The 55,988-nt window shown below is 72.0% G+C and carries 58 protein-coding genes and 1 tRNA gene (1 of these 59 only partly in view); 46 read left to right on the forward strand and 13 right to left on the reverse strand.

The window, feature by feature from the left end; genetic code table 11:
• From JI751_RS08475 to JI751_RS08575, 21 genes are all read left to right on the forward strand, one after another.
• On the forward strand, positions 1-458 hold the end of the coding sequence (locus tag JI751_RS08475) for an ABC transporter ATP-binding protein (protein WP_201935461.1). It extends 640 nt beyond the left edge of the window; 458 of the gene's 1,098 nt are visible here — the last part of the coding sequence; its start codon lies off the left edge, out of view; it ends in the stop codon at positions 456-458.
• 233 nt (positions 459-691) lie between these two features.
• Positions 692-1,798 (forward strand): ABC transporter ATP-binding protein, encoded by a 1,107-nt coding sequence (locus tag JI751_RS08480; RefSeq protein ID WP_201935865.1) that lies wholly within the window; start codon positions 692-694, stop codon positions 1,796-1,798.
• 35 nt (positions 1,799-1,833) lie between these two features.
• Positions 1,834-3,234 (forward strand): replication-associated recombination protein A, encoded by a 1,401-nt coding sequence (locus JI751_RS08485; RefSeq protein ID WP_307814019.1) that lies wholly within the window; start codon positions 1,834-1,836, stop codon positions 3,232-3,234.
• Complete coding sequence (locus JI751_RS08490) at positions 3,221-5,011, forward strand: ABC transporter substrate-binding protein (RefSeq protein ID WP_201935462.1); 1,791 nt, start codon at positions 3,221-3,223, stop codon at positions 5,009-5,011. Before JI751_RS08485 ends, JI751_RS08490 begins: the two co-directional genes overlap by 14 nt.
• 38 nt (positions 5,012-5,049) lie before the next feature.
• Entirely contained in the window at positions 5,050-5,544 is a 495-nt protein-coding gene (locus JI751_RS08495) for a hypothetical protein (RefSeq protein ID WP_201935463.1), read from the forward strand.
• Positions 5,544-5,819 carry a DUF6167 family protein gene (locus JI751_RS08500; RefSeq protein ID WP_201935465.1) on the forward strand — a complete coding sequence of 92 codons (276 nt, stop codon included), beginning with the start codon at positions 5,544-5,546 and terminating at the stop codon, positions 5,817-5,819. Before JI751_RS08495 ends, JI751_RS08500 begins: the two co-directional genes overlap by 1 nt.
• Positions 5,819-8,515: an alanine--tRNA ligase gene (gene alaS, locus JI751_RS08505; protein WP_201935466.1), complete on the forward strand. Its 2,697-nt coding sequence runs from the start codon at positions 5,819-5,821 to the stop codon at positions 8,513-8,515. The genes JI751_RS08500 and alaS overlap by 1 nt, the downstream gene beginning before the upstream one ends.
• Before the next feature lie 2 nt (positions 8,516-8,517).
• Entirely contained in the window at positions 8,518-8,982 is a 465-nt protein-coding gene (gene ruvX / locus JI751_RS08510; RefSeq protein WP_201935467.1) for a Holliday junction resolvase RuvX, read from the forward strand.
• Positions 8,975-10,120, forward strand: a complete 1,146-nt coding sequence (gene mltG / locus JI751_RS08515) for an endolytic transglycosylase MltG (RefSeq protein WP_201935468.1) — start codon at positions 8,975-8,977, stop codon at positions 10,118-10,120. The genes ruvX and mltG overlap by 8 nt, the downstream gene beginning before the upstream one ends.
• Positions 10,121-10,133: 13 nt before the next feature.
• On the forward strand, positions 10,134-10,961 hold the full coding sequence (locus tag JI751_RS08520; protein ID WP_201935469.1) for a shikimate dehydrogenase: 828 nt from the start codon (positions 10,134-10,136) through the stop codon (positions 10,959-10,961).
• A 9-nt stretch (positions 10,962-10,970) separates the two neighbouring features.
• A complete protein-coding gene (locus JI751_RS08525) occupies positions 10,971-11,738 on the forward strand; it encodes a prepilin peptidase (protein ID WP_201935470.1) in 768 nt (255 codons plus the stop codon).
• A gap of 12 nt (positions 11,739-11,750) precedes the next feature.
• Entirely contained in the window at positions 11,751-12,929 is a 1,179-nt protein-coding gene (gene aroC / locus JI751_RS08530; RefSeq protein ID WP_201935471.1) for a chorismate synthase, read from the forward strand.
• A complete protein-coding gene (locus JI751_RS08535) occupies positions 12,926-13,426 on the forward strand; it encodes a shikimate kinase (protein WP_201935473.1) in 501 nt (166 codons plus the stop codon). Before aroC ends, JI751_RS08535 begins: the two co-directional genes overlap by 4 nt.
• The gene (gene aroB / locus JI751_RS08540; RefSeq protein ID WP_201935475.1) at positions 13,423-14,523 is read left to right on the forward strand and encodes a 3-dehydroquinate synthase; all 1,101 of its coding nucleotides are present in this window, start codon (positions 13,423-13,425) and stop codon (positions 14,521-14,523) included. Before JI751_RS08535 ends, aroB begins: the two co-directional genes overlap by 4 nt.
• Positions 14,520-15,308 carry a ribonuclease FAU-1 family protein gene (locus JI751_RS08545; protein WP_201935478.1) on the forward strand — a complete coding sequence of 263 codons (789 nt, stop codon included), beginning with the start codon at positions 14,520-14,522 and terminating at the stop codon, positions 15,306-15,308. The genes aroB and JI751_RS08545 overlap by 4 nt, the downstream gene beginning before the upstream one ends.
• Positions 15,305-15,739, forward strand: a complete 435-nt coding sequence (locus tag JI751_RS08550; RefSeq protein ID WP_201935479.1) for a type II 3-dehydroquinate dehydratase — start codon at positions 15,305-15,307, stop codon at positions 15,737-15,739. The genes JI751_RS08545 and JI751_RS08550 overlap by 4 nt, the downstream gene beginning before the upstream one ends.
• Positions 15,740-15,781: 42 nt before the next feature.
• Positions 15,782-16,348, forward strand: coding sequence for a hypothetical protein (locus JI751_RS08555; protein ID WP_201935480.1), 567 nt, complete (start codon positions 15,782-15,784; stop codon positions 16,346-16,348).
• Between the two features lie 82 nt (positions 16,349-16,430).
• Positions 16,431-16,715 (forward strand): hypothetical protein, encoded by a 285-nt coding sequence (locus tag JI751_RS08560; RefSeq protein WP_307814021.1) that lies wholly within the window; start codon positions 16,431-16,433, stop codon positions 16,713-16,715.
• Positions 16,716-16,727: 12 nt separating this feature from the next.
• Complete coding sequence (locus tag JI751_RS08565; protein WP_307814023.1) at positions 16,728-17,567, forward strand: PhzF family phenazine biosynthesis protein; 840 nt, start codon at positions 16,728-16,730, stop codon at positions 17,565-17,567.
• Between the two features lie 116 nt (positions 17,568-17,683).
• Entirely contained in the window at positions 17,684-17,872 is a 189-nt protein-coding gene (locus JI751_RS08570; RefSeq protein ID WP_201935482.1) for a hypothetical protein, read from the forward strand.
• A complete protein-coding gene (locus JI751_RS08575; RefSeq protein ID WP_201935483.1) occupies positions 17,869-18,216 on the forward strand; it encodes a hypothetical protein in 348 nt (115 codons plus the stop codon). Before JI751_RS08570 ends, JI751_RS08575 begins: the two co-directional genes overlap by 4 nt.
• Positions 18,217-18,287: 71 nt before the next feature.
• On the opposite strand, the gene JI751_RS08580 is transcribed toward JI751_RS08575, so the two are convergent.
• On the reverse strand, positions 18,288-18,938 hold the full coding sequence (locus JI751_RS08580) for an SDR family oxidoreductase (RefSeq protein ID WP_201935484.1): 651 nt from the start codon (positions 18,936-18,938) through the stop codon (positions 18,288-18,290).
• Positions 18,939-18,956: 18 nt separating this feature from the next.
• Here JI751_RS08580 and JI751_RS08585 point away from each other — a divergent pair, with 18 nt between their 5' ends.
• From JI751_RS08585 to JI751_RS08600, 4 genes are all read left to right on the forward strand, one after another.
• Positions 18,957-19,772, forward strand: a complete 816-nt coding sequence (locus JI751_RS08585; protein ID WP_201935485.1) for an aminoglycoside phosphotransferase family protein — start codon at positions 18,957-18,959, stop codon at positions 19,770-19,772.
• 62 nt (positions 19,773-19,834) lie between these two features.
• A complete protein-coding gene (gene efp / locus JI751_RS08590; RefSeq protein ID WP_201935487.1) occupies positions 19,835-20,398 on the forward strand; it encodes an elongation factor P in 564 nt (187 codons plus the stop codon).
• A gap of 9 nt (positions 20,399-20,407) precedes the next feature.
• Complete coding sequence (nusB, locus tag JI751_RS08595) at positions 20,408-20,818, forward strand: transcription antitermination factor NusB (protein ID WP_201935489.1); 411 nt, start codon at positions 20,408-20,410, stop codon at positions 20,816-20,818.
• 65 nt (positions 20,819-20,883) lie between these two features.
• The gene (locus JI751_RS08600; RefSeq protein ID WP_201935491.1) at positions 20,884-21,696 is read left to right on the forward strand and encodes a DUF1206 domain-containing protein; all 813 of its coding nucleotides are present in this window, start codon (positions 20,884-20,886) and stop codon (positions 21,694-21,696) included.
• A gap of 3 nt (positions 21,697-21,699) precedes the next feature.
• Here JI751_RS08600 and JI751_RS08605 read toward each other — a convergent pair whose 3' ends face one another.
• On the reverse strand, positions 21,700-22,401 hold the full coding sequence (locus JI751_RS08605) for a TetR/AcrR family transcriptional regulator (protein WP_201935493.1): 702 nt from the start codon (positions 22,399-22,401) through the stop codon (positions 21,700-21,702).
• 55 nt (positions 22,402-22,456) lie between these two features.
• Between JI751_RS08605 and JI751_RS08610 the strand changes: the two genes are divergently transcribed.
• Positions 22,457-23,281 (forward strand): S1 family peptidase, encoded by an 825-nt coding sequence (locus tag JI751_RS08610; RefSeq protein ID WP_201935494.1) that lies wholly within the window; start codon positions 22,457-22,459, stop codon positions 23,279-23,281.
• On the opposite strand, the gene JI751_RS08615 is transcribed toward JI751_RS08610, so the two are convergent.
• The 3 genes from JI751_RS08615 to JI751_RS08625 all read right to left on the reverse strand — a co-directional run bounded on the left by JI751_RS08615 (position 23,282) and on the right by JI751_RS08625 (position 27,953).
• Positions 23,282-24,178 carry a hypothetical protein gene (locus JI751_RS08615; protein WP_201935495.1) on the reverse strand — a complete coding sequence of 299 codons (897 nt, stop codon included), beginning with the start codon at positions 24,176-24,178 and terminating at the stop codon, positions 23,282-23,284.
• Positions 24,175-26,274 (reverse strand): hypothetical protein, encoded by a 2,100-nt coding sequence (locus JI751_RS08620; protein ID WP_201935496.1) that lies wholly within the window; start codon positions 26,272-26,274, stop codon positions 24,175-24,177. Before JI751_RS08620 ends, JI751_RS08615 begins: the two co-directional genes overlap by 4 nt.
• Before the next feature lie 140 nt (positions 26,275-26,414).
• A complete protein-coding gene (locus JI751_RS08625; RefSeq protein ID WP_201935497.1) occupies positions 26,415-27,953 on the reverse strand; it encodes an ATP-dependent DNA ligase in 1,539 nt (512 codons plus the stop codon).
• A 73-nt stretch (positions 27,954-28,026) separates the two neighbouring features.
• Here JI751_RS08625 and JI751_RS08630 point away from each other — a divergent pair, with 73 nt between their 5' ends.
• Positions 28,027-28,641 carry an FMN-binding negative transcriptional regulator gene (locus JI751_RS08630; RefSeq protein WP_307814024.1) on the forward strand — a complete coding sequence of 205 codons (615 nt, stop codon included), beginning with the start codon at positions 28,027-28,029 and terminating at the stop codon, positions 28,639-28,641.
• Positions 28,638-29,252 (forward strand): hypothetical protein, encoded by a 615-nt coding sequence (locus JI751_RS08635; protein ID WP_201935498.1) that lies wholly within the window; start codon positions 28,638-28,640, stop codon positions 29,250-29,252. The genes JI751_RS08630 and JI751_RS08635 overlap by 4 nt, the downstream gene beginning before the upstream one ends.
• On the opposite strand, the gene JI751_RS08640 is transcribed toward JI751_RS08635, so the two are convergent.
• Positions 29,249-30,211: a class II glutamine amidotransferase gene (locus JI751_RS08640; protein ID WP_201935500.1), complete on the reverse strand. Its 963-nt coding sequence runs from the start codon at positions 30,209-30,211 to the stop codon at positions 29,249-29,251. The genes JI751_RS08635 and JI751_RS08640 overlap by 4 nt on opposite strands.
• Before the next feature lie 76 nt (positions 30,212-30,287).
• Between JI751_RS08640 and JI751_RS08645 the strand changes: the two genes are divergently transcribed.
• The 5 genes from JI751_RS08645 (at position 30,288) to JI751_RS08665 (ending at position 34,953) form a co-directional block, all read left to right on the forward strand.
• Positions 30,288-31,136: an SCO6745 family protein gene (locus tag JI751_RS08645; RefSeq protein WP_201935502.1), complete on the forward strand. Its 849-nt coding sequence runs from the start codon at positions 30,288-30,290 to the stop codon at positions 31,134-31,136.
• On the forward strand, positions 31,133-31,897 hold the full coding sequence (locus tag JI751_RS08650; RefSeq protein ID WP_201935504.1) for a mycothiol-dependent nitroreductase Rv2466c family protein: 765 nt from the start codon (positions 31,133-31,135) through the stop codon (positions 31,895-31,897). Before JI751_RS08645 ends, JI751_RS08650 begins: the two co-directional genes overlap by 4 nt.
• On the forward strand, positions 31,894-32,370 hold the full coding sequence (locus JI751_RS08655) for an SRPBCC family protein (RefSeq protein ID WP_201935505.1): 477 nt from the start codon (positions 31,894-31,896) through the stop codon (positions 32,368-32,370). The genes JI751_RS08650 and JI751_RS08655 overlap by 4 nt, the downstream gene beginning before the upstream one ends.
• A 22-nt stretch (positions 32,371-32,392) precedes the next feature.
• Entirely contained in the window at positions 32,393-33,151 is a 759-nt protein-coding gene (locus tag JI751_RS08660; RefSeq protein ID WP_201935506.1) for a cyclase family protein, read from the forward strand.
• 77 nt (positions 33,152-33,228) lie between these two features.
• A complete protein-coding gene (locus tag JI751_RS08665) occupies positions 33,229-34,953 on the forward strand; it encodes a thiamine pyrophosphate-dependent enzyme (protein WP_201935507.1) in 1,725 nt (574 codons plus the stop codon).
• 82 nt (positions 34,954-35,035) lie between these two features.
• Here the strand turns inward: JI751_RS08665 and JI751_RS21775 are convergent, their stop codons facing one another.
• Positions 35,036-35,575 (reverse strand): TetR/AcrR family transcriptional regulator, encoded by a 540-nt coding sequence (locus tag JI751_RS21775; RefSeq protein WP_201935508.1) that lies wholly within the window; start codon positions 35,573-35,575, stop codon positions 35,036-35,038.
• A 61-nt stretch (positions 35,576-35,636) separates the two neighbouring features.
• Here JI751_RS21775 and JI751_RS08675 point away from each other — a divergent pair, with 61 nt between their 5' ends.
• Together JI751_RS08675 and JI751_RS08680 are read left to right on the forward strand one after the other, a co-directional pair.
• Positions 35,637-36,047, forward strand: a complete 411-nt coding sequence (locus JI751_RS08675; RefSeq protein WP_201935509.1) for a hypothetical protein — start codon at positions 35,637-35,639, stop codon at positions 36,045-36,047.
• A gap of 199 nt (positions 36,048-36,246) precedes the next feature.
• On the forward strand, positions 36,247-37,509 hold the full coding sequence (locus tag JI751_RS08680) for an HNH endonuclease signature motif containing protein (protein WP_201935511.1): 1,263 nt from the start codon (positions 36,247-36,249) through the stop codon (positions 37,507-37,509).
• A gap of 222 nt (positions 37,510-37,731) precedes the next feature.
• Here JI751_RS08680 and JI751_RS08685 read toward each other — a convergent pair whose 3' ends face one another.
• Complete coding sequence (locus JI751_RS08685; RefSeq protein WP_201935513.1) at positions 37,732-38,565, reverse strand: MBL fold metallo-hydrolase; 834 nt, start codon at positions 38,563-38,565, stop codon at positions 37,732-37,734.
• A 331-nt stretch (positions 38,566-38,896) separates the two neighbouring features.
• Between JI751_RS08685 and JI751_RS08690 the strand changes: the two genes are divergently transcribed.
• Together JI751_RS08690 and JI751_RS08695 are read left to right on the forward strand one after the other, a co-directional pair.
• Positions 38,897-39,679, forward strand: a complete 783-nt coding sequence (locus JI751_RS08690; protein WP_201935514.1) for an alpha/beta fold hydrolase — start codon at positions 38,897-38,899, stop codon at positions 39,677-39,679.
• Positions 39,680-39,829: 150 nt separating this feature from the next.
• A complete protein-coding gene (locus JI751_RS08695) occupies positions 39,830-41,563 on the forward strand; it encodes a DEAD/DEAH box helicase (RefSeq protein ID WP_307814027.1) in 1,734 nt (577 codons plus the stop codon).
• Positions 41,564-41,569: 6 nt separating this feature from the next.
• Here JI751_RS08695 and JI751_RS08700 read toward each other — a convergent pair whose 3' ends face one another.
• Both JI751_RS08700 and JI751_RS08705 read right to left on the reverse strand, forming a co-directional pair.
• Positions 41,570-42,409, reverse strand: coding sequence for an SCO6745 family protein (locus JI751_RS08700; protein WP_201935516.1), 840 nt, complete (start codon positions 42,407-42,409; stop codon positions 41,570-41,572).
• A gap of 152 nt (positions 42,410-42,561) precedes the next feature.
• Entirely contained in the window at positions 42,562-42,783 is a 222-nt protein-coding gene (locus tag JI751_RS08705) for a hypothetical protein (protein ID WP_201935518.1), read from the reverse strand.
• A 155-nt stretch (positions 42,784-42,938) separates the two neighbouring features.
• Here JI751_RS08705 and JI751_RS08710 point away from each other — a divergent pair, with 155 nt between their 5' ends.
• From JI751_RS08710 to JI751_RS08745, 8 genes are all read left to right on the forward strand, one after another.
• Positions 42,939-43,967: an aldo/keto reductase gene (locus tag JI751_RS08710; protein ID WP_201935520.1), complete on the forward strand. Its 1,029-nt coding sequence runs from the start codon at positions 42,939-42,941 to the stop codon at positions 43,965-43,967.
• Positions 43,968-44,085: 118 nt separating this feature from the next.
• Positions 44,086-45,462 (forward strand): NAD-dependent succinate-semialdehyde dehydrogenase, encoded by a 1,377-nt coding sequence (locus tag JI751_RS08715; protein ID WP_201935522.1) that lies wholly within the window; start codon positions 44,086-44,088, stop codon positions 45,460-45,462.
• A 105-nt stretch (positions 45,463-45,567) separates the two neighbouring features.
• Positions 45,568-45,641 (forward strand) — tRNA-Gly (locus JI751_RS08720).
• A 48-nt stretch (positions 45,642-45,689) separates the two neighbouring features.
• Positions 45,690-46,532, forward strand: a complete 843-nt coding sequence (locus JI751_RS08725) for an SDR family NAD(P)-dependent oxidoreductase (RefSeq protein ID WP_201935524.1) — start codon at positions 45,690-45,692, stop codon at positions 46,530-46,532.
• A gap of 9 nt (positions 46,533-46,541) precedes the next feature.
• Complete coding sequence (gene hrpB / locus JI751_RS08730) at positions 46,542-49,070, forward strand: ATP-dependent helicase HrpB (protein WP_307814029.1); 2,529 nt, start codon at positions 46,542-46,544, stop codon at positions 49,068-49,070.
• A 191-nt stretch (positions 49,071-49,261) separates the two neighbouring features.
• Complete coding sequence (locus JI751_RS20935) at positions 49,262-50,071, forward strand: resuscitation-promoting factor (protein WP_307814030.1); 810 nt, start codon at positions 49,262-49,264, stop codon at positions 50,069-50,071.
• Positions 50,072-50,093: 22 nt separating this feature from the next.
• Complete coding sequence (locus tag JI751_RS08740) at positions 50,094-50,912, forward strand: hypothetical protein (RefSeq protein ID WP_201935525.1); 819 nt, start codon at positions 50,094-50,096, stop codon at positions 50,910-50,912.
• Complete coding sequence (locus JI751_RS08745; RefSeq protein ID WP_201935526.1) at positions 50,909-51,670, forward strand: inositol monophosphatase family protein; 762 nt, start codon at positions 50,909-50,911, stop codon at positions 51,668-51,670. Before JI751_RS08740 ends, JI751_RS08745 begins: the two co-directional genes overlap by 4 nt.
• Positions 51,671-51,709: 39 nt before the next feature.
• On the opposite strand, the gene JI751_RS08750 is transcribed toward JI751_RS08745, so the two are convergent.
• From JI751_RS08750 to pepN, 3 genes are read right to left on the reverse strand one after another with little or no spacing between them, the layout of a single operon-like run.
• Positions 51,710-52,438, reverse strand: a complete 729-nt coding sequence (locus JI751_RS08750; RefSeq protein WP_201935527.1) for a DinB family protein — start codon at positions 52,436-52,438, stop codon at positions 51,710-51,712.
• 44 nt (positions 52,439-52,482) lie between these two features.
• Positions 52,483-52,947 carry a tRNA (cytidine(34)-2'-O)-methyltransferase gene (locus JI751_RS08755; protein WP_201935528.1) on the reverse strand — a complete coding sequence of 155 codons (465 nt, stop codon included), beginning with the start codon at positions 52,945-52,947 and terminating at the stop codon, positions 52,483-52,485.
• A 21-nt stretch (positions 52,948-52,968) separates the two neighbouring features.
• A complete protein-coding gene (gene pepN, locus JI751_RS08760; RefSeq protein ID WP_201935530.1) occupies positions 52,969-55,404 on the reverse strand; it encodes an aminopeptidase N in 2,436 nt (811 codons plus the stop codon).
• A gap of 221 nt (positions 55,405-55,625) precedes the next feature.
• Here pepN and JI751_RS08765 point away from each other — a divergent pair, with 221 nt between their 5' ends.
• Complete coding sequence (locus tag JI751_RS08765) at positions 55,626-55,895, forward strand: hypothetical protein (RefSeq protein ID WP_201935532.1); 270 nt, start codon at positions 55,626-55,628, stop codon at positions 55,893-55,895.
• Positions 55,896-55,988: the final 93 nt, after the last annotated feature.

The following is a 55,988-nucleotide window of genomic DNA, read 5'->3' on the forward strand; positions in this document are numbered from 1 at the left end:
AGGACCTGCAGCGTGAGTTCAACTCCGCGGTCATCATCATCACCCACGACCTCGGCGTGATCGCCGAGATGGCAGACGACGTCCTCGTGATGTACGCCGGGCGCTGCGTGGAGTACGGCACCACGAAGCAGATCCTGACGGCGCCCGAGATGCCCTACACGTGGGGACTGCTGTCGAGCATCCCCGATGTGGGCGCCTCCACCGACGCCCGCCTGATCCCGATCCCCGGTAACCCGCCCAGCCTGCTGCGGCCGCCGTCGGGGTGCTCGTTCCACCCGCGCTGCGTGCACTCGGACAAGGTCCCCGGTGACCTGTGCCGCACGGAGCTGCCGGAGCTGGTGCCGGCGAGCTCCGGCACGGCCCACCTCAAGCGCTGCCACCTCGCGGACCCGGTCGGTGTCTACACGACCGAGGTGCTTCCCGAGATCGCCCCCGAGCTCGTCGAGGAGACCCGATGACGCAGGACCCCAACGCCCGCGCCGAGATCGAGCCGACCGAGGTCGGCGCCAACGCCGCCGAGACCGGCGACCGTCAGCTCACCGCGGAGCACAGCCCCGAGACCCCCGACGCCTACGGCTCGCACGAGATCGGCATCGAGGACCTCGACTTCGCCACGCTCGCCGAGCACGGCCACACCGCCACGAAGCTCGACCCGTTGGCGCCTGCGGTGCTGTCGGTCGACAACCTGAAGATGTACTTCCCGGTGAAGTCGTCGGGCGTCGTGCGACGGACCATCGGTCACGTGCAGGCCGTCGACGGCATCTCGTTCGAGGTCCCCAAGGGCGGCTCGCTGGGTCTGGTGGGCGAGTCCGGCTGCGGCAAGTCGACCACGGGTCGACTCATCACGCGGCTCTACAAGCCGACCGGTGGCTCGATGATGTTCGACGGCCACGACCTCGCGAAGCTGTCGGCGCGGGAGATGAAGCCGCTGCGACGCGACGTCCAGATGATCTTCCAGGACCCCTACACCTCGCTCAACCCGCGCCACACGGTCGGCACGATCGTCGGTGCACCGCTCGAGGTGCACAAGATCGTCCCGAAGAACCAGGTGCTCAAGCGGGTCCAGGAGCTGCTGGAGATCGTGGGCCTCAACCCCGAGCACTACAACCGCTACCCCAACGAGTTCTCCGGCGGCCAGCGTCAGCGCATCGGCATCGCCCGCGCCCTCACGCTGAACCCCAAGGTACTGGTGGCCGACGAGCCGGTGTCCGCGCTCGACGTGTCGATCCAGGCGCAGGTGGTCAACCTGCTCCAGGACATCCAGTCCGAGTTCGACGTCTCGTTCCTCTTCATCGCCCACGACCTCGCGATCGTGCGGCACTTCTGCCCCGAGGTCGCGGTGATGTACCTCGGCAAGATCGTCGAGATCGGCGACCGCGAGACCATCTACGGCAAGCCCCACCACCCCTACACGCAGGCCCTGCTCTCCGCGGTGCCCGACGTGAAGCAGGCGGCCGTGGGTGGCCGACGCGAGCGCATCCGCCTCGAGGGCGACGTGCCGTCGCCGATCAACCCGCCGTCGGGTTGCCGGTTCCGGACGCGCTGCCAGTTCGCGCAGGAGATCTGCGCCAAGGTCGAGCCGCCGCTGCTGCAGATCGGCCAGCGCCACAAGGTCGCCTGCCACTTCGCCGGCGAGCTCGGCTCGCACCCCGCGAGCCCGGTGACCACCGACCTCCTCGGCGTCGACGACCAGGGCAGCCCGGTCGCCGGAGCCACGCCCACCAACACGCAGCTCACCATCCCGGGCTACGAGGACACCTGGTACGACCTGAAGACGAAGCAGACGACGGGGGCCTGACCTCACTGTCAGCCGTCCGAGGGATACTCACCCACGTGGATGGCCTGTTCGAGATTCCGGGCGCGGGGCAACCCGCGCCCGGAGCCGTTCCCGGCGGCGGGTCGCTCGGTGCCAACACGCACGCGTCCGCGCCGCTGGCCGTACGCATGCGACCGCGGACGATCGACGAGCTCGTCGGCCAGCAGCAGCTGCGCGCCGCCGGCTCTCCGCTGCGCCGCCTGATCGAGGGCGACCAGTCGATGTCGCTCCTGCTCTGGGGACCCCCGGGAACAGGGAAGACCACGATCGCCGCGATCGTCAGCCAGCAGACCAGTCGCACGTTCGTCGAGGTGTCGGCCGTTTCGGCAGGCGTCAAGGAGGTCCGCGCCGCGATCGACGGTGCGCGCGCCGAGCTCGTCCGGAGCGGCCAGGAGACCGTGCTCTTCGTCGACGAGGTCCACCGGTTCAGCAAGGCCCAGCAGGACGCCCTGCTGCCGGGCGTGGAGAACCGGTGGGTCACCCTCATCGCCGCGACCACCGAGAACCCGTTCTTCTCGGTCATCTCGCCGCTGCTGTCGCGCAGCCTCCTGCTGCGGCTCCAGTCCCTGACCGACGACGACGTCGCCGAGGTGATCGACCTGGCGCTGGCCGACGAGCGCGGCCTCGCCGGCGACATGGGGTTGGACGACGACGCCCGCGCCCACCTCGTACGACTCGCCGGCGGCGACGCGCGTCGCGCGCTGACCTACCTCGAGGCGGCCGCCGGCGCGGCCGGGAGCACGGGCCTCGACGCCATCGACCTCACGACGGCCGAGACGGCCGTCGACCAGGCAGCAGTGCGCTACGACCGTCAGGGCGACCAGCACTACGACGTGATCAGCGCCTTCATCAAGTCGATCCGGGGCTCCGACGTCGACGCCGCACTGCACTACCTCGCCCGGATGATCGAGGCCGGCGAGGACCCGCGCTTCATCGCCCGCCGCCTCGTCATCAGCGCGAGCGAGGACATCGGGCTCGCCGACCCGACTGCGCTGCCCACCGCCGTCGCCGCGGCGCAGGCGGTCCAGCTGATCGGGATGCCCGAGGCCCGGCTCAACCTCGCGCAGGCGACGATCGCGCTGGCCGTCGCCCCCAAGTCCAACGCGGTGATCACGGCCATCGACGCCGCGCAGGCCGACGTACGCGCCGGGAAGATCGGCCAGGTGCCGCCTCACCTGCGCGACGGGCACTACGCCGGCGCAGCCAAGCTCGGTCACAACTCGGGGGCACCGAAGCCCTACGTCTACAGCCACGACGCGCCCTACGGGATCGCCGAGCAGCAGTACGCCCCCGACGAGCTCACCGACGCCAGCTACTACCGGCCCACCGCGCTCGGCGCCGAGGCCGGGGTCAAGGAGCGCTGGGAGCGGGTCCGGCGCATCGTCCGGGGGAGGGGTACGACGAGTGACCGGACCTAGGCAGCCGCTCACCCACGGCGTCCTGGCCCTCGTCGCCCTGCTGTCCCTCGGGCTGGCGGCGTGCAGCGGCGACCCGGCCGGGGTGGCCGACGCAGCGGCGCCGCCCGCCCCGAGGACCTTTCACAAGCAGGTGGTCGGGGGCAAGGACGCCCGACGGCAGGCTCCCGCCGCGGAGGTGGCCGGGGCGACCAGCGGCGGGACGATCACGGTCTACCTGCCCGGCGCGCAGGGTCCGGACACGCTCGACCCGTCCGGTGGCTGGTCGGTCACGGGCAACTCGATCCAGCAGGCGCTGATCAGCCGGTCGCTGACCCAGTACGCCCCCGGCCCCGACGGGCATCCGGTGCTGGTGCCCGACCTGGCGACCGACCTCGGCACCCACAACGACGACTTCACGGAGTGGACCTTCACCATTCGCGACGACGCGACGTGGGAGGACGGCCGGCCCGTCACTGCCGAGGAGGTTGCGTTCGGCATCTGCCGCACGCTCGACTCCGGAGCCTTTCCCGCCGGTCCGGGAACGGAGTTCTCCACGACCTACTTCGCCGGGGGATCGGACTACGACGGCCCCTACACCGGCGACGACCCCGACTGCGACGCGTGGCCCGGCATCACCGTCGACGGCCCGGACATCACCATCGAGATGAGCCGGCCGTTCCCGGACATGGACTACTTCGGTGCCGTCATGGCCATGGGGCCGGCACCGCTCGGCACCGTCTCGGACCCGCCCGACTACGGGTCCAGGCCGATGGCCACCGGCCCCTACGAGGTCGAGAGCTGGGTCCCCGGCGAGGAGCTGGTGCTGGTCAGGAACACGGAGTGGTCCGCCGACTCCGACCCGGCGAGGCACCAGTACGCCGACCGCTTCGTGTTCAGGTTCAACCAGGACCAGGACAGGGTCGACGAGATCATGCTCTCCGACAGCTCCGCCGGTCGGACCGCCGTGTCCACGTCGCTGGGACCGGGGCGTTACGTCGAGGCCGCTGGCGCGTTCGGCGAGCGACTCGTCCAGCAACCCTCGCAGTGCGTCTCGGTCCTCGCCCCCGACTACACGAAGATCACGGACGTCCGCGTCCGCAAGGCGCTCGCCTACGCGTACCCCTACGAGGATGTCTGGACGGCTCGCGGCGACGTCCCGGGTGTCACCCGCGTGGAGGCGTCCTCCGTCATGCCGCCGGGCATGGAGGGACGCAACGACTTCCAGGTCGACGGTGCGCAGATCACCTACGACCCGGCGACGTCGCGCAGGCTCCTCGAGGAGGCCGGCTACGGCGACGAGCCCTACGAGATCACGATGATCTACGACGAGGTCGACGCGCGGGCCCGGGCCGCACAGGACCAGATCACGACGGGGCTCGAGGCCGGAGGCTTCTCGGTCAGGGCCATCCCGGTGCAGGGATCTCCCTACGCCACCTGGCTCGACCCCGACGACGAGGTCGACAGGACCCTCAACCTCCGTGGCGCGAGCTGGTGCCCCGCCTGGCCGGCCGGCGCGGCCATGATCCCCCCGCTGCTGAAGAGTGGTGCGGCCTTCAACACCGCGCACTTCTCCGAGCCCTCGGTCGACGCGGCGATGGCCGACCTCGCCACCCTGCCCGTCGAGGACCAGGCCGACGCCTGGGGTGAGCTCGACGAGACGATCATGAGCACCTACTTCCCGGTCATCCCGGTCGGCTACGTCAACCAGCTCTTCGTGTTCGGATCCGGTATCGGCAACCCGTCGGGCGACGGCTCGATGGGCACCCCGGACTACAAGAACCTCTACGTCGAGCGCTGATCGTCGAGGCTTGTCGTCGAGGCTTATAGGGTGTGCCGGTGACTTCGGAGCAGGTGTTGCTGGCTGCCGCGGGTGTCGTCGCGCTCGCCGCGCTGGTCCTCGCGTCCGCCGGCCTGCGCCGCGCGCGTCGCGCGGAGTCGTTGGCGGCCACGCTGGCCGAGCGGGTCGCCGCCCTCGAGTCGCCCGTCCCCGACGCTCCGGCGCCGGCTGTCGACCACGCCGAGGCCAGCACCTACGTCATCACGCGGATCGAGGAGGACCGGGTCGCGCGTGACGGGAACGCGCCCGTGGCCGTGCCGATCGACGGCCGCCTGTTCGCCGACATCGTCGCCCGCGAGACCGTGGTCAAGGCCGCGTCGTGGTCGGCGGGCCTGCGGCGTGCACTCGCGCCCGAGTCCCGCAACCGGATCCGCTTCCACGTGCGCCAGGAGACCAGGCGGGCCGGTCGGGAGAGGCGCGCCGAGACCAAGCAGGCCCTGCGCGAGTTCCGCGCCCGCGAACGAGCCGCCGTGGCACGGGAGGACGTCGCCTGATGGGTCGCCCACTCTGGTTCGTCGCCGGGGCGGGGGTCGGTGTGTACGCCGCGGCCCGTGCCCGTCGCGCCGCCGAGTCCCTCACCGCCGACGGCCTGCGGGACCGCCTGCGCGGCTGGCAGGTCGGCGCCCGGATGTTCGCCGACGAGGTGCACCAGGGCCGCACCGAACGCGAAACCGAGTTGCGTGAGCAGCTGGGGCTGAGGCCCACTTCAGATTCGACTGGACTTCCTGAACTGACCGGCAGCACCGACACGACGAAGGACCCCCACTGATGGACACCGCCGAGATCCGACGCCGCTTCCTCGCGCACTTCGAGGCCGCCGGACACGCAGTGGTGGACTCCGCGTCGACGCTCGCCGACGACCCCAACCTGCTGTTCGTCAATGCCGGCATGGTGCCGTTCAAGCCCTACTTCCTCGGCCAGGAGACGCCGCCCTTCGACCGCGCCACGAGCGTGCAGAAGTGCATCCGCACGCCCGACATCGAGGACGTCGGCAAGACCACGCGCCACGCCACCTTCTTCGAGATGTGCGGCAACTTCTCCTTCGGCGACTACTTCAAGGAAGGCGCCATCGAGCTGGCCTGGGACCTGATCACCAAGCCCCAGGAGGACGGCGGCTACGGCCTCGACAAGGACCGCATCTACCCCTCGGTGCTGGTCGGTGACGAGGAGGCCATCGGGCTCTGGATGAAGGCCACCGGGCTGCCGCGCGAGCGGATCATCCAGCTCGGCCCCAAGGAGAACTACTGGTCGATGGGTGTTCCCGGACCGGGCGGTCCGTGCTCGGAGCTCCTCTACGACCGCGGCCCCGACTTCGGTCCCGACTTCGACGCCGCCACGCTCGGCCCCGACATGCCCTACGAGCTCGAGGACCGGCTCCTGGAGATCTGGAACCTCGTCTTCATGCAGGACGACCTGAGCGCGGTCCGCTCGAAGTCCGACTTCGACATCGCCGGGTCGCTGCCGAAGAAGAACATCGACACCGGCATGGGACTCGACCGCGTGGCGCTGCTGCTCCAGGGCAAGCGCACCGCCTACGAGATCGACATCGTCTTCCCGGTGATCGCGCGCGCCGAGCAGCTCACCGGCAAGACGTACGGCGCCGACCGCGAGGACGACGTGCGCTTCAGCGTGGTCGCCGACCACGTGCGCTCCGCGATGATGCTCATCGGTGACGGCGTCACCCCGAGCAACGACGGCCGCGGCTACGTGCTGCGCCGGCTGCTGCGCCGCGCCGTGCGCTCGATGCGCCTGCTCGGCTGCGAGGACCGCGTCCTGCCCGAGCTGATGCCCGTCTCCCGCGATGCCATGGGTCCGACCTACGGCAACCTCGTCACCGACTGGGAGCGCATCTCGAAGGTCGCCTACGCCGAGGAGGACGCGTTCCGCAAGACGCTCCAGTCCGGCACGCAGATCTTCGACCAGGCCGCCGACGAGGTGAAGCGCACGGGCGGCTCGACGCTGTCCGCCGAGCGCGCCTTCGCGCTGCACGACACCTACGGGTTCCCGATCGACCTCACCCTGGAGATGGCGTCGGAAGCCGGCCTCACCGTCGACGAGCCGGGCTTTCGCGGCTTGATGGCCGAGCAGCGCGAGCGCGCGAAGGCCGACGCCCGCGCCAAGAAGGGCGCCCACGGCGACACGCTCGTCTACCGCGGGATCCTGGACCAGCACGGGCCGACCGAGTGGCTGGCCTACGAGACCCTCGAGACCGAGTCGCGACCGCTCGCCCTGCTCAGCGGGGGAGCCGCGACCGGGCGCCTCGCCGAGGGCGAGATCGGCGAGCTGGTGCTCGACCGCACGCCCTTCTACGCCGAGTCGGGCGGTCAGGTCGCCGACGCCGGCACGATCGTCTTCGACGGCGGTCGGCTCGAGGTCATCGACGTGCAGCGCCCGATCAAGGGCCTCGTCGTCCACCAGGTGCGCGTGCTCGAGGGCGAGCTGGACGCGGGCAGCGAGGTGCACGCCCGGGTCGACCCCGAGTGGCGCATCGGTGCCCGCCAGGCCCACTCCGGCACGCACGTGGTGCACGCCGCGCTGCGCGAGGTGCTCGGCCCGACGGCGCTGCAGTCGGGCTCCTACAACCGGCCCGGCTACCTCCGTCTCGACTTCGGGTGGACGCAGGGCCTCACGGCCGAGCAGGTCCGCGACATCGAGCAGGTCTCCCAGCAGGCCCTGCGCGCGGACCTCGCGGTCGCGTGGGACTACATGACGCTCGAGCAGGCCAAGGAGTGGGGCGCGATCGCGCTCTTCGGCGAGACCTACGACAACACCAAGGTGCGCGTCGTCGAGATCGGCGGTCCGTGGTCCCGCGAGCTCTGCGGTGGCACGCACGTCGACCACTCCTCGCAGATCGGCACCGTCGTGGTGACGGGGGAGACCAGCGTGGGTTCGGGCAACCGTCGCATCGAGGCGCTCACCGGCGTCGAGGGCTTCGCCTACCTCGCCCGCGAGCGTGACGTGGTCGCCCAGCTGACCGGCCTGCTCAAGACCCAGCCCGACGACCTCGTCGGTCGCGTGCAGGGCCTCACCGAGCGCCTGAAGAACGCCGAGAAGGAGCTCGACAAGGCCCGGCTGGCCCAGCTCCTCGGCGCCAGCGCCGAGCTGGCGGCCGGTGCGACGCAGGTCGGCCCCGTCAAGGTGGTGGCCCACCGCGCCGACGGCGCCGGCGGGGGCGACGTGCGCAACCTGGCGATGGACGTGCGCGGCCGGCTGCCGCACGGCGAGCCGGGTGTCGTGGTGATCATCGGCAGTGCCGAGGGCAAGGTGTCGGTCGTCGCGGCGACCAACGACGAGGCCCGCGCGCGCGGCCTGTCCGCCGGTGAGCTGGTGCGCGCCGTCGGTCCGCTGCTCGGCGGCAAGGGTGGCGGCAAGGACGACGTCGCCCAGGGCGGCGGCAGCGACGCCTCGCGCATCGACGAGGCGCTCGCGCTGGTGTCGACCGAGGTCGCGCGGGTGGCGGGCTGACGGTGCGCTTCGGAGTCCGGCTGGGGATCGACCCGGGCGACGCCCGGATCGGCGTCGCGAGCAGCGACCCGTCGGGATTCCTGGCGACCCCGGTCGAGACGGTGCGGCGCGGCGGTGGCGACGTACGCCGCCTCGCGCAGCTCGTCGTCGAGCGAGAGGCGGTCGAGGTGGTCGTCGGGCTCCCGCGATCGCTCAGCGGCAGTGAGGGACCGGCGGCCGAGAAGGTCCGCACCTTCGCCGCGCGGCTCGCTCGCCGAGTTGCACCCGTGCCCGTCAGACTGTGTGATGAACGACTGACCACGGTGTCGGCCGAGTCGATCCTGCGCGAGCAGGGCCGCCACGGAGCCAAGCGACGCGCCGTGGTGGACCAAGCAGCCGCGGTGCTGATCCTGCAGACTGCGCTCGACACCGAGCGCCTGCGCGGAGAGCCACCGGGAGAGATCGTCGAGGTGAGCACGGATGACTGAGCAGGACCTGGTCGAGGAGGAGTCCTACGACTACGACCCCGGAGGCCGGCGGCGCAAGAGCCGCGGTGCCAAGGGCTGCCTCGCCGTCATCGTCGCGCTGGCCGTGCTCGCCGGCGGCTTCTACTTCGGCCTGACCAAGGGCGTCTCGTTCCTCGCCGACCAGTTCCAGGGTCCGGAGGACTTCCCCGGACCGGGCACGGGCAAGGTCCAGTTCAGCGTCAACGACGGCGACGTCGTCGCCCAGATCGGCCGCAACCTCAAGGCCGAGGGCGTGACCGCGTCCGTGCAGGCCTTCATCGACGCGTGCACCGACGAGGGCACCGGCATCCAGGTCGGCGACTACGAGCTCCAGAAGGAGATGAAGGCCGCCGACGCGTGCGAGGTCCTCGCCGACCCCGGCAACCTCATCGGCTTCCCGACCGTGACCATCCCCGAGGGCCTGCGCCTCACCGAGATCGTCTCGACGCTCGCCGAGAACACCGACTTCCCGGAGGGTGCCTTCAACAAGGCGCTCGAGTCCGGGAGGATCGGCCTCCCCGACTACGCGGAGGGCAACGCCGAGGGCTACCTCTTCCCCGCCACCTACGAGATCAAGCCCGGCATGAAGCCGGTCGCGATCCTCAAGATGATGGTCGCGCGCTGGCAGGAGGCCGCTGACGCGGCCGAGCTGGAGACGAAGGCGGCCGAGCTCGGGCACACGCCCGCCGAGCTGATGATCATCGCCTCCCTCATCGAGGCCGAGGGTCGCGGTGACGACATGCCCAAGATCGCCCGCGTCATCTACAACCGCCTCGACGGTCCCGGCGACAAGGGCGGCACCAACGGGACGCTCGGCATCGACGCCGCGATCGCCTACGGCCTCGGCCTGTCGCCCGGCTCGACCGAGCTCACGCCCGAGCAGCTGGCCGAGGACACTCCCTACAACACCCGCCTCAACGCCGGCCTGCCGCCGACGCCGATCGAGGCGCCCGGTGACGACGCGATCGCTGCCGCGGCCAACCCGGCGGACGGCGACTGGTACTACTACGTCACGGTCGACCTCTCCACCGGCGAGACCAAGTTCTACGAGGACTACGACGGCTTCCTCGAGGGACGCGACGAGTACAAGGCCTACTGCGAGACCTCGGACCGTTGTTGATGCCGAGGCCGAGGTGAGTGCGAGGCGCTGTGGCGTGCTCGGCGACCCCGTCGCGCACTCGCTGTCGCCTGCGCTGCACCGGGCGGCCTACGCCGAGCTCGGGCTCGACTGGGAGTACGACGCCCACCGGGTGCCGGCGGGCGGGCTCGAGTCGTTCCTGGCCGCGCTCGGCCCGGAGTGGCGCGGCCTGTCGCTGACGATGCCGCTCAAGCGGGAGGCGCTGGCCGCGGCCGACGAGGTCACCGACCGCGCCCGGCTCGCGGGAGCGGTCAACACCCTGGTGCTCGACGACGGCTCCCGCGTCGGGGACAACACCGACCTCCCCGGCGCGGTCGCCGCGATCCGGGAGCGCACGACGGTGCCGCTGGCGTCGGCGGTCGTCCTCGGCGGCGGTGCCACCGCGACCTCGATCGGGCTCGCGCTGGTCGAGCTGGGTGTGACGTCGATCGAGCTCCTGGTGCGTGATGCGTCCCGCGCGCAGGAGACGGTGGACGCCCTGCGGTCGCACCCGGGGGGCGTCGACGTACGCACCGCTGAGCTGGGTCTCGGCGACCCCGTCGCCGCCGACATCGTGGTGTCGACCATCCCGGCGTCCGCGCAGGCCGACGACCTGGTCGCGCGCACGGCGGACGTGCCGGTCGTCTTCGAGGCGTTGTACGACCCGTGGCCGACGCCGCTGGCGGCTGCGGCGCAGGCGTCCGGACGGACGCTCGTCGGCGGGCTCGACCTGCTGGTGCACCAGGCGGCGCTCCAGCTCGAGCTCTTCACCGGTCTCGCAGCGCCGCTCGACACGATGCGCGAATCGGGCGAACGCGCCCTCGCGGCCCGCAACCCCGCTTGAATGACCCCCGTGAACCTCACCGTGCTCGCGGCGCTGCTCGGTCTCCTCGTCGCGGGGCTCGGGGGCCTGCTCGTGCCTGCGCTGATCGCGAGCGTGCCGGAGCCGGCTCCGAAGACGACCCACGAGCCCGACGAGCCCGACGAGGCTGCGGGGCCCACCGAGGACGAGAAGAAGCCCGAGCCGCCCAAGGAGCTCTACGTCGACATCGCCGCGCGTCCGGGGCTGCGCTGGCGGAGCGCGCTGGTGTCCGCGGTGGGCGGCGGGCTGATCGGGGCCGCGACCGGGCTGGACTGGCCGCTGCTGTGGCTGCTCCCGCTGACGCCGGTCGCCGTCGCCCTGTCGGTCATCGACTGGCACACCCAGCTGCTGCCACGTCGGATCGTCGTGCCCGCGACGCTCGCCGCGATCCTGCTGGTGGTCGTGGTGGGCCTCGCGGCCGACGAGCGCGAGGCGCTCGTCCGCGCGCTGGTCGCGATGCTGGTGGCCCGGTCGTTCTTCTGGGTGCTGTGGTTCGTCCGCTCGGCCGGCATGGGATTCGGCGACGTCCGGCTCGCGGCCCTCGTCGGGCTGGTGCTCGGCTGGCTCGGGTGGGGAGCGGTGGCGATCGGACTGTGGTTCTCGTTCCTCTCCTTCGCGGTCCCGGCCGTCGTGGTGGTGCTCGCACGCCGGGACCGGACATTGCTCAAGCGGTCGTTCCCGTTCGGGCCGTTCATGGTGTTCGGGACTCTGGTGGGTCTCGTCTGGGGGACTCCGCTCGCCGAGCGCATGTGGGGCTGAGAGACTGGCGCCATGCTTCGATGGCTCACGGCAGGCGAGTCCCACGGTCCCTCCCTGGTCGCGATCCTCGAGGGGCTCCCCGCGCACGTCCTTGTCACGACCGACGACCTCGCCGACTCGCTGGCGCGCCGCCGGCTCGGCTACGGCCGCGGCGCGCGGATGAAGTTCGAGCAGGACCAGGTGCGGGTCCTCGGCGGCGTCCGCCACGGTGAGACCCAGGGCGGTCCCGTGGCGATCGAGGTCGGCAACACCGAGTGGCCGAAGTGGGAGAAGGTCATGTCGGCCGACCCGGTCGACCCGGTGGAGCTCGAGGCGCTCGCCCGCAACGCCCCGCTGACCCGGCCGCGACCCGGCCACGCCGACCTCGTCGGCATGCAGAAGTACGCCTTCGACGAGGCGCGCCCGATCCTCGAGCGGGCGTCCGCCCGCGAGACGGCGGCGCGGGTGGCGCTCGGCCGGGTGGCGTCCAACTTCCTCGAGCAGGCCGTCGGGGCGCGGATCGTCTCGCACGTCGTCTCGCTCGGCGGCGTCAAGGCGCCCGCGGGCGTCGTACCCGGTCCCGACGACGTCGCGCGCCTCGACGGCGACGAGGTCCGCTGCCTCGACCCCGAGGCGAGCGCGGCGATGGTGGCGCGGATCGACAAGGCCCACAAGGACGGCGACACCCTCGGCGGCGTCGTCGAGGTCGTCGTCCACGGCCTGCCGCCGGGCCTCGGCTCGCACGTCCACTGGGACCGCCGCCTCGATGCCAAGCTGGCCGAGGCGCTGATGGGCATCCAGGCGATCAAGGGGGTCGAGGTCGGAGACGGCTTCGAGCTCGCCGACACCCCCGGCTCGCTCGCGCACGACGAGATCGTGCCGACCGACGACGGCCTGAGGCGTACGTCCGGTCGCTCGGGCGGCACGGAGGGCGGCATGTCGACCGGTGAGGTCCTCCGCGTCCGGGCGGCGATGAAGCCGATCGCGACCGTGCCCAAGGCGTTGCGCACCGTCGACGTCGCCACCGGTGAGGCGACGGTCGCGCACCACCAGCGCTCCGACGTCTGCGCCGTGCCTGCCGCCGGCATCGTCGCCGAGGCGATGGTCGCGCTCGTGCTCGCCGACGCCGTCGTGGAGAAGTTCGGCGGCGACTCGGTGCAGGAGACGCGCCGCAACGCCGAGGCCTACCTCGACACGCTGCGGTTCCGATGAGTCCCCGCGTGGTGCTGGTCGGCCCGATGGGCGCCGGCAAGACGACCGTGGCCGGACTCCTCGGTGCCGCCTGGGGCGTCCCCGTCCGTGACACCGACGCCGACATCGAGGCGGGCACGGGTCGCGAGATCTCCGACATCTTCGTGGAGTCGGGCGAGGACCACTTCCGCGAGCTCGAGGCGGCCGCCGTGTCCGCCGCGATCGCCGAGCACGACGGCGTCCTCGCGCTCGGCGGTGGGGCCGTGCTGCGACCCGAGACCCGCGAGCTGCTGACCGACCAGACCGTGGTCTTCCTGCGCGTCGGGTTGTCCGACGCCGTCAAGCGCGTGGGCCTGGGCGTCGGGCGCCCCCTGCTGCTCGGCAACGTCCGCTCGCGGATCAAGGCGCTCCTCGACGAGCGCACCCCCGTCTACGAGTCGGTGGCGACCCACGTCGTCGAGACCGACGACCGCACCCCCGACGAGGTCGCGGCCGAGATCCGGGAGCTGCTGCCGTGAACGACGACACCGTGCTCCACGTCGGCGGCGCGTCGCCCTACGACGTCGTGGTCGGCCACGGGCTGTCCGGGCGGCTTCCCGGCATCCTGGGAGAGTCGGTCGAACGGGTGGCCGTGCTCTACGCCGGCTCGCTGGGCGCCCTGGCCGACCCGGTCGTCGACGAGCTCGTCGAGCACTACGACGTCCTCGCCCTCGGCCTGCCCGAGGGCGAGCGCGCCAAGACCGCGCCGGTGGCCGCGGACTGCTGGGAGGCGCTCGGCGAGGCCGGCTTCACGCGCTCCGACTCCGTCGTCACGATCGGCGGGGGAGCGACCACCGACCTCGGCGGCTTCGTCGCCGCGTCCTGGCTCCGCGGCGTACGCGTCGTGCACGTCCCGACGACCCTGCTGGCGATGGTCGACGCGGCGGTCGGCGGGAAGACCGGCATCAACACCGGCGCCGGCAAGAACCTCGTCGGTGCCTTCCACGAGCCCGCGGGTGTCCTCTGCGACCTGTCGCTGCTGGCGTCGCTCCCGCGCGAGGAGCTCGTCGCCGGACTCGGCGAGGTGGTCAAGTGCGGCTTCGTCGCGGACCCCGCGATCCTCGACCTCGTCGAGCGGACCGACCCGGCCGCGCTCACGCACGACTCCGCCGAGCTGCGCGAGCTCGTCGAGCGGGCGATCCGGGTGAAGGTCGACGTCGTGGTCGGCGACCTCAGGGAGACCGGCGGCGCCGACGGGCACCCCGGCCGCGAGGTGCTCAACTACGGCCACACCCTCGCCCACGCGATCGAGCGCACCAGCGACTACACGGTCCGCCACGGCGAGGCCGTCGCCATCGGTTGCGTGTACGTCGCCGAGCTGGCCGCGCGTGCCGGGTCGCTCGACCCGGCCCTCGTCGAGCGGCACCGCGCCACGCTGTCCCGCGTCGGGCTGCCGACGACGTACGACGCGGCGTCCTTCGACGACCTCCACGCGGCGATGAAGGTCGACAAGAAGGCACGGGGCTCGCAGCTGCGGTTCGTGGTGCTCGACGACCTCGCCGCTCCGAGGATCCTCGCCGGGCCGGGCGAGGACGACCTGCGGGCGGCGTACGCCGCGATAGCCTCCGCCGGGTGACCGAACCCGATCCGAACGACGTCCAGGTCTCCGACTCCGGGAGCACCTTGCGGCGGTTGTCGGGTCCCGTCGAGGCCAGGCGCGTCGACCTCGCCCTGCTCGCACCGGAGCGCAACGTGGGAGCCGACTGGCGCCCGGCCGGTGAGGCGCCGTTCCTGACCGCCGGGGACCCGGTGCTGTGGCTCTACGGTCGTGGCATCGATCCGATGCGGGTGGTGCGCGACGACGAGCGCGGCCTCGTCGCCTGGCTCGCCGCCGAGTCCGAGATCGTCGCGTGGCACCCCGCGGACGGACGGTCCGTCCGCGACGTCCCGCTGGCCGAGCGGTTCGCCGTCGACCGGGCCCCGGTCGTCCAGCGCTGGCGCGGCGGTGGCGTGCTGCGGATCGCGCCGACGGGGAAGCCGTGGTCGGTGTGGTTGTTCTGGGAGGACGACGGGAGCTTCGCCGGTCACTACGTGAACCTCGAGCTGCCCCACACGCGGCGCGACGGCGAGACCGCGACCCGTGACCTCACGCTCGACCTCTGGCTCGAGCCCGACGGCGAGCTGTGGCTCAAGGACGCCGACGAGGTGGCGGCGGCCGTCGCGGTGGGGCGCTACACGCAGGCCCAGGCCGACGAGATCCACGCCGCCGCCCAGTGGGCACGCGTCGACCTCGTCGAGGGCCGGGACTGGCCGCTCGACGACGAGTGGATCGCCTGGCGACCGCCCGCCGGCTGGGCGACACCCGTGCTGCCGGACACAGAGGTCGTACGGCAGGCGCGACGAACTACGCTGCGGCCATGACGAAGGTCCTCGTCCTCAACGGACCCAACCTCGGCCGCCTCGGTCGCCGCCAGCCGGAGATCTACGGCTCGACGACCCACGCCGAGCTCGCGCACCAGTGCGTCGGGTGGGGGAGCGACCTCGGCCTCGACGTCGAGGTGCGCCAGACCAACCACGAGGGCGAGCTCCTCGACTGGCTCAACACCGCGGCCGACGACGGCGACAGCGTCGTGCTCAACGCCGGCGCCTGGACGCACTACTCACTCGCCCTCTGGGACGCCTGCGCCCAGCTCACGGGTCCGCTGGTCGAGGTGCACATCTCCGACCCGAAGCAGCGCGCCGAGGAGTTCCGCCACACCTCGGTCGTCGAGCCCCACGCCGCGCTGACGATCGCCGGCGAGGGCATCGACGGCTACCGGCAGGCCCTTGCCTACCTCGCCGCGCCCGCCTAGACCTCACTTCCGTCCCGCTGGGGCCGGGTCCACACTCCAGGGATGCGGGTGCGCTACGTCCTGACGGCCCTGGTGGTCGCGCTGGTGACGGGTGTCGTCTGCGTCGGCGGCCTGTCCCGGCTCGCGATGTCGCTGCTGGCGAGCCGCAACCCTCAGGCCGCCGGGCGGACCAGCGACGACGGATTCGAGATGGGGGTGGTCACGCTCGACGGGTCGATGAACCTGGTGGTGCTCGGTCTCGCGGTCGGCGTGGTCGGGTGGCTGGTGTACCTCGTCGCGCGGCCGTTGCTGTTCGGTCCGACGTGGTTCCGCTGGTTCTGCCTCAGCATCCCGCCGGGCGTGGTCGTCGCGAGCATGGTCGTGCACCCCGATGGCGTGGACTTCACCCTTCTCGGCCCCCTCTGGCTCACGGTCGGCCTCTTCGTGCTGGTGCCCGCTGCCTACGGCCCGCTCGTGCACGGCGCGATGCTCCGGATCGGGGGTACGCCGCCGGGCGCGGGCCTCGCGGCCGGCGCACCCGCCGTGGCGTGGACCCTGCGCGCCTTCTTCGCCGCGCTGTCCGTCGTCGCGCTGGTGTCGCTCGCGGGGGACATCCGCGCCCTGGCCTGACCGCCCCTCGGGACGTCATACGGACGGGGCAACCGTTTGGCCCGTCCGTATGACGTCCTCGGTCCGTGCGACTCTTGTCCTCGTGGACGAGGCAGACCGGGTCGAGATCAGCGCGATGGCGATCAACGTCGCGATCCCCGAGGACCTGCGGTGGCGCGACACCCGCCGCGACGAGGAGTTCGAGCTCCAGTCGCTGACCATCCGGATGCTGCCGGACGGCTCGCTCGCGGCGAAGGCCTACGGACGACCGGTCGCCGGCGGTCGCGGGGCGTACGTCTCGTTCCCCGTGCCCGACCGCCCCGAGCTGACCGCGCTGGTCGCGGCGGCCGCCGACGAGGCCTCGCGCAGATGGGCCACCCACGTCTGATCTGATGGGCCGGTGCTGCCCTTCCGCCAGGTCGATGTCTTCAGCGCCGAGCCGTGGCTCGGCAACCCGCTCGCGGTCGTCCACGACGCCGACGGGCTGAGCGACGAGCAGATGCGGCGCTTCGCGCGCTGGACGAACCTCTCCGAGACCACGTTCCTCTGCACGCCCACCGACCCGGCCGCGGACTACCGGGTCCGGATCTGGACCACGGCGGGCGAGCTGCCCTTCGCCGGGCACCCCACGATCGGCAGCGCGCACGCGTGGCTGGAGGCCGGCGGCGTCCCGCACGGCGAGGTGATCATGCAGGAGTGCGGTGCCGGCCTGGTCGACGTACGCCGCTCCCCGCGGCTCGGCTTCACCGCTCCGCCGCTGGTGCGCTCGGGTGCCGTGGCGGACGACCTGCGGGCGCGGATCGTCACCGGGCTCGGCATCGACGACGCCGTGGTCGCCGACATGGCGTGGATCGACAACGGCCCCGGCTGGGTCGGGGTCGACCTGGGGTCCGCTCAGGCCGTGCTCGACGTGGTCCCCGACATCGCCGCCTTCACCGACCTCAAGGTGACCGTGCTGGGCCGCTGGGACGACGCCCGGGCGGCCGAGCTCGGCGCGGATGTCGAGGTGCGGGCCTTCTTCGCCGACGGCCGCGACTTCGCCGAGGACCCGGTGACGGGGTCGGCCAACGCCGGGCTGGCCCAGTGGCTGGTCGGGACCGGCGCGCTGCCGACGTCGTACACCTCCCGGCAGGGGAGCGTGATCGGTCGCGAGGGGCGGGTTCGGATCGAGGCCGACGGCGAGCGCGTGTGGGTGTCGGGCGACGCCGTCACCCGGATCGTCGGCGAGGTCGACCTCTAGCTGCTCGTCAGAGCGCGACGGCCCGATATCGGTAGGACTGCCGATGTGGCGGTCGCCCGTCCGGCAGCAGACTCGGGCCCAGGCCTCGCCCCCTGAGCGAGGCCGGGGAGGGAACCATGCGTACGGTGCTGAGCAGGAGCGCGCACGCGGACCAGCTGGAGGCCGAGGTCCGGGACGCGACGTGCTGCGTCGCCACCGACCGGTGCTGGTCGTGCGAGCTCACGCTGGTGGAGGTCCGCGCCATCCGGCGCGACGCGCTCCTGCACTCGATCGGGACGGTCCGGCCGCGGAGGGCCGCCCGATGATGGTCCGTGACGGAGCAGCGGGAGCCGGCAGTGGGGGCCGGGTCCCGCCGTCCGTGATCGGCATCAGCCGGAGCGAGCGTCGGGACGCGGACCGGGGTCGCGCCGCACTCGAGTTCGGGTCGGACGCCGCCGCGGCGCTCGATCTGCTCGACCTGCTCGAGCTCGCCTGGCACGACTCGCACGGTGACGTGACGCCGCCGGCCCACGTCGTCCAGGACGTGTGGGTGGTCGCCGAGGGGGATCTCGGTAGGCTGGCGTCCGCCTCGCGGCTCGCCGTCGTCGACTGGCGGGACCTGCGCCTGGCAGCGGACGAGGTGCGGTCCCGGCTCACGGAGCGTGCCTGACAGCGCGTCCCGGGGAAGCGCTGTTCAGGGACCGACCTGGTCTGCGGGGCGGGTCGGCTCCCGTGCCTCGGTCAGAGCGCGGCGAGCCACGCGTCGACGGGCACGTCGCCGTCGCCGAAGACGAGGGTCGTCCGCGACGCGCGCTCGTCCTCGAGCACCGCGGCCGCGACCTGTGCGACGAGCTCTCGCGACGTCTCGTCACCGTCGTTGAAGGTCGCGTCCGGGTTGACCGAGCCGGTGCTCGGCTCGAGGGTGAGCGTGCCGGGACCGAGGATCGTCCACCCGAGCCCGGTCGAGCGCAGGTGCTCGTCCGCGGCGATCTTCGCGTCCTGGTAGTGCCGGAACGGGTTGTCCTCGGGCACCAGGGCGTCCCTCGTGGCACCGGAGAACGACACCATCACGTAGCGCTCGACGCCCGCGGCAACGGCGGCGTCCATCGAGCGGATCGCCGCGTCGCGGTCGACGGCGTACGTCCGCTCGGGGCTGCCGCCGCCCGCGCCGGCGGACCACACGACGGCGTCGGTCCCCTCGAGCTGCGAGGTGAGGGACTCGAGGTCGGCGTCCTCCACCGAGGACACGAGCGCGGCGGCGCCGGTGGCCTCGACGTCGTCGACGTGGTCGGGGTTGCGAACGACGGACGTGACCTCGTGCCCGGCGTCGACGAGGAGCGGGGCCAGGAGGAGGGCGATCTTGCCGTGACCGCCGAAGATGGTGATGCGCATGTGTGCCACGGTAGCCGGGTGCAGACGTCGACCCACGCGCTGACCATCGGCGAGACCGAGGTGCGCAAGGAGTTCGTCGCCGACCACGAGGTCCAGGCCGAGCGCGAGTGGGCGATCCTCACGCTCCTGGCGGAGCACGCGCCCGGCCTCGCGCCCCGCCCGCTGCGCCGCGAGGACGGCGCGACGCCGGTGATCGTGATGGAGCGGATCCCGGGCGCACACCTCGAGCCGCGGCCGCTGACCCCCACCCAGACGGAGGCGCTCGGGACGTCGCTGCGCCGGCTGTACGACGTACCGGTCGAGGCCGCGCGCGACGCCGGCGTCGGCGAGCGGCGGTATCCCGCGGGCCGGCTCGCGAGCGAGATGGTCGGGTGGCTCGCGGACGACTACGACCTCGACGAGTGTCGGGACCCGGCCCTGGTGGCCGACGCGCTGGACGCCGCGCGGGCCTGGGTCGCCGCACCGCCGCTGCCCGAGCCGCGGCTGAGCGCGCTCGGCATCGCCGACCTCAACCCGGCCAACGTGATGTGGGACGGGCGGGTCGCCCGGCTCGTCGACTTCGAGGACGGTGGCCTCAGCGATCCGGCCTACGAGCTGGCGGACCACGTCGAGCACCTCGGCAGCCGCCTCCCGGGGGTGTACGACGTCCACGCACTGTCGGCCGCCGTTGGCCTCGACGACGAGGAGCACGGGCGGATGGAGGCCTACCGACCGCTCTTCGCGGTCTTCTGGCTCGCGATGCTGCTGCCGGGCAACGGGGCGTGGCGACGCAACCCGCCGGGCACGACCGAGGCGCACGCCGAGCATTTCATGAGCCTCGTGGGCGCCCACTAGACTGTCGCGTCGGCGCGAGCGCCGTGATTCCTTGAAAACTCGACGAAGGCGGACGGATACAGATGGCTAGCACCAACGACCTCAAGAACGGCATGGTCCTCCGGATCGAGGGGCAGCTCTGGGCCGTCGTCGAGTTCCAGCACGTCAAGCCCGGCAAGGGCCCGGCCTTCGTGCGCACCAAGCTCCGCAACGTCGAGTCGGGCAAGAACGTCGACAAGACCTTCAACGCCGGCACCAAGGTCGAGACGGCCAACGTCGACAAGCGGACCATGCAGTACCTCTACAACGACGGCTCGTCCTACGTCTTCATGGACACCAGCACCTACGAGCAGCTCGAGGTGGCTCCCGAGATCGTCGGTGACGCCAAGAACTTCATGCTGGAGAACCAGGAGGCGATCGTCGCCACCAACGACGGCCGTGTGCTCTTCATCGAGCTGCCCGCATCCGTCGAGCTGCTGATCTCCGAGACCGAGCCGGGCCTCCAGGGCGACCGCTCGACCGGCGGCACCAAGCCCGCCACGCTCGAGACCGGCCACACCATCGCCGTGCCGCTCTTCATCACGACCGGCGAGAAGGTCAAGGTCGACACCCGCGACTCGTCCTACCTCGGCCGCGTCAAGGCCTGAGCGCGCCACGTGGCTGCCCGTTCCAAGGCCCGCAAGCGCGCGCTGGACATCCTGTTCGCCTCCGAGCTCCGCTCCGAGGACCCCGTCGTGGCGCTCGACCGCGCCATCGAGGCCGGTGAGGGACCGACCAACGACTACACCGCCACGCTCGTGCGTGGCGTGGTCGAGCACCAGTCCCGCATCGACGAGGTGCTGACGACCTACAGCAAGAGCTGGACGCTCGCGCGGATGCCCGCGGTCGACCGCAACGTGCTCCGCATCGGCGTCTACGAGCTGCTGTGGGGCGACTCCGATGTGCCTCAGTCGGTCGCGGTCAGCGAGGCGCTGCACCTCGTGCAGGACCTCTCGACCGACGACTCGCCGGCCTTCGTCAACGGGTTGCTCGGCTCGGTGATGCGCGACCGCGCCACCCTGGTCTGACCCGCCACCCTCACATGGGTGACCGCACGTCGCCAGTGAACAGGTGTACGTCCTAGGTTGAGGCCATGAGCACCCCCGCCGACACCGCCGAGTCCGTCCACCAGAGCAAGTGGATGGACTACGCCATCAAGATCGGCCTGGTCACCTACGGCGTCGTCCACCTCCTCGTCGGCTGGCTGGCCCTCCAGCTCGCGTTCGGCGACAAGGAGGACCAGGCGTCCAGCTCCGGCGCCCTCCACTACCTCTCCCAGCAGCCGCTCGGCGGCTTCCTGATCTGGGTGATCGCGATCGGGATGCTGTTCCTGGTCGTCTGGCGGCTGCTGGAGTTCGCCTTCGGCTACCCGGAGGAGTCCGACGACAAGAAGCGCTGGCGCAAGCGGGCGACCTCGCTGGGCAAGGCCGTCATCTACGGCGTCATCTCCTACAGCGCGTTCAAGACCGCGACCGGCAACGGCGGGGGCAAGGGCGGCAGCGACTCGATGACGGCAAAGGTCATGAACTGGCCGGGCGGCCAGCTGCTGGTCGGCGCGGCCGCACTCGCGATCATCGGCTACGGGATCTCCCTCATCATCCGCGGCTGGACCGAGAAGTTCCGCGAGAACCTCGACGCCCAGGGGCAGTCGGGCCAGGACGGGTCGGCCTACGTCACCATCGGCAAGGTCGGCTACATCGCCAAGGGCGTCTCGATCGTCCTCGTCGGCGGCCTGTTCGGCTACGCCGCGATCACGCACGAGGCGAAGAAGTCCGGCGGCCTCGACCAGGCCCTCCAGAAGGTGCTCGAGTTCCCGTTCGGCCAGGTCATCCTCGCGGTGATCGCCGTCGGCATCGCCGCCTACGGCGTCTTCTGCTTCGCGCGGGCCAAGCACCTCTCGCGGTGAGTCCTACGCCGTGGTCGGCGCGCCCGCGGTCGCGGCGAGCGCCGTGGCGACCATGTGGTCGCGCACCTGCTCGGCCGTGACCCGGCTGATCCGGGGTACGCCGGGCGCCTCCTCGCTGACGAGCATGGCCACGCGCCCGAGCTGGAGCGTGCCCAGCCCGCTGGCGTAGAGCATGTTGGCCAGCAGCGCGGGGTCGTCGACGTGGAAGTCGCCGCTCGCCGCGCCGGACTCGATGGTGCGCGTCAGGACCGACAGGCAGCCGCCGATGGCCTGCCCGAGGCGGTACATCGCGCTCTCGCTGACCTCCTCCAGCAGGTCGCCGCCGGGCCTGCGCATGATCGACTGCGCGCAGTCGACGAAGGCCGGGTGCGCCAGGCCGTAGCCGACGAACGCCTCCACCAGCCGTACCAGCTGGGAGCGGGGCTCGACGGTCGTCGCGGCGGCGTCCTCGAGCGCGACCCGGAGCTCGTCGAGGTACTGCACCAGGGTGAGGCTGAACAGCTCCTCCTTGCCGGTGAAGTGCCGGTAGATGATCGCCCGGTTGATCCCGACCGCCCGGGCGATGTCCTCGATCTGGGCGTCGCGGACACCGCGCTCGTCGAAGAGCCGGCGGGTCGCGGAGATGATCTCGGCCTCGCGGAGCCGTCGACGGGCCGCGGCGCCACCGCTGCCCGCGGTCGTCCCCTGCGTCGGCTCCGTGCTCATGGCGGCCAGTCTAGGGAGGAGGACGCCTCCGCCGAGGTGTGGTTCCATGCGATGCATGGCTGCCCTCGGACTCCGTCGCCTCGTGCTGGTCCTCCTGGTCGTGCTGTTCGCGCCGCTCGCACCGGCCGGCGCAGCCGCCCCTGACAGCCGGTTCGCAGGTACCGCTCGACTGCCCGGTTGCTCCGGCGCCGTGGTCCGCTGGGCGTCCGCGCTCGACTCCGATCCGGCCGTGGTGATCACCAACGGCCACTGCGTCCGCCTCCCGTTCCTGGGCGGGCGCGAGACGTTGGTCGACGTCAAGCAGTACAAGTTGATCGAGCTGCTCGACGGTGCCGGCGGCGTCGCGGCGACCGTCCGCGGGACCCGGCTGGCGTACGCCACCATGTATCGCACCGATCTCGCCGTCTACGAGCTCCGCGAGACGTACGCCGACCTCGCGGCGGCCGGCGTCACCCCGCTCACCCTCGCCACCCGCGGGCCGGCACGGGGTGACAGGATCCGGATCCCGTCCGGCTACTGGGTCGAGCAGCGCTCCTGCACCACTACCGGGACGGCGTACCGGCTCCACGAGCGCGACTGGGACTGGCAGCGCTCGATCCGGCTCCCGGCCCTCGACGGCTGTCGGATCCGCGGCGGCTACTCCGGCTCGCCGATCGTGTCCCGCGAGACCGGTGAGGTCGTCGGGATCGCGAACACCGGCTACGTCGGCGGGCGACGCTGCATCGACTCCGCCTGCGAGGAGAACCAGCGCGGCGCCGTGCGGATGGTGCGCAACATGAACTACGGCCAGCAGACCTGGCTGCTGACCACGTGCATCGGCCCCGACCGGCGGTTCGACCTCTCGGTGGCCGGCTGCCGGCTGCCGGAGCCGCGAGGCTAGTCAGAGGTCCTTGCGCAGGTGCACGTCCTCGATCCCGGCCCCCGCGTCGAGGAACGTCCGGCGCGCGCCGGCGTCGTGGCCGTAGACCCTGAGGTGGACGTCGCGGACGCCGATCTCGTGCACGTGGCGGCGAAGGGCACCGAGGAACGACGGGGTCAGCCGCTGGCCTCGGTGCTCGGGGAAGAGGTCGATGGTGTTGCCGTGGAAGTCGAGCCCGCCGTCGACCTCGACGAGAGTCGCCCACGCGCGACCCACCGGGACGCCGTCGACGGTGCCCATCACCAGCAGCTCCATCGGGGGCGGCCTGTCGGCGAGCAGGCCCGCCAGCCGGTCATCGAGGTCGGCGAGCCCGGGAGTCGATGCGTCCGCGACGCCGGCACGGGCCATGCCGGCCCGCAGCTGCTCGCCCACGTCGGCGACGAAGCGGGCGCGTTCGTCGGAGTCCATCTCCCGGACCTCCACCCGACGGTCCTCCTGCAGCTCGGGGGCCGTGTCGGGATCGAGCCGCTTGCCGACGGTCGTCATCGTCGCGCGATAGCCGGCTCGTCCGAAGGCGGCGGCGAGATCGGGTGCGACCGCCGTGGTCAGCACGGTGGCGCCGCTGGCAATCACGTGGTCCTCGAGCGCCTTGATCGCCACCGTCCAGGCGTCGTCCGCGTCACGGGGGAGGGTCGTCTGCAGGACCCGGACGGCGCAGCGCGTGCCTCCCGCGGTGACCAGCTCGTCGGCGTACTCGAGGACGGCGCCGCCGACCTCCACGCCGTCCACCGTCACGGTGACGGCTTCCTGTCGGCGGTCACCGCTCGTCGCGGGGAACGGCGTGCCCGCCTCGGCCCGGGACGTGCGCCATGCCTGCAGCTGGGCCTCGGACATCGGGGCGACGCGTGCAGTGCTCACCTGAGGCGGAGCACCTTCGAGGTCGCGCCCGACACCGCGGTGGTCGCCTGCATCGTGGCGTAGTAGCGGGTGACGGTCCGGCCGTTGCGGTCGCGGATCTTCAGCTTCGCCTTGCCCGTCGGGCCGAGGGTGACGACCTTGACGCGGTGGAACTTCCCACCCGGCGCCTTCGCCATGATCATCACGCGGGCCCCCGCGGCCGCGGGCAGACCCGTGACCTTGAGCTTGTCCTTGCCACGTCGGGCGCTCGAGCCGGTGAGGGTGAGCTTTCCCTTCGCCTGGGTCGGCGTGGTGGTCGGGGTGGTCGGCGTGGTGGTCGGGGTCGGCGGGGCGGTCACCGGCGCCGGGGGACCAGCGGTGAAGTCGGCCGTGGACTCGCGGGAGTCGCCGAGAGCATCGGCTCGCAGCCGGCCACCCAGCTCCGCGGGGTTGCCGGTGTCGACCAGGTCGTCCACCGTGACCGAGAAGGCACCGTCGGCGCCGGTCGTGGTCGCACCGGTGAGCACCCGACCTCCGCCGAGCAGCATGGCCGCGTCCGCCTCGGTGCCCGGTGCCTGCTCGGTGCCGCGTGTGTAGGCGAGGTCGATCGTGCGGCCGGGCAGCGGCTGGCCCTCGACGGTGAGGCTGCCGGCGTAGGCGATGTCCGCTCCCGACGTCGCGGTGCCGCTGGGCGGGGTCAGGCCGAGGACGGCGTCGCCGGCGACGAACGTCACCGGCTCCTCGTCGTAGGTCCCCAGCTGGGCGGGCCCTGTGAAGGTCAGGGTGTACTCGCCGTCGGGACCGCTCGGGTCGAACGGCACGACCAGCCTGCCGTCGGCGTCGGTGATGGCGGTCGTGCGGGTCGCGGGAGCCGCGTCGCTCGGGCGCAGCTCGTACGACACCTCCTGCTCGCTCGCGAACGGCTCCCCGTAGCGGTCGACGATCTGCAGCGCGACGTCGCCCGTCGCGTACTCGCGGTCGTCGAAGACGTCGCCGTCGGCCAGGACGGCAGCGGTGCCGCCGAGCTGGGGGCTGTAGGCGAGCGTCTCGACCGGCCCCGTCACCTCGTCCACTCCGTCCTCGAAGGCGTCGACATCGGTGGTGTTGACGTAGTAGCTCTCCGACGAGCTGTTGGGCTGGGTCGCGACGGCCTGGCCCCACGTGTCCGTGTAGCCCACGAGCGCCTCGTCCGACGCGCGTCGCACCTCGGCGCCGATCACGGGGGACTGATCCTGGTCCCGCACCTCGATGGTGACCAGGCTGTCGCGGGGACGGGTCTCGGGCGAGTAGGCAACGATGCCGCTGATGGTCTGCGCGCGCAGCTCCACAGGGAGAACGTCGTCGGTGTCCCGCTCGGCGCGGACCGCCAACGTCTCGCCGTCGTCCGCGTCGAAGGCGGAGATGTCGAGGATCGCGTTGAAGCGGCCGCCGCCGACGGTGACGGGTGACCCGGGCGTCGTCTTGAACGTGTCGGGCTCGACCGCCGCGTCGGTGCTCCCCTGGAAGGCGCCGGCCCGGGCGTTCCACGCCGTCAGCTCGACGGTGCCGCTGGTCGCCGAGGTGGTGCCGATGACGCGCGTGAGGGAGCCGGTGCGCGACGAGCTGGCGTAGGGCTGGTCGAAGTACCTGCCGACGCCGTTGTCGGCGTCCCTGTCGAGCATGACCGACTGGACGGGTGACGCGTCACCGCTGAGGGCGACACTGCGGGGGGTGGAGTACGTCGTGGTGGTCGCCGTCGTCGCGACGGCGCGCAGCGCGATCGTCGTGCCCACGAGCTCCGGGGTGGGCGTCCACTCCGCGGCGAAGTAGGGCTGCCGCAGGACACTGCCAGTAGGCGTGATCGACATCCACCCCGCCGCGTCGTTGCCGGCGGAGGGGTCGGTGTTGAACTCGAAGCCGACGTCGGCGTCCTGGGTGAGCCGCTCGGCGGTGAGGGTCACGGTTGATCCCTCGGGGGCGTCGTCGTCGCGCTTGACCGATGCGATGCCGTCCTGCTGTGTCAGCAGTCGCACGCCGACGTCGGCGGCGTGGGCCGGAGCCGCCCACGTCAGTCCGGATACCAGAAGAGCGCTGACGGCACTGAGCGCCAGTCCGTGTCCGAGCGTGCTGCGGTGCATCGACTACCCCCGTGTGACGGGTCCGATCCCCACCGGCCGGACCACCGCGACCGACCCTAGGTGCGTGACTCCAGATGCGCGGGGTGAACCTGCGAAGCGGAACCGCTGCTGGTCCGAAAATCAGCCCAAAGGGTGAGGGCTCAGCCCGCGACGTGGCTGCGCACCGTCTCGATCGTGTCGGCCTCGGCGGCCATCTTGTCGTCGCGGTATCGCACCACACGAGCGAAGCGGAGGGCGAGCCCGCCGGGGTAGCGGGTGGAGCGCTGGAGGCCGTCGAAGGCGATCTCGACGACCTGCTCGGGCCGGACGTGGACGACGTAGGAGCTGCGGTCGACCGGCGAGGTGGCGAGCTCGGTGAAGCGCTCGGTCTGCCAGGCGAGCATCTCGTCGGTCATCCCCTTGAAGGTCTTGCCGAGCATGACGAACCCGGTCTCCGACGACTCGTCGCGGGCGCCGAGGTGGATGTTGGAGAGCCAGCCCTCGCGCCGGCCCGAGCCCCACTCGACGGCGAGCACGACGAGGTCGAGCGTGTGGACCGGCTTGACCTTCACCCACGCCGAGCCCCGGCGGCCGGCGGCGTAGGGCGCCGACAGGTCCTTGAGGACGACTCCTTCGTGACCCGCGGCGACGGTCTCGGACGCGAACGCGTCGGCGGCAGCGGCGTCCGACGTGACGAGGCGGCGGACGCGGTGCTGCTCGGGCACGAGGGCGTCGAGCGCGGCCAGGCGCTCGTGGCCGGGGGAGTCGAGGAGGTCGCGGCCGTCGACGTGGAGCAGGTCGAAGAAGTGGGGCGTGACGGCGACCTGCCCATCTCTGGCGGAGTCCTGTGCCGTGCGGCTCGCGGTGTCCTGGAACGCCATCGGACGGCCGTCCTCGGTGAGCGCGAGTGCCTCGCCGTCGAGCACGAACCGCTCGGCGGGCAGCGAGCGCGCGACCTCGACGACCTCCGGCAGCCGGCCCGTGATGTCGTCGAGGCTGCGGGTCACGACGAGCACGTCGTCGCCGTCGCGGTGCACCTGGATGCGGATGCCGTCGAGCTTGGCGTCGATCGCGACCTCGGTGTCGCCGTCAGGGGAGAGGCCCGCCATCGCCGCGGCGACGTCGGGCGCGCTGGAGGCCAGCATCGGCATGATCGGCCGGCCGACCTCGAGCCCGATCGCGGCGAGCGCCTCCTCGCCCTCGAACGCGGCCCCGGCCGCCGCGACCGTCGAGCCGGCCAGCATCGCGGCACGGCGTACGGCGGCCAGCGGAACCTCGGCCACCTGGGCGACCGCCTCCTGGGTCACGGCGTCGAGCGCGCCCTGGCGGAGGTTGCCCGTGACGACCGCGCGCAGCCACGACTGCTCCGCCGCGGTGGCCCGTCCGAACAGGTCGGTGACCGCCGCCTTGCGCGCGAGCTGCGAGCCCGAGCCGGACAGCTGCGACATGGCCTCGAAGGCCTCGTGGACCTCGAGCACACCGAGCGACGGCGCGTCCGCCGGGTCGGGCAGGTCGGAGACACCACGCCAGCCCAGGCCCGTACGCCGTTGCCGCAGCGCGCCGCCGAGGTAGGACACGACGACCTCGAGCTCGGCGGGCTCGACGCGACCGAGCAGCTGCGCGAGCAGGACGACCTTGGCCTTGCGGGACCTGGTGGCCGCGACCTCCTCGGAGGTGGCGACGAGCTCGGCGAGCAGCATGCGTCCATCCTGCCGCCCGCCACCGACAGCGGCGCCACCTGAAGGTGCCTGATCACTGCGGCAGGATGGCCTCGTGCCCGACGCCTCCCTCTACACGCCGCGCTTCAACGTGATGGACGCCGACGACGTACGCCCGTTCGTCCACGCGATCGCCACCGCCCAGCTGGTGACGGTGGGGGAGGACGGCGTGCCCGATGCGACCTTCCTGCCCGTGCTGTGGGAGGGCGACCGGTTGGTCGGCCACCTCGCCCGCGCGAACGGGCACTGGCGGCGGATCGTCGACGGCTCGCCGGCGCTGGCGATCGTGACGGGACCGGACACGTACGTGTCGCCGAGCTGGTACGCCACCAAGGCCGAGCACGGCAAGGTCGTGCCGACGTGGAACTACTCCGTCGTGCACCTGCGCGGGTCGGTGGACGTGCACGACGACCCCGCGTGGGTGCGGGCGCTCGTCACGCGTCTGACGGACCGCCACGAGTCCGCGCGGGCCGAACCGTGGGCGGTCTCGGACGCGCCGCCGGACTACATCGACAAGAACGTCCGACCCATCGTCGGCGTCGAGCTCGTCGTGTCGTCGGTGGAGGCGAAGGCCAAGCTCAGCCAGAACCGCTCCGACGAGGACCGAGCAGGCGTGGCCCACGGGCTGTCCGCGGACGGACGGGACCCGTCGCGCCTGGTGACGGAGTGAGGCCGGGCCGCATCCGCGAGCGCTTCAGCGGCCGGATCGCCGGCGTCGGCAGCACGTCCGGGATCCGCGTCGTCGTCGGCCGGTGGGACGACGGACCGTGGGGGCCGTTCGCCGACGTGATGCTCGAGGACGCCTCGGGCCACCGCGTCCTGCTCGCCCCGTCGGAGCAGGTGCGTGACTTCGTCGCCGCGACCTACTCGTTCGACGAGGAGGTCATCGAGCCGGTGTCGGTGGTGGACACCGCCGACGGCTGGCAGGTCACCACGCCTTCGTTGTCCCTGCGCCTCGTGGTCGGAGGCCGTACGCCGCTCGGCTTCGCCCTCGGCCTCGTGCCGTCCCGCATCGCGACCGCGCCCGCCTGGTGCGCCCTGGTCGACCCGGTCGCGCGCGTGGTGATGCGCGGCGTACGCACGCGCGGGAGCGCCGGCGACGACCGGCGGGAGTGGTACGGCGCGACCTCGGTGGTGTCGGTCACCGGCATCTCGGGGGAGTGGCGAGGGACGGCGCTGGGTCAGCTCGCTCCGGTCGACCCGCCCTGCCGGTTCGGCTTCTCCTCGACACCCGCGCGGCCTTCGGTGACGAGCGTGGTGACCACGGTCGAGCGCACCTAGACCTCCAGACGCCTCACGGTGCGGTGGACGTGGTCGCCCGACCTCTCCAGGAACACGATCTCGCCGAACTCGAGGTGGGACCAGCCGTCCTCGTCCTCGGTCAGGGCCTCCGAGGCGAAGATGGCAGCGGTCGCCTCATCCTCGCTGCACTCCTCGAAGGCGTAGGACGTCTCGTCCTCCTCGAAGTTGCGCCCCAGGATCACGTACATCGGCTCCAGGACCATCGACAGGGCGTAGTCGTCGGTGCCCGGGCCGGACTCGCGCAGCTTCCTCCAGTCGCCGGTCGGGTCCGTCTCACCGTGGTGGCCGAGCCCGACGTTGATCCCGACGATCCGGCCCGGCGGCACCAGGGCCATCTTCAGCTTGGTCAGCGCCTGCAGGCCCAGGTCCTGCATCGCCTTCGCGATGAGTCGCACCATCTCCTCGACTGCGCGCTGCACGTCCTCGTCGCGGTCGCCCTCGAGCAGCGAGAGCAGGAGCACGTAGAGGAACTCCGTGTCCGTGGTCCCGCGCATCTGCGTGAGGTACCGGTCCTCGCAGTGCTGCAGGAGCTCCCTCTGGAGGAGCATCCAGCTCGGCAGGTTGCCGTTCTGGGCCAGGACCCACGTCGTCTCGGCGTAGGAGAACGGGTGGCAGTTCTCGTCGGCGAGCACGACGGCGGAGTCGTACGCCGCCGCCCGCACGTGGCCGAGGACCGTGCTCGCCTGGAGGCTCGGGATGATCCGACCTGCGTTGTCGTCGTAGAACGCAGCCATGGGCCGGCGGTAGAGGAAGGGGTCATCCGGCTTGAGCAGGTGCTCGCTCCAGGCGGCGAAACCCCATCCCGCCAGGTGGAGATCCGGGTAGTGCTCGGGGTCGAGGGCCTGGTTGATGAGGCTGTTCGACGGAGTGAGGAGCAGGCCCTCGAGGGGCGTCTCCGGCCCGATGTAGGCGAGCACGCGGCACCTGGTTTCCTCCACGGTTGGGTGTGTGGCGGCGAGCGACCACGGCCCGCCACCCTAGGGGCCTGCTCGGTCGGCACGGTAGGAAGGAGGCATGGATCCTCGCCTCGCCGGACGCACCGCCCGCCTGCTGGAGCCCCTGCACGCCCTGGGCTACTTCGCACCCGAGGTCGAGGCGGAGGTGATCGGTGCCGGCGTCCGCAAGGGGCGCGCCACCTACTTCGCCTCGCGCGCGGCGGCCATGGGTCGCGTCGGCGCCGGGCCCGTGGCGGCGACGTTCTACGTCTTCAACCCCTCGCTGGTCGCGCACTTCATCCCGGCGGCCTGGGAGTCGGCCGCGCCGGAGGACGTGGTCGCGGCCCGCTACCGCGGGGTGTCGGCCGCGTGGACCCGCCTCCTCGGCGAGGAGGCGCTGGCCTCCGACGAGGTCGCGGAGGCCGCCGACCTCGCCCGCACCGCCACCGACGGGTGCACCGTCCCCGGTCGTCCGCTCTACGCGGCCCATGCCGACCTGCCCTGGCCGGACGAGCCGCACATGGTCCTCTTCCACGCGCTCACCCTGCTCCGCGAGCACCGCGGGGACGGCCACGTCGCCGCGCTGATCGGCGCCGACCTCAGCGGCATCGAGGCCTTGGTCACGCACACCGCGACCGGCAAGGGCTTCACCCAGCCCGCCGCCCAGGCGACCCGTGCTTGGTCCGACGAGGAGTGGTCGGCGGCCGTGGCGGGACTCGAGGCGCGCGGCCTGATGACGCCGACCGGACAGCTCACCGAGGACGGAGTCGCGCTCAGGAAGGCGGTCGAGCGACGGACGGAGGAGAGCGCGTACGCGCCGTGGGACCACCTCGGGGAGGCCGGTACGCACCGGCTCACCGACCTCTGCCGGCCGCTGGTCACCACCGCGCTGACCAACGGCGCCTTCCCGGCCGGGGTGTTCGCATGAGCACCGGCAGCGACTCGACCGACGTCCGCTTCTACTTCGACCCGGTCTGCCCGTTCTGCTGGCTGACCAGCAAGTGGATCCGGATGGTGCAGGCCGAACGCGGCCTGACCGTGGACTGGCGCTTCATCTCGCTGCGCCTGATCAACGAGCACATCGACTACGACGCGCACTTCCCGCCGGAGTACGAGGCCGGGCACACCGCCGGCCTGCGCCTGCTGCGCGTCGTCGCACGGGCCCGCGAGGAGCACGGCGCCGGAGCGGTCGACTCCCTGCAGGCGGCCCTCGGCGCGCACATCTTCGACTCACCTCCCGCCGACCCCGGCGGCTCGGGCGATGAGGAGGCCAACCGCGAGCAGCGCGGCACCCGGGCGTACGTCGAGCCGATCCTGCGTGAGGCGGGCCTGCCGACCGAGCTCGCCGACGCCCTCGACGACCCGTCGTGGGACGACGCGATCCGTGCGGACGGTGACGAGGCGCTCGCGCTGACCGGCAAGGACGTGGGCACGCCGATCATCCACTTCGAACCGCCGGACGGGGTGGCCTTCTTCGGTCCCGTGATCAGCCGGCTGCCGGACCCGGACCGGGCGGTCGAGCTCTGGGACCACGTGGTCGGCCTGGCCCGGTTCCCGGGCTTCGCGGAGCTGAAGCGCAGCCTGCGCGAGCGTCCGCAGCTGATCGGTTTCGGCGTGGACCCCGACAGCATCGGGCAGCAGGAGGACTGGCACGGCGGCAGCCGACGACAGAGGAGTGAGCGCGGATGACGGAGCCTGAGGCACGGACCCACCAGGACTCGGTGGTCGTCGCGGCCACGCCCGAGGAGGTCTACGACCTCGTCAGCGACATCGCCCGCACCGGCGAGTGGAGCCCAGTGTGCACCGCCTGCTGGTGGGAGGACGACGCCGAGGCCGGCCGGGTCGGCGCATGGTTCGTCGGTCGCAACGAGCTCCCCGACCGCACCTGGGAGACCCGGTCGCAGGTCGTGGCAGCTGACCGCGGACGTGAGTTCGCCTGGCTCGTCGGCGGCGCGTTCGTCCGGTGGGCCTTCGTCATGGAGCCGACCGACGCGGGCACCCGACTCACCGAGACGTGGGAGTTCACTCCCGACGGGCTGGCGATGTTCGCGGAGAAGTACGGCGACCGCGCACGTGCCGAGATCGAGGAGCGCACCCGGCTGGCGTACGACGGCATCCCCCGCACGCTCGCCGCCATCAAGCAGATCGCCGAGTCCGCCTGAGCCGCCGGGCTAGCCTGCACGGATGGCCGACACCCTCACCGACGTCCTCGCCCGCCTCCGCTCGTGCGAGTGGATCGACCTGACCCACGCGTTCGGGCCGGGGATCCCGCACTACCACGCGTTCCCGGACGAGGAGCGCGAGACGTTGTTCCACTTCGACGAGGGGGTCGGCGCGACGGGCACGGGGTTCCTCGCGCACCGCTTCACGCACATCGGCCAGTGGGGCACGCACGTCGACCCGCCAGCGCACTTCGCCCGCGGAGGTCGCTTCCTCGACGAGCTGCCGGTGACCGACATGATCCTGCCGCTGGTCGTGGTCGACGTACGCCCCCAGGCGGCTGCTGACGTCGACCACATCGTCTCGGTCGACGACATCCGGGCGCACGAGGCCGAGCACGGCGAGATCCCTGAGGGCGCGTTCGTCGCGCTGCTCACCGGGTGGGCCGACCGCTGGCCCGACGGCGACGCGATGGCCAACCGCGACGCCGACGGCCTGGCCCACTACCCGGGCTGGGGCGTCGACGCCCTGACGTTCCTCGTGGAGGAGCGCCACGTCTCTGCAGTCGGCCACGACACCACCGACACCGACCCCGGCGCAGTCGTCGGGGCTGGCTCGGCGCCGGCCGAGACCTACATCCTCGGCGCGGACAAGTGGCAGATCGAGATGCTGGCCGGGCTCGACCGGGTGCCGGCCACCGGCGCCCTCGTGGTCGCGACCTGGCCCAAGCCGCAGGAGGGGTCCGGCTTCCCGGCACGGGTCTTCGCGATCGTCGACCGTTGAGGTCCGCCCCGTCGGACCACCCAACGGACCACCCTCGGGGTGGTATCGGGTGACTGCCGGGGTGGCACCGTGGGGTCATGACCACTGTCGCTGAGCTGTTGATCGAGTCCCTCGCCGACCACGGAGTCCGGCAGGTCTGGGGCGTGGTGGGGGATGCGCTCAACCCCGTCACCGACGCGATCCGTCGCGAGGACCGGGTCGAGTGGATGGCGGTGCGGCACGAAGAGGCCGCGGCGTTCGCTGCCTCGGCGCAGTCACAGCTGACCGACGACCTGGCCGTGTGCATGGGCACCGTCGGTCCGGGCGCCATCCACCTCATCAACGGTCTCTACGACGCGAAGAAGTCGAAGACCCCCGTCCTCGCGATCTGCGGGCAGGTGCCGCGCGAGGAGATGGGCTCGGACTTCTTCCAGGAGGTCGACAACGACGTGCTCTTCGCCGACGTCTCGGTCTTCTGCGAGACCATCACCAGCATCGACCAGGTGCCCCGGATCATCGAGCAGGCGGTCAACGCGGCGCTCTCCGAGCGTGGCGTCGCCGTGCTGAGCCTTCCCGGCGACGTGGGCGGTCTCGACCTGCCGAAGAACACCGCCGTCCCGCGGTTCCTGCCCGCCCAGCCGGTGCTGGGTCCCGACCCCGACGCCGTACGCGCTGCCGCCGATGCCATCAACGCTGCCGGGTCGGTGACGTTCCTCGTCGGGCAGGGTGCCCGCCACGCCCGCGACGAGGTGTTCCGGGCCGCTGAGCTGCTGTCGGCGCCGATGGTGCTCTCCCTCAAGGCCAAGGAGGGCTTCGACGACGACAACCCCTACGAGATCGGCCAGTCCGGTCTCATCGGCAACCCGGCCACCGCGAAGGCCTTCGAGGCGTGCGATGCGCTGGTGCTCATCGGCACCGACTTCCCCTACCCGGAGTTCCTCCCCACCGGCAAGACCGTCGTCCAGCTCGACCTCCGTGGTGCCCACATCGGACGGCGTACGCCGGTCGACCACGCGGTCGTGGGCGACTCGCGCCTGTCGCTGGCCGCGCTGCTGCCGTTGCTGCAGGAGAAGTCCGACCGGGGCCACCTCGACGAGGCGCGCAAGCTCTACGAGCGGTGGGTGAGCGGGCAGCAGCACTTCACCGACGCCGACTACGACCACAAGAAGGTCGGGTTGCTGCGACGCAAGGTGGACAACCCCGACGGGTTGATCCGGCCCGAGCTGCTGGCGGCGGCCATCGAGCGGCACGCGGACGACGACGCCGTCTTCACCACCGACACCGGCATGTCCACGGTGTGGTTGAGCCGCTTCATCCGGATGAACGGGAAGCGGCGGCTGCTGGGTTCCTACAACCTGGGCTCGATGGCCAACGCGATGCCGATGGCTCTCGGTGCGCAGGCACTCGAGCGCGACCGCCAGGTGATCGCGCTGTGCGGTGACGGTGGGATCTCCATGCTCCTGGGGGACCTGATCACGGCCGTGAGCGAGGAGCTGCCGGTCAAGCTGGTCGTCTTCGACAACGGCCGGCTCGGGATGGTGAAGCTCGAGATGGAGCAGGTGGGGCTGCCCGAGTTCGGCACCGTCCTGCACAACCCCGACTTCGCCAAGGTGGCCGAGGCCATCGGGATGCGGGGGATCAGGGTGACCGACCCGCACGACGTGGATGGTGCCGTCGCAGACGCGCTGGCCCATCCCGGCCCCGTGCTGCTCGACGTCCTGACCAACCCCGACGAGATCGCGCTTCCGCCGAAGCCGACCCTGGCGCAGGGCTGGGGGTTCGCGATCGCCAAGACGAAGGAGTTCGCCGTGTCCCCCGAGTAGGAGCGTTCGCCGAGCCCGGCGCAGTCGCCTCCGGGCACAACGTCCTCGAGCCCGGCCGTACGCCCGGACCGGTGAGCGTGGGTCAGGACAGGCAGGCCCTCACCGCGCGCTCGATGACGGGACGGACCTCCGCGTCGGGCTCCACGGTCAGCCGGTGGAAGATCAGTCCGTTCCCGCACGCCAGCAGGGTGCGAGCCGCCTGGGTCGGCTGTGGGGCGCCGACGTCAGCGAGGAGACCGGCCGCCCACGCGACGAAGGCGGCGCGTTGCGCCTGCAGCGGCGCGCGGAGCTGGGGGCTGTGGGCCACCTCGAGGGAGAGCGCGAGCCGGACGCGGGTCCGTGCGGCGTCGGGCCCCGAGGCGCGCTCGACCATCGCCGTGAGGAGATCGACCAGGTCGGCTGCCGTGACGACGTCGCCGGCGGGCGCCATGGCCCGCTCCTCGTCCGCGAGGTGCGCGACGACGCCCTCGACCAGCGCGGACCTGGTGCGGAACCAGTTCGAGGTCGACCCCATGGGCAGGCCGGCGCGCGCGTCGACGCGCGCATGCGTCAGGGCACGGATCCCGTGGTCACCCACCTCCTCGACGGCGGCGCGGAGGGCACGGTCCTTGGTGGTCGGCACGCAGCGAACGTAGCACTACGAACGTAGTGACACGGCACTACGTTCGTAGTAGCTTGGCAGGATGGCGTTCGTCCTCCTCGCGTTCGTGATCCAGGCGTTGATGGGGGCCTCGCTGCTCGCGACGTGGTGGCGCCGCGGCCGCGGGGACGCGCCCACGGTCACCGTCCACTGGGTGGCGGCGCTGCTGGGGCTGGTTCTCTGGATCGCCTTCGTGGCGACCGACAGCCTCGTCGCCGCGTGGGGATCCTTCGCGGCCATCACCGTGGGCAACACGTACGGCGACAGGATGCTGCTGGCGCGGGTGCACCACCAGACCGGGACCACGTCGAAGCGGCGCAACTACCCCGTCGTCGTCGCCTCCATCTTCCGCGGTCGGATGCCCTGGCGCGTGGCCTTCCACGCGCTGTTCGCGGGAGTCGTCTACTTCGGTTGCCTCGGCGTGTGCGTCGCGTCGACGGTCAGAGCGAGCTGACGGGGACGGGAGGCGCGCACGACTCGTTGGTGCGACGGCACTGTCGGTGGGTCCGGCTAGGTTGGGAGAAAGATTCGAGCCAGCGTGCTCGGGCCCTCCGGATAGCCGATCACCGGCTGCACACACCTCATGACACAGGCCGCTCCATCTGTTGTCGACGCGCCCTCGCGGCGTGGAGAGGTCTGGTCCTGTGAGTGCGGTGTGGCTCGTTCCGGGTGACGGTTCGTCGCCGGTCGTGGACGCGCTGCTCGGCCGCTTCGACGCGGTGCTGGACGACCTGGGTTCCCTGTCGGCGGGTGGCCTGGTGGATGCGGACGTGATCCGGGTGCTGGACGCAGCGACCACGGCGGCGAGTCGGGTGGCGGCGGTGCAGTGCCGGACGGTGGCGGAGGCTGACCGTCGACGGCTCGGTGATGTGGTCGGGGCGCGGCACACGCATCAGTGGTGGGCCCGGCGGAGCCGAATGACGCAGTCGGAGGCCAACCGGCTCACAAGGCTGGGGGTCGCACTGGATGCGCCGCAGCACACCGAGGTCGCACGCCGACTCGCGGACGGGACGCTGCGGGTGGAGCAGGCGCGGGTCATCGTGGAGGCGGTCGGCGCACTGCCGTCCCACGTGGACGACGAGGTCCGCGAGCGGGCCGAGGCGGCGTTGCTCGAGCTGGCTCGTGTGCACGATGCGCGGGAGTTGAAGCAGCTGGGCAAGCGGATCCTCGACACGGTGGCACCGGAGGTGGGGGAGTCCCACGAGGCGAAGCGGTTGGAGGACGAGGAGCGCCGCGCTGCGCAGTCGGTGGACTTCACGATGGTCGACGACGGCGAGGGCCGCTGCCACGGCAGGTTCACGGTGCCGTCCCACGTGGGCGCGATCCTGAAGCGGACGCTGCTCGCCATAGCCAACCCGGCCCGTCACAGCAGCGACGACCTGCGCGATGGGTCGGGGGAGTGGAAGCCGTCTCGTCGGCGGATGGGTGAGGCGTTCGTCGAGTACGTCGAGCGATATCCGGTGGATGTGATGCCGCAGACCGCCGGGGTCAACGCCACCGTCGTGGTCACGATGACGTTGCAGGACCTGCTGGGCGACCACGCCACCGCGCTGCTCGACGACGGGACACGGATGTCAGCTGCTCAAGCGCGTCGGTTGGCATGCGAGGCGGGGATCATCCCGGTCGTCCTCGGCGGGAAGTCCCAGCCCCTCGACCTCGGCCGGGCGCGACGGCTCTTCAGCAAGGCCCAGCGCATCGCCCTCGGCCTGCGCGACGGCGGCTGCACGGCTCGTGGCTGCGAGACGACCGCGTCGGGCTGCCACGCCCACCACGACGACGCGTGGTCGCGCGGCGGCCTCACCGACCTCGCCAACGGCCGGTTCCTGTGCCCGCGCCACCACCGCCTCGCCCACGACTCCCGCTACGCGATGACCGTCCACGCGGACAACAAGGTCAACTTCGTGATGCGGACGTAGGAGTGAGGTTCCGATGGAGGGCAGTCGAACCGCCGCCTGTCGGTTGCCTCAACGAGGCTCTGGGGTACGAGTGCCCGTCGTCCGCCATAGCGGGGTGAGGGCATCCGGTGTGCACGCGCGGGCGATGAGTTCCATGTCGCGCGCCCGCGCTCACCCCTGCCGCACCTGCTTCTCGAGCGGAGCGTCTGCTTGGCGTGGTCTCAGCTGTCGGCGGCGGTCTCGTCAATCGAGTGTCTCGTCATGCTGGCGCCTTTGAGCGAGGCTCCGCGCCTGCCCAGTGTGTATGTCGGCGACCCATTCCCAGCCGGGCTGGGGCGTGTTGATTCGTGGGTCGTCGGGAGTATGGCCGTCGCGCAAGGCGAGCACGTAGGTGCGGTCCTGGTCGATCCGTGCGCGTAGGTGACCGGCTCCGCCGACGGACCCGTGGCCGGGGACGACGATGTCGACCCTGCCTGCCAGGTCGTCCAGCAGCTGCAGCCCGACGAGGTAGTCCTGCACCGGGTCGTTGGTGTCGTCGAAGTCGTCGAGCATGGGAACGAAGACGTCGGAAAGCATGTCGCCGACGGCGAGCACTCTGCATTCCTCGATCAACAGTGCCGCGTGGCCCGGGGCGTGAGCCGGGTGTTCGATGATCTGGACTTCGGGTCCGTTCCAGGGAACCCGCCGTGTTCGAGGGGGCAGACCGGTGATGCGGCCGTAGAGGTCCAGTGGCGTCTCGTCGGCGATCTCGGGTGGGAGCCCCGCCGCGGCGCGCGCCTGCCAGTCCGCGGTCGACCGCACCTGCTGCATGACGGCCGCACAGCGCGCTGTCGCGTAGCGCGGCGCTTCACCGAGGTCGGTGTGCCACAGCACGTGGTCCCAATCCGGGTGCGTCGAGAAGCCCGCTACCACCGCCTGGCCGAGTTCGCGAACGTCGTTCGCGAGGCAAGCCATCTCGGAGCCCGTGATCCCGGCGTCGATGACCAGCACGCCGGCTTGGCCTTGCACGACGGTGGTGTTGTTGAGAAGTAGCTCGCTCTGGTGGACCAGAACGCCGTCAGCGATCTGTGTGAGCATGTGTGGTTCCTTGCTGTTGTGGTGGTACGGCTCGTCGAGTCCAGCGGGAGTGCGAGCGCTGCACTGGGCGGCGAAGACCGCCACATCCCACCTTCCCAGTTGACGGAGCCGATTCCGGCTCCTCTCGGCGCGTCTTGCCGTCGCTTGTCGGCGCGGGGCCAGACCGCCGACGCATCCTGGTCTGCATGGACCGGCACGTCAGGGTGCTCAGCGCCGGTCGCATCGAAACGTCCGGATGCGGCAGCTGTGGAGGGTGCGGATCGGTGTGTCTCGTTGCGGATCGGCTCGCGGTGGCGGTGCACAGCTTTCAGCGTGGGCTAGCGTTCAAGAAATGACGTTGAACCATGTGCGCCGCGGAAGCGGCCGGCCGTTGTTGCTCGTGCACGGTCTGGGCGCTGGTTGGCGATCCTGGTCTCCGATCATCGACGAGCTGGCCGCGAGCCGTGAGGTCATCGCCGTCGACCTGCCGGGTTTCGGCGAGTCGCCTCCTTTGGCCGGCGAGGTCTCGATCGCCACCCTGACCGACTCCGTCGCAGAGTTCATCCGCGAACAGGGTCTGGACGGGGTGTCGACGGTCGGTCAGTCGATGGGTGGCCGAATGGTGCTCGAGCTCGCACGGCGAGGTGTCGGCGGCGACACCGTGGCGTTGGACCCGGGTGGTTTCTGGAGCGACCGCGAGCTCGCCGTCTTCGGGGCCACGCTTCGGCCGTCGATCGCTCTGGTCCGGGCGCTGCGAGGCACGCTGCCAGCACTGCTGGGCAACCCGGTGGGAAGGACGCTGCTGTTGGCGCAGTTGTCGGCCCGGCCCTGGGCACTCTCGCGCGAGACCGTGCTGCCGGATGTGCGCGGGCTGGCGGAGTCGCCGTCGACCGGCGCGGCCTTGGACGCCCTGACCAAGGGGCCCAAGCAGCAGGGTGCGCCGGCCGGCACCGTGCCCGGCCGGGTCACGATCGGTTGGGGTCGTCGTGACCTGGTGACCGTGCCGAAGCAGGCCGCACGTGCGACGGAGCTGTTCCCGGATGCTGTGCTGCACTGGTTCGAGCGGTGTGGGCACTTCCCACAATGGGACGCACCGCATGAGGCGACCCGACTGATCCTCGACAGCACCAGTTGAGGCCGGTCGCGCTGCCCGCCGAGGGCGCTTAGCCGGATAGTCGTTCGGAACGAGTCGAACTCCTTCGTGACGCCTCGACTGCCTCGACCGCCCGCACTACGCCGGGCGAGCCACCGGCGTACGACCGTGACACGCCGGTAGCGTCGGGAGGTGGCCAGCTCCCGTCGATCCAGCGCGCGACGGCGCAGCAGCACGCCCGGGCGCAGGAGCGGCAAGCGCCAGCCCAGGCCGCTGCCGGTTGCCGGGCCGGGGGAGCGGCTGTGGGTGCTCGACGTGCCGTACGGCGTGCAGGTCGACGGCGCCACGTGGCACCCGGTCCCCAAGATGCACCTGCACGTGGGGCGCCGTCTGCCCAAGCACCTCGAGCCGTACGCACCGGGTCCCTACACGCTGGGCCGCTTCCTCGAGAACACGCTCAACCCCGACGATCGCACCCCCGATCCTGAGCCGACGGAGGCGCTGGAGCCGCGGCGGATCCAGTTCGAGGCGGCGGACGCGATCGCTGCGCGGGCCGAGGCCGGCGGGCGGCAGTTCCTGCTCGCCGACGAGCCCGGCGTGGGCAAGACGATCTCGGCCGTGCTGGGGGCAATCGCAGTGGGGGACCTCCGCGGCGCGCGCCGGGTGCTGGTCGTCGCCGACCGTCCCGCGGCGATCACGATCGGCCACTGGTGTCGCACCATCGAGGCGCTCGGCAACGGCGGCCTGGAGTGGGTCGTGATCACGTGGGACCGCCTCGACAAGGTCACGGACCACGAGTGGGACGTGATCATCGCCGACGAGGCCCACGCCCTGCGGCGTACGACGACCAAGCGCTGGAAGCTGTGGGCGAAGATCTCGGGACACGGCAAGCCCCACGACCGCGCGCCGTTCGTCATCGCCACCACCGCGACACCCGGGCACACGCCGCTGGAGCTGCCCTACCTCGCACCCGCCTACGCCCAGGTGCTGGGCGAGCCGATGCGGGAGTGGACCTCGGCGACCAGGCCCGCCGAGCTGTTCGCCGACGCCCTCGAGCGGCACGGCGTCGGCGTCGAGCGCGGGCGCTACGGCGCGTCCTGGACCACCGATCCGGCGAGGCGCGCGGCCGACCTCAAGCTCGTCCGCGGCTGGCTCGACGAGGAACGGCCCCCCGCGATGCTGCATCGCGCGGCCCCCTGGGGGCCGGTGCCGATCTCCGGCATGCCGGTCGCGCTCACCCCGGCCGAGCGGGCGGCGTACGACGCCGAGTGGGGCGAGTTCTGCCGCGAGATGGACATTGCGCGCCGCGGTCGCAGCGTCGCGAAGGGGCGGGCCGCGCTGCTGCGTTTCCGCCAGAAGGCCGGCCTGATCCGCGTCGACTCGACCGTTGCCTGGATCGCCCAGCAGGTCGAGGCCGAGCGACAGGTGGCCTGCTCGGTCGAGTTCGTCTCGACCGCGGCCGACCCGATCGCCGACCGGCTCCGCGACGCGGGGATCGCGGTCGCCACGATCTACGGGCGCGACCGGTTCGACCCGGAGGCCGAACGGCTGCGGTTCCAGACCGGCGAGGCGAAGGTGTGCGTCTTCACCACCGTCGCGTCCATCAGCCTGCACGCCGGCGAGACCCTCGCCGACGGACGGCAGGCGAGCACGGAGCCGCGCGTGGGCGTCTTCCACCAGGCACGGTTCTCGGGCATCGCCGGGCGACAGGTCACCGGTCGCACGCACCGCGACCACCAGGTCTCGCCGTGGCACATCGCCTATGCCGAGGGCACCGTGGAGGAGCAGGTCGGGAGGGTGATGGTGGAGCGGATCGCCGCGGCCTCCGACACCGTGGGCGGCGACACCGGCGAGCTCGCCGATGTCGCGCAGCTCCTCGGGGCCGACTGGCTGCCGAGCACCGCCCTCACCGACGGCGACGTCTGAACCCGCTCAGCCCGGAAGACCCATGCCGGCCCTCAGGCGCCCTGCGATCGGCGCCAGCACGGCGGCCAGCTCGTCGAGCGCGTCGGGATCGAGCGCTGCGTACGGTGACGCGGCGAGGCGGTCGGTCATCGCCTCGATGCGCTCCTTGGTCGCCCGTCCGGCATCGGTGAAGTGGCCGGTCCCGTCAACCAGCCCCCGATCCCGCAGACCGGCCATCACGGACGCCAGGTAGGGCTGGGGCAGGTGGTGGATCCGCCCGAACGTCTCGGCGGGGTGGATGCCTTCGGAGAGAGCGAGGAGGACGTGGCACTCGGTGCGGTCGACCTGCTCGGCCATGAGCGCCGCGATGTGGCCGTCGCCGCGGTGCTCGCGGAGCATGTTGGCGGCGTGCCAGAGCCTGGCGACCGGATCGTCGGGGATCGGCAGCGCGCGGAGGGCGGCGTACATCACGCGACCTTCGACCGGCGCACTCACGGAGGCCAGGGTCAGGAGGTCAGCGGCGCGCGACAGCTCGGGCGTGCCGACGAGGTCGCCGAGGAAGTGGACGAGCGCGGTCACGCATCCCCGTTGCCGGGCGGCATGCGCTTCGTCCGGAGTGGCGGTGTCCCACACAGCGGGGATGTGCCGCGCTGCCTCACCGGGGCCGAAGTTGTAGAACGCGGCGTCGACGACCTCCGCAGACACGAGACCCAGGGGAGCAGACCGCCCAGCGAAGTAGCCGTCCCAGTAGCGGGAGAAGCCCAACGCGGCCATCGCCTCGTTGGGCTCGTCGGCGAAGAAGTTGACCAGCCCGATGGGCTCGACGAGGTCGAACATCCTGCGGGCCACGGACTCGGGGTGCGTCATCGTCGGTCTCCTCGGCGCTCGGGCCGCCACCTGCGGCCTCCACACCTACGACGAACGAGTCGACGGCGATACGACAAGGCGACACGACATCGAGACAGAGGGCGCCCAGGCTGGGGGTTCGAGGGCGCCCTCCGTCGATCGAGGCCGGCAGGTCAGCCGGCGGCGCAGAGGCCGCGCGCGGCGTCGTTCTTCGCCTGGCCGCCGACCGCCTTCACGAGCTGGCCGACGTTGTCGAGGCCGAGCGCGCTCTGGGTGTTGATGGCCTTGTGGATCCCGCCGAAGCAGGCGGCGTCGGCGGGTGCGGCGGACGCTGCACCGGCGGAGCCGAGGAGAGCGAGTGCGGCGATCGAGGTGGCGACGAGCATGCGCTTCATGTCTGATCCCTTCGTTGGTGGGGTGCGGGTCACCCGACACCGACTTCTCCGTGTCTCACGCCACAGCGGATGCACCTGCGCAGGAATTTGTCCAAAGTTTGTCCACCCACCTGCGGGGCGGGCCACGAGTAGCAGCCCGCGGCTACATTGACGGGATGCGATACCGACTGATGGGCAAGAGCGGCTGCGCGGTCTCCGAGCTGTGCCTCGGGACGATGACCTTCGGCGCCGAGACCGACGAGGCCGGGTCCCATGCCCAGCTCGACATGTTCGTCGAGGCCGGCGGGACGCTCGTCGACACGGCCGACGTCTACTCCGCCGGGGTCTCCGAGGAGATCATCGGCCGGTGGTGGGCCGACCGTCCCGGCGACGTGACCGGCCAGGTCGTCCTCGCGACCAAGGGCCGTTTCCCCATGGGCTCCGGTCCCAACGACAGCGGGCTGTCCACGCGTCACCTCACCCGCGCCCTCGACGCCTCCCTCCGCCGGCTCGGCGTCGACGCGGTCGACCTCTACCAGGTCCACGCGACTGACCCCCACACGCCGATCGAGGAGACGCTGCGCACGCTCGACGGGTTCGTCCAGGCCGGCAAGATCCACTACTACGGCCTCTCCAACTTCACCGGGTGGGAGCTGACGAAGGCCGTGCACACGGCGCGAGCGCTGGGCCTGCGCGAGCCGGTGACCCTCCAGCCGCAGTACAGCCTGATCGTCCGCGAGATCGAGTGGGAGGTCGTGCCGGCCGCGCTCGACGCCGGGATGGGCCTGCTGCCGTGGAGCCCGCTGGGCGGCGGCTGGCTCTCGGGGAAGTACACCCGCGACCAGCGCCCCAGCGGCGACACCCGGCTCGGGGAGGACCCCGGTCGCGGCATGGAGGCCTGGGACCGGCGGGGGAGCGAGCGCACCTGGCGGATCATCGACGCCGTCGAGCGCGTCGCGCACGACCGCGGGGTGTCGATGGCCGAGGTCGCGCTGTCGTGGGTGACCAACCGCCCCGCCGTCACCTCCACCATCCTCGGCGCCCGCACCACGGAGCAGCTCGCGGCCAACCTCAAGGCCGCCGGGCTCGTGCTGTCGGCGGAGGAGCAGGCGGTCCTCGACGAGGCGAGCGACCTCGGGGCCACGGACTACCCCTACGGTGAGCTGGGCGTCGAGCAGCGCAGCCGCGACCTCGCCGGCGGCTGATTCCCGATCCGCACGGTGTGACTCCTCACGCGGCGCAGCCCTTGTGAGGCCCGCGCCCGTGCGTACGTTCGGAAGTGGGGACGCACGCGCGTCCCCACTCCCGTTCGAGAGGAACAGCATGAGCGACTACCAGGTCACCAACCCGTCCACCGGCGAGGTCGAGAAGGAGTTCCCGACCGCGACCGACGCCGAGGTGCAGGACGCCCTCGCGCGCAGTCACGCGGAGTACGGCGAGTGGCGCACGACGTCGAAGGACGAGCGGGCGCAGGTGCTCCGGCGGGTTGCCGACCTCTACGACGAGCGGGCTGACGAGCTCGCCGCGATCATCGCCCGCGAGATGGGCAAGCCGGTCCGCGAGGGCAAGGGCGAGATCAAGCTGGTGTCGTCGATCTTCCGCTACTACGCCGACCAGGGCCCGACCCTGCTCGCCGACGCACCGCTCGACCCGGCGATGGGCGGCAGCGCGATCGTCCGCAAGGAGTCGGTCGGCCCGCTGCTCGGGATCATGCCGTGGAACTTTCCCTACTACCAGGTGGCCCGGTTCGCCGCGCCCAACCTGATGGTCGGCAACACGATCCTGCTCAAGCACGCCCCGCAGTGCCCCGAGTCGGCGCTCGCGATCGAGCGGATCTTCGCTGACGCCGGGCTCCCGGCCGACGCCTACATCAACCTCTTCGCCACCAATGACCAGTCGGCCGACATCATCGCCGACCCCCGCGTCGTCGGCGTCTCGGTCACCGGCTCCGAGCGGGCCGGCTCCGCCGTCGCCGAGGTCGCCGGGCGCAACCTCAAGAAGGTCGTGCTCGAGCTCGGCGGCTCCGACCCGTTCATCCTGCTCGACGCCGACGACCTCGGTGCCGCGGTGAAGTCGGCCGTCCGCGGCCGGATGGGCAACGCCGGCCAGGCGTGCAACGGCGCGAAGCGGATGATCGTCGTCGACGACCTCTACGACGACTTCGTCGAGCAGTTCACCGCGGCCATGGGCTCGCTCACGCCGGGCGACCCGTTCGACCAGTCCAGCGGCTTCGGTCCGCTGTCCTCGGATGCCGCCGCGACCACGCTGCTCGAGCAGGTCGAGGACGCCGTGTCCAAGGGAGCGACGCTCCGCACCGGCGGTACGCGCCTGGACCGACCGGGCGCCTTCGTCGAGGCCACCGTGCTCACCGACGTCACGCCCGACATGCGCGCCTACCGCGAGGAGCTCTTCGGCCCCGCTGCCGTCGTCTACCGCGTCGCCGACGCCGCCGAGGCCGTCGCGCTCGCCAACGACTCGTCGTTCGGCCTGGGCGGCGTCGTGTGGAGCTCCGACACCACGAAGGCGCAGCAGGTCGCCGACCAGCTCGACACCGGCATGGTGTGGATCAACAGCGCGCAGGGCTCGGCCGCCGACCTCCCGTTCGGCGGCACGAAGCGCTCGGGTGTCGGTCGCGAGCTCGGCCCCTACGGCATCGACGAGTTCGTCAACAAGAAGCTCATCTACACGCCTGCCGGCTGAGCCCCGCCAGCCGTCGAGCCGGTCTCCCACAACAAGGGGGGCCGGCTCGTGCGCATCCGGGGTGGTGCACACTTGCTCCTGCTGCGCCCGTCAGGGCCGGCACATGCGGACGTGGTGTAGTTGCAGCACGGCTCCCTTCCAGGGAGATGGTCGAGGTTCAAATCCTCGCGTCCGCTCCACTTCTCCTCGCCGGTCGGTCCTCAGCACGCGCGGCCTAGGCTCGAGGCATGACCGAGCAGACGATGGCGGGCCGTACGGTCCTGGTGACGGGCGCGAGCGACGGGATCGGCGCCGAGACCGCGAAGGTCCTCTCCCAGCGGGGTGCCACCGTCCATGTCACCGGCCGCTCGGCCGACAAGCTCCGCCCGATCGCCGCGGCTGTGGGCACGGAGCCGCTGGTCGCGGACTTCTCGCGCCTCGACGACGTACGCCGCCTTGCCGAGCAGGTTGCCGAGCGGGTCGGCTCGCTCGACGTGCTGATGAACAACGCAGGCGGGACGTTCGCCCCGTCGCGGACCACCCATGACGGCCACGAGCCCAACTTCCAGGTCAACCACCTGGCGCCGTTCCTGCTGACCCACCTGCTCCGCCCGACGCTGGCCGCCGCTGGTCGCTCGCTCGTGGTGAACACGTCCAGCATCGCCAACCTGATGGGCAAGGTCGTGCTCGACGACCTGGACTACGAGCACCGCAAGGCCCGCGAGTTCGCCGCCTACGGCACCGGCAAGCTGATGAACATCCTCTTCACCCGCGGCATCGCCGAGCGATGGGCAGACGCCGGGATCGCCTCGGTGGCCGTCCACCCGGGTCCGGTGGGCTCCTCCTTCGGGCGCGACTCCGCGATCGTCGGCCTGCTCTACCGCACGCCGCTGGCTCGCTTCGCGACGATCAGCGTCCCGGACGGTGCCGCGCCGCTCATCGCCCTCGCCGAGCGCGGGCCCGACCCCGAGGTCGACGGGCGATACTTCAGCCGCTTCTCGATCGACGGCCGGGAGAACAGGCAGGCCAGCGACCGCGCGCTGATCGACGGCCTCTGGGAGCGATCCGCCGCGCTCACCGGCCTCGCCTGACCGGCACGCGTGTCCGACCCGCTGCAGGACCTGCTCGCCGCGCCGCCCGACCTCCCGGTCACGGTGGGGCTGCCGGCGCTGGTCGAGGCACTCGGCTCCCATGGAGTCGCGGTGGTCCAGGCGCCGCCGGGCACCGGCAAGACGACCCTCGTGCCGCCGGCGGTGGCAGGGGTCGTCGCCGGTCGGGTCGTCGTCACGCAGCCCAGCCGCCTCGCGGCCCGCGCCGCAGCCCGTCGACTCGCGCAGCTGCTCGGGGAACCGATCGGCGAGACCGTCGGGTACGCCGTGCGCGGGGAGCGCCGCGTCGGTCGGCGTACGCGCATCGAGGTCGTCACGACGGGCCTCCTGCTCCGCCGGATCCAGCACGACCCGGAGCTGGCCGGGGTCGGGGCGGTCGTGCTCGACGAGGTGCACGAGCGCCACCTCGATGCCGACCTGACCCTGGCGCTCCTCGTCGATGTCCGGGCCAACCTGCGTGAGGACCTGGCCGTGGTGGCGATGTCAGCCACCGTCGAGGCCGAGCGGACCGCTGCGCTGCTCGATCCGGAGGGTGCGCCCGTGATCACGGTCCCCGGTGCGCTGCACCCGGTCCAGACGGTGTGGTGCCCCCTGCCGGCGGGCGCGCGGCGTACCGACGAGCGGGGCATCACCCCGGCCTTCCACGACCATGTCGCGGCAACGGTGCGGCGGGCGCTGGCCGCGCACGAGGGAGACGTCCTGGTCTTCGTGCCGGGTGTCGCGGAGGTCGAGACGACCGTACGGCGCCTGGCCTCGGTGGACGCCGCCGTGCATCCCCTGCACGGACGTCTGCCCAGCGCCGAGCAGGACCGCGCGCTCCGCGAGGGGCCGCGTCGCCGCGTGATCGTCTCGACCGCGGTCGCCGAGTCGTCGCTGACGGTGCCCGGGGTGCGGGTCGTGGTGGACGCCGGGTTCTCGCGCGAGCCGCTCACCGACCATCGACGCGGACTGGCGTCCCTGGTCACGGTCGCGGTGAGTCGGGCGGGTGCCGAGCAGCGGGCGGGACGGGCCGGGCGGCTGGGGCCGGGGACGGTGCTGCGGTGCTGGTCCGAGGCCGAGCACGCCCACCTGGCCGCCCATCCGGAGCCGGAGATCGCCACCGCGGACCTGACGGCCTTCGCCCTGGAGGTGGCCTGCTGGGGCGCGGACATCCGTGAGCTGGCGCTGCTCGACCATCCGCCGGCGCACGCCCTGGCGGCGGCCACGGCGGTGCTGGTGGGTCTGGGGGCATTGACCGAGGACCGGGAGGTCACCCCACGGGGCCGGTTGATCGCCGGTGTTCCGGTCGACCCCAGGCTGGCGCGTGCCCTCATCGACGGCACCGACCTGGTCGGTGCCACGCGGGCCGCGGAGGTCGTCGCGATGCTGAGCGAGGACGTACGCGCTCCGGGCGCGGACCTCGTGGCGGCGCTCCGGTCGCTGCGCGGTGACCAGCGAGCAGCGGGGTGGCGCCGTCAGGTGACCCGGCTCGAGGAGGTGGCCGCAGGGCGGGGGACCGGGGCGGAATCGCACGCGACGACGGACAGTCGGAGGCTCACCGACGACGTGGCGGTCGGCCTCGTGGTGGCTCTGGCGCACCCGGACCGGATCGCACGCAGGCGCACGGGCACGTCGAGCTACCTGATGGCGTCCGGGACGGGCGCCGCGCTCGATCCGCGCGCTCCGGGGCCGCTGGCGGGGCTGGAGTGGCTGGCGGTCGGCGACGCCGAGCGACGACCCGGGCAGCGTGAGGCCCGGATCCGCGCGGCGGCCCCCCTCACCGAGGACCTCGCGCTGGAGGCGGCGGCGTCGATGTGGACCGAGGCGGACCAGGTCACCTGGACGGGTGGTCGGGTGCTGGCTCGGCGACGGACGCTGTTGGGCGCCATCGAGCTCGGCTCGGTCCCGCTGAGCGACCCCCCGGCGGCGGCCGTGAGCGAGGCGATCGCCCAGGCCCTCGCGCGCGAGGGGATCGCCCTCCTCATGTGGACGGAGGCGGCCACGGGTCTGCGCGCCCGGCTCGACTTCCTGCACCGCGCGATCGGTGACCCGTGGCCGGACGTGAGCGACGCGACACTGACCGACGACCTCGACGCCTGGCTCGGACCGCAGCTGGCGCGCGTCCGATCGGCCCAGGACCTCCGTCGCATCGATGTGGCCGCCGCCCTCCGAGCAAGGGTGCCGTGGCAGGAGGCGGGCAGGCTCGACGAGCTGGCCCCCGCGCGCGTGCAGGTGCCCAGCGGGTCGACCGTGCGGATCGAATACTCCCACGACCAGCCGGTGCTCGCCGTGCGGCTCCAAGAGGTGTTCGGCTGGACCGCAGTGCCGGCGCTGGCGGGCGGCAGGGTCCCGCTCCTGCTGCACCTCCTCTCACCCGCCGGGCGTCCCGCAGCCGTCACCGCTGACCTGGAGTCCTTCTGGGACAACGGCTACCCGGGCGTGCGAGCCGACCTGCGGGGGCGCTATCCCAAGCACGCCTGGCCCGACGATCCCCGCAGCGCACCGCCCACGGCGCGGACGAACCGGGCACCCCGGAGCTGAGCGGAGGGCGCCGGTCGGGATTCGACATGCGGCGGTCATCGTGTTTCCGTAGTGGAGTTGCAGGCAGCGTCCTCGAGTCCGAGGCACCTCCCATCGCGAGGTGATGCGCACCGCGGCCCGGCGCCCACACACGGCGCCACGCCCGAGCGCCGATCCGGCGCGTCCCCGATCCCCTGTGAGGTCCGAAGCACGTGCGTGCCACCACCACACCGTCCCTGTTCACCCGTCCGCGTTCCGTCGCTGCGGGCGTCGCCGCCGCGGCGCTCGCCCTGACGCTCGCGCCCAGCAGCGCCGTCGGACCGGCCTCCGCGCAGGACGCGGTCGACGTACGACTGCAGGTCGCGGACGCCGCGCCCGTCGAGGTCGAGACGGCTCCTCTCGAGTGGCCCGGCGAGGTCCTCGAGGCGTACGGCGTCCCGGTGGACGGCAACGACATCGTCGCCGTGGTCCGTGACGGCGACCGCGTCTCGGGCGACCGCAAGCGCCTGCGCCAGGGCGACGTCGTGAAGATGACCGACGTCGTCAAGGAGCGGAAGGTCAAGCGGTTGAAGGTGCGCAAGGGCACCGTCGAGAAGTTCACGACCGAGCTGAAGCCCGGCGAGCGCAAGGTCGTCAGCACCGGTCGTGCGGGCGTCCGCAAGACCGTTGCGCTGCAGACGCTCCACAACGGCGAGCCCGTGAAATGGAGCGTCATCACGAAGAAGCTCGTCCGCGAGCCGCGGCCGCGGAGGGTGCTCGTCGGTCGCGCGGCGTACTCCGTACCCGGCGCCGACGGCCTCAACTGGGGCGCGCTGGCCAACTGCGAGTCCGGCGGCAACCCCCACGCCGTGAACCCGGCCGGCTACTACGGGCTCTACCAGTTCGACACCGGCACCTGGCGCAGCGTCGGCGGCTCCGGCCTGCCGACCTCGGCCTCGGCCGCCGAGCAGACCTACCGCGCGAAGCTCCTCTACCAGCAGCGTGGCCGCTCGCCGTGGCCCACCTGCGGTCGCCTGCTCTGAGCGTCGGGGATACTCCCTGTCCATGACGGGGAAGCAGACCACGGTGCCCAGCCTGCGCGAGTGGGCCGACACCGTGTCGCCACGCTCCTTCGACCCGGCGTGGATCGACCTCTACGCGCTCCAGCAGTACGACACCGTGCTGCGCGCCCTGGGGTGGCGGAGCACGTTCCGCACGGCCGCCAGGGGCGAGGACCGTGAGCGGTCCATGGACCGGCACAGCCTTGCGGTCTTCTTCTTCATGATCCTGCTGCCCGTGGTCGCGTTCACGGCGTTCGGCGGCACGGACCTGGCCACGCACACCACGTTCGAGGGGTTCGACGCCGGCGTGGGTGTCCCTGTGGTCGCGAGCGCCTTCACGCTCTCCCTGCCGGGGCCGCTGCTGGAGCTGAGGCGATGCCTGCTCCGCCGGGGTGATCTGACCTATCTCGAGGTCTCCGGGTTCTGCGTCACGCTGGTCGCAGCGGTGCTCACGCTGACGGGCATGGCACGGGTCTGGGACGTCGACGTGCTGCACCTGCAGCCGGCGTCGATCCCGGTGTGGGTCTCGCTGGTGCTCACCGCGACGACGTTCGCCGTGGTCTTGCTTGTCACCTTCCGCCGGGGGCCGGGCACTCCCGCGCACTTCCGGCGCGCCGGGGACCCGGACCCCGACCGGGCCCGGGAGCTGGTGGACCGGCTCGACCCAGGTGAACGGGCCCACCTGGCCGACGTACGACGGCGTGCGATCTCGACGTTGCGCGACCGGGGCCTGCTCACCCTCGAGCAGGCGATGCAGGTCTCCGACCTCCCCCTCGGGCAGTCGATGTCGCTTCGTGAGCCGCATGCTGCGATGAGACCGTGACGACGAGCGACCTGGACGTCGCGCTGGCCGCCGCACGAGCGGGGGCGGCGGTGCTGGACGAGATGTTCGGCACCGACCTGGCCCGCGAGCACAAGACGTCGACGGACTTCGCGACGGCCGCCGACCGTTCCGCCGAGCAGGCCATCCTCGACGTCGTCCGGGCCGCGCGGCCGGACGACGGGTTCGAGGGCGAGGAGCTCGGCGCCGTCGCGGCCGGACGTCGTACGTGGCTGGTCGACCCGCTCTGCGGCACGGTGAACTTCGCCGCGGCGTCACCGTCGTTCTGCGTCAACGTCGCGCTCCTCGACGGGGACGTGACGACGACGGCGGTCGTCGTCCATCCGCCGACGGGGGAGACCTACTGGGCAGACGATGGTCGCTTCGGCACCTACGGTCTCGAGAGCGCCCCGCCGCCCAACCGTCTCGTGGACATCAACGCCGACGGCCCGCTCGACCGCCCCTTCGTCGGCGCCCAGCTCGCCGCCGATCCCGCGTTGCGCGCGACCTTCAACCCGCGTGTCGAGTCGACCACGCTGGCGCTCGCCTGGGTCGCCGCCGGCCGGAGACTGGCGTACGTCACCGATGGCAGGTGCGAGCGCAACGTGCACTTCGCTGCGGGGATCGCGCTGTGCGAGGCGGCCGGGGTCGTCATCACCGACTTCGACGGCGCACCCGTGCACACCGGACCGGGTGTGGTCGCGGCACGCGACGCCGAGTCCCACGCGACCTTGCTGGAGCTCGTCGCGCGCCACCGCTAGCCCGAGGTCTGCTCGTGACATCCACGAGCATGGTCCGAGCTAGCCGCCCAGGAGCGCGAGGTCGCGCCGGACGTAGCGCAGGTGCGCCCACTCCTCCTCGAGGACCACCCGGATGCAGTCGCCGACAGTGGGCTTCCAGCTGCCGCCCCACGGGCCGTCGCGCTCCTCGGCGAGCACCTCGGGGGTGACGGTGGACAGGAAGTCGGTCACCTGCTGCTGCCGCTCGGCACGCACCTCCAGGATCTCCTCGTGCGACTCCGGCTCGCGGAAGACGGACATGTCGAAGCCCATCTCGGCGGCACCGGTGAACTGCTGGCCGATCGGGTGCCACGGCTCCTCGATCCGGTGGATCCCGCGGCCGAGCCAGGCGTCCGTCGCGAGGACGAGGTGGCGCAGGGTCTGGGCGAGCGACCACTCGTCCTCGACGTGGTCGTCCCACGTCTCGCGTGGCGTTGCGTCGACCGTCTCCTGCCACGCGACGCGCACGGCGTCCCAGCCCTCGCGCAGGCCTTCGGGCGTCTCCGCCTTCTGCAGCTCGCGCCCGGGGAACTGACGGCTGAGCTCGGCGTCGACGTAGGGCACCACGTCGACGCCGTTGACGATGAGGCTGCCGAAGAAGAGGTCGTGGCTGTCGATGTCGAGGCCGTCCACGTCCATGCCGCGCATCGTGACGCCGCTGACGTCGGAGAAGCGCATCTTCGCGCCCGTGAAGCTGGCCTGCACGAAGGTCGCGCCCTCGAACTCTTTCGTGTCTGAGTAGGTCGTCATGGAGCCATCCTCACCCCCGTTCCGGACGATCCGGGGGCACAACCTCAGCGGGCTCCGGGGAATCCGTGCTGGCGCCAGGCCTCGTACGTGACCACGGCCGCGGAGTTCGAGAGGTTGAGCGAGCGGCGGCCGGGGACCATCGGGATCCGCAGCCGGTCGGTCACCCGGTCGTGGCCGAGCGCTTCCTCGGGCAACCCGGTCGGCTCCGGCCCGAACAGCAGCACGTCGCCCGCCTCGAACGCGACGTCGGTGTGCCAGCGCGTCGCGTGGGCCGTGAAGGCGAACACCCGCGATCCGGGCAGCGTCGAGAGAGCGGTCGCCAGGTCCGGGTGGACCACCACCGACGCGAGGTCGTGGTAGTCCAGCCCGGCCCGCTTGAGCTTCGGCTCGGACAGCTCGAAGCCGAGCGGCTCGACCAGGTGCAGGGTCGCCCCGGTCGCCGCGACCATCCGGATCGCATTTCCGGTGTTGGGCGGGATCCTCGGCTCGAGGAACATCACGTGGAACACGGCCGCCAACCTAGACGGGTCTCACAGGCCGCGGGCGCGCACCATCCGCAGCACCTCTTCGGAGCGTTCGGTGAGCGCGCTGATCACGACCGGTGCCGCCTGCGCGGCCGCCACCTCGCGAGCCCGTGCGATCCACGCCTCGTCGACGGCGTACACCGGGAAGAGGCTGGCCGTGAGCGCGAGCCCCGGGATCATCCCGCCCTCGTGGAAGGTCGGCAGCGCCTCGAGGTAGCGGTCGAGGTACGGCGTGAGCACCTCGTCCTGCCCGGGGCGCCAGAAGTCGGCCCCCACCAGCCGCGCGGACTGGATCGGCACCGTGCGCTCCACCACGACGGCGTTCCACGCCTCCTCCTTCGCCTCCGCGGAGGGCGAGCTCGCCCGGACCCGCAGGGCGCGGACCCAGGCGTCCGGGTCGGGGTCGCGGTCCTCCAGCGCGCGGACGGCGTCCGCGTCCAGGTCGCCGAGCTCGGCCCGACGCTGGAGGAGGTACCACTGGAGGTCGACGTCGTCGCCCGCCTCGTCACGCAGCCGGTCGACCTCGTCCGTGCCCGATGCCGTACGGGCCAGTACGCGCAGGGCGGACTGCCGGGAGGTGCCGGAGTCGACCAGGTGGCGGGCGGTGGTCGTGAGCTGCGCCTCGAGCTCGGCCCGCTGGGCGTCCGGCGCCCACTCGTGGACGGCCCGGAGGGCCAGGTCGAGGACGGGGTCGACGACGGTCTCGACCGTCTCCACCCGGAGCACGTCGGTCAGCGCACCCACTGCCTCGGCGGCGGTCGCGTCGCCGCTCGACAGCATGTCCCAGACGGTTGCCATCGCCACCGCGCGGGCCAGGGTCGTCGGCAGTCCGGACGGCCGCCCGATCAGCACCTCTCGCCCGGCGGCGTCGGGCCGCGTGGTCGCGAACGTGGTGTCGTCGTGGTTCACCAGGTAGAGGTCGGCGTCGGGCAGACCCTCGACGACCGTGCGCCCGCCGCCGACCTCGACGAGGACGGAGCCGGCCTCCTCGAGCACGTCGCCCGCGCGGCGGTAGGCGCCGATGCCGACGACCTGCGGGTGCGGGGCGCCGTGCGCGCCGACGGCGGTCAGCACCAGGCCGTCGTCCGTCTTCTCGATGCCGAGCCGGTCGACGCCGGCGGTCTCGAGCCACGCCGTACGCCACGGCTGGAGGTCGCGGCCACTGGCCTGCTCGAGGGAGCGGACGAGGTCGTCGAGGGTGGTGTTGCCCCACGCGTGCTCGGCGAAGTAGGCCGTCATGCCCTGCGAGAACGTGTCCTCGCCCACGAAGTACATGAGCTGCTTGAGCACCGCGGCGCCCTTGGGATAGGTGATCGAGTCGAAGATCGACTCGGCGTCGGCCACGCTCGGCACCGGCTGGTAGATCGGGTGTGAGCTCGGGCCCTGGTCGGCGAGGTAGGCGTCGAGCTTCTCGTGGACGAGGTTGTTGGCCGCGGTGTCGCCGTAGGCGGTCGCGCGTTCGGCCGCCCACATGCACGCGAACTCGGCAAAGGCCTCGTTGAGCCAGAGGTCGTCCCACCAGCGCATCGTGACGATGTTGCCGAACCACATGTGCGCCATCTCGTGCAGCAGCACGTTGGTGAACCACTGCCACTCGCCGGTCGTCGGCTCGTGGCGGCGCAAGATGTTGTCGGTCCACGTGACGCAGCCGTAGTTCTCCATCGCCCCGCCGAACTCGGGCAGGAACACCTGGTCGTAGCTGCGCTGCGGGAACGGCATCCCGAACCGCTCGCCGAAGAACCCGAGGCCCTGCTCGGTCAGCGTGAAGAGCTGCTCGGAGTCGCGCTCCAGGACGGACGCCAGGGTCTGGCGGGCGTACAGCCCCAGGTCGTAGCCGCCGGCCTCCTTGCGCAGCTCGACGAACGGCCCGGCGACGACGACGGGGTTGTACGTCGACAGCGGCGGGGTCGGCTCGAACGTCCACCGCCGGCCCTGCGCCACCTCCTCGACGGCCGGGTCGCCGGAGTTGCTGACGACCGTCCACGACGGCGGCGCGGTGACGGTGAACGCGTGCGGCGCCTTGAGGTCGGGCTGGTCGAAGCACGCCCATGCGTAGCGCGCCTCGTCCGGCTCGAAGGTGGTCCAGAGGTAGACGTTCTTGTCGGCGGGGTCGACGGCACGGTGCACGCCCCTGCCGTGCTCGGTGTCGCTCTGCACGGAGGCGATCACCAGCTCGTTGTCGTCGCGAAGACCCGACAGGGCGATCCGGCCCTCCTCGGCGGCCGGCAGCGGCTCGCCATTGAGGGTCGCCGACTCGACCTCTGCGCAGCAGTCGACGAACGTCGAGGCGCCGGGGGTCGCGGTGAACCGCACCGTGCTGACCGCCCGGAACGCAGGGCCGTCGGGCAGGTCGGTGAGGTCGATGGCGATGTCGTAGGAGGTGACCGACAGCAGCGCAGCGCGCTCGATCGCCTCCTCCTGTCGCAGGCTCTTCACGGGCACGGGTGGTCCTCACTCGAGTTCGGATGCTGAGGTCGGCGCCCGAGACGAGCGTCGTGGGCAGCCTAGGCGAGGGGTGGAGGGTCGCGGACGGCTCCGACACGCGTACCTCGTACGCTGATGCGGACACTGTTTCGGGGGCAAGGGAGGGGACGCACGTGCATAACGAGGACCATGACCGGGCCGTTGCGAGTGGCCATCCATCGGCGGCCCGGCTGCTCGAGATGACTGCCCGTGAGACCGACCGGTGGCGCTCCGACGCCCTGGCCGAGGCAGCGGAGATCGTCGCCGCCGCGCGGAACGAGGCGGGCGCGCTGGTCCGCACGGCGCAGCGAGAGGTCGACCAGATGATGGAGGCCGCGCGGGTCGAGACAGCGCAGGCGGAGACGGAGGTCGCCCGCCTCCAGCGAGTCGCGGCGGACCACGCCCATGAGCTGCGCAGTCACCTCCACGGCATGCTGGAGCGGATCGACTCGAGCGCCGGCTCGGCCTGAGGCTGGCGACGGGCAGTGCCAGGGGCGGCGTCCAGCCCCGGTCGGGGCCGATCTACTCGTCTCCAGCGGCCACGGACGGCGTGTCGTGGTCCC

Origin of the sequence: Nocardioides baculatus (assembly GCF_016735675.1) — a bacterium.
GTDB lineage: Bacteria > Actinomycetota > Actinomycetes > Propionibacteriales > Nocardioidaceae > Nocardioides > Nocardioides baculatus.

Coding starts and splice junctions, on each gene's coding strand:
- JI751_RS08685 (WP_201935513.1), bottom strand. CDS start 38,565: ATGCTCACACAGATCGCTGACGGCGTTCTGGTCCACCAGAGCGAGCTA.
- JI751_RS08550 (WP_201935479.1), top strand. CDS start 15,305: ATGACGAAGGTCCTCGTCCTCAACGGACCCAACCTCGGCCGCCTCGGT.
- efp (WP_201935487.1), top strand. CDS start 19,835: ATGGCTAGCACCAACGACCTCAAGAACGGCATGGTCCTCCGGATCGAG.
- JI751_RS08650 (WP_201935504.1), top strand. CDS start 31,133: ATGAGCACCGGCAGCGACTCGACCGACGTCCGCTTCTACTTCGACCCG.
- JI751_RS08600 (WP_201935491.1), top strand. CDS start 20,884: ATGAGCACCCCCGCCGACACCGCCGAGTCCGTCCACCAGAGCAAGTGG.
- JI751_RS08575 (WP_201935483.1), top strand. CDS start 17,869: ATGATGGTCCGTGACGGAGCAGCGGGAGCCGGCAGTGGGGGCCGGGTC.
- JI751_RS08750 (WP_201935527.1), bottom strand. CDS start 52,438: ATGACGACCTACTCAGACACGAAAGAGTTCGAGGGCGCGACCTTCGTG.
- JI751_RS08625 (WP_201935497.1), bottom strand. CDS start 27,953: ATGCTGCTCGCCGAGCTCGTCGCCACCTCCGAGGAGGTCGCGGCCACC.
- JI751_RS08480 (WP_201935865.1), top strand. CDS start 692: ATGTACTTCCCGGTGAAGTCGTCGGGCGTCGTGCGACGGACCATCGGT.
- JI751_RS08665 (WP_201935507.1), top strand. CDS start 33,229: ATGACCACTGTCGCTGAGCTGTTGATCGAGTCCCTCGCCGACCACGGA.
- aroC (WP_201935471.1), top strand. CDS start 11,751: ATGCTTCGATGGCTCACGGCAGGCGAGTCCCACGGTCCCTCCCTGGTC.
- JI751_RS08700 (WP_201935516.1), bottom strand. CDS start 42,409: ATGACGCACCCCGAGTCCGTGGCCCGCAGGATGTTCGACCTCGTCGAG.
- JI751_RS08660 (WP_201935506.1), top strand. CDS start 32,393: ATGGCCGACACCCTCACCGACGTCCTCGCCCGCCTCCGCTCGTGCGAG.
- JI751_RS08605 (WP_201935493.1), bottom strand. CDS start 22,401: ATGAGCACGGAGCCGACGCAGGGGACGACCGCGGGCAGCGGTGGCGCC.
- JI751_RS08765 (WP_201935532.1), top strand. CDS start 55,626: ATGACTGCCCGTGAGACCGACCGGTGGCGCTCCGACGCCCTGGCCGAG.
- JI751_RS08705 (WP_201935518.1), bottom strand. CDS start 42,783: ATGAAGCGCATGCTCGTCGCCACCTCGATCGCCGCACTCGCTCTCCTC.
- JI751_RS08620 (WP_201935496.1), bottom strand. CDS start 26,274: ATGCACCGCAGCACGCTCGGACACGGACTGGCGCTCAGTGCCGTCAGC.
- JI751_RS08500 (WP_201935465.1), top strand. CDS start 5,544: ATGGGTCGCCCACTCTGGTTCGTCGCCGGGGCGGGGGTCGGTGTGTAC.
- JI751_RS08535 (WP_201935473.1), top strand. CDS start 12,926: ATGAGTCCCCGCGTGGTGCTGGTCGGCCCGATGGGCGCCGGCAAGACG.
- mltG (WP_201935468.1), top strand. CDS start 8,975: ATGACTGAGCAGGACCTGGTCGAGGAGGAGTCCTACGACTACGACCCC.
- JI751_RS08645 (WP_201935502.1), top strand. CDS start 30,288: ATGGATCCTCGCCTCGCCGGACGCACCGCCCGCCTGCTGGAGCCCCTG.
- JI751_RS08570 (WP_201935482.1), top strand. CDS start 17,684: ATGCGTACGGTGCTGAGCAGGAGCGCGCACGCGGACCAGCTGGAGGCC.
- JI751_RS08555 (WP_201935480.1), top strand. CDS start 15,782: ATGCGGGTGCGCTACGTCCTGACGGCCCTGGTGGTCGCGCTGGTGACG.
- JI751_RS08690 (WP_201935514.1), top strand. CDS start 38,897: ATGACGTTGAACCATGTGCGCCGCGGAAGCGGCCGGCCGTTGTTGCTC.
- JI751_RS08675 (WP_201935509.1), top strand. CDS start 35,637: ATGGCGTTCGTCCTCCTCGCGTTCGTGATCCAGGCGTTGATGGGGGCC.
- JI751_RS08610 (WP_201935494.1), top strand. CDS start 22,457: ATGGCTGCCCTCGGACTCCGTCGCCTCGTGCTGGTCCTCCTGGTCGTG.
- JI751_RS08725 (WP_201935524.1), top strand. CDS start 45,690: ATGACCGAGCAGACGATGGCGGGCCGTACGGTCCTGGTGACGGGCGCG.
- JI751_RS08740 (WP_201935525.1), top strand. CDS start 50,094: ATGACGGGGAAGCAGACCACGGTGCCCAGCCTGCGCGAGTGGGCCGAC.
- JI751_RS08655 (WP_201935505.1), top strand. CDS start 31,894: ATGACGGAGCCTGAGGCACGGACCCACCAGGACTCGGTGGTCGTCGCG.
- JI751_RS08715 (WP_201935522.1), top strand. CDS start 44,086: ATGAGCGACTACCAGGTCACCAACCCGTCCACCGGCGAGGTCGAGAAG.
- JI751_RS08580 (WP_201935484.1), bottom strand. CDS start 18,938: ATGCGCATCACCATCTTCGGCGGTCACGGCAAGATCGCCCTCCTCCTG.
- alaS (WP_201935466.1), top strand. CDS start 5,819: ATGGACACCGCCGAGATCCGACGCCGCTTCCTCGCGCACTTCGAGGCC.
- JI751_RS08710 (WP_201935520.1), top strand. CDS start 42,939: ATGCGATACCGACTGATGGGCAAGAGCGGCTGCGCGGTCTCCGAGCTG.